General features: G+C 64.4%; 54 protein-coding genes, 1 tRNA gene and 1 riboswitch (1 of these 56 running past the window's edge). Of the genes, 17 read left to right on the top strand and 38 right to left on the bottom strand.

Annotation, left to right across the window (positions count from 1 at the left end; genetic code table 11):
- Positions 1 to 46 precede the first annotated feature (46 nt).
- From pgl to tkt, 4 genes are all read right to left on the bottom strand, one after another.
- Positions 47 to 790 (bottom strand): 6-phosphogluconolactonase, encoded by a 744-nt coding sequence (gene pgl, locus HMPREF1137_RS03975; RefSeq protein ID WP_007589198.1) that lies wholly within the window; start codon positions 788 to 790, stop codon positions 47 to 49.
- Positions 791 to 792: 2 nt separating this feature from the next.
- Positions 793 to 1734, bottom strand: coding sequence for a glucose-6-phosphate dehydrogenase assembly protein OpcA (locus HMPREF1137_RS03980; protein ID WP_003792444.1), 942 nt, complete (start codon positions 1732 to 1734; stop codon positions 793 to 795).
- Positions 1731 to 3257: a glucose-6-phosphate dehydrogenase gene (zwf, locus tag HMPREF1137_RS03985; protein WP_007589200.1), complete on the bottom strand. Its 1527-nt coding sequence runs from the start codon at positions 3255 to 3257 to the stop codon at positions 1731 to 1733. Before zwf ends, HMPREF1137_RS03980 begins: the two co-directional genes overlap by 4 nt.
- A 168-nt stretch (positions 3258 to 3425) precedes the next feature.
- On the bottom strand, positions 3426 to 5510 hold the full coding sequence (gene tkt / locus HMPREF1137_RS03990; RefSeq protein ID WP_007589228.1) for a transketolase: 2085 nt from the start codon (positions 5508 to 5510) through the stop codon (positions 3426 to 3428).
- 127 nt (positions 5511 to 5637) lie between these two features.
- Here tkt and HMPREF1137_RS03995 point away from each other — a divergent pair, with 127 nt between their 5' ends.
- The 7 genes from HMPREF1137_RS03995 to cmk are packed head-to-tail and all read left to right on the top strand — an operon-like array spanning position 5638 to position 11583.
- A complete protein-coding gene (locus tag HMPREF1137_RS03995) occupies positions 5638 to 6588 on the top strand; it encodes a site-specific tyrosine recombinase XerD (RefSeq protein ID WP_034496763.1) in 951 nt (316 codons plus the stop codon).
- 14 nt (positions 6589 to 6602) lie between these two features.
- On the top strand, positions 6603 to 7466 hold the full coding sequence (locus HMPREF1137_RS04000; RefSeq protein WP_003792440.1) for a ParA family protein: 864 nt from the start codon (positions 6603 to 6605) through the stop codon (positions 7464 to 7466).
- Positions 7450 to 8328: a segregation and condensation protein A gene (locus HMPREF1137_RS04005; RefSeq protein WP_007589275.1), complete on the top strand. Its 879-nt coding sequence runs from the start codon at positions 7450 to 7452 to the stop codon at positions 8326 to 8328. The genes HMPREF1137_RS04000 and HMPREF1137_RS04005 overlap by 17 nt, the downstream gene beginning before the upstream one ends.
- Entirely contained in the window at positions 8321 to 8881 is a 561-nt protein-coding gene (gene scpB, locus HMPREF1137_RS04010) for an SMC-Scp complex subunit ScpB (RefSeq protein WP_007589283.1), read from the top strand. Before HMPREF1137_RS04005 ends, scpB begins: the two co-directional genes overlap by 8 nt.
- On the top strand, positions 8878 to 9627 hold the full coding sequence (locus tag HMPREF1137_RS04015) for a pseudouridine synthase (RefSeq protein ID WP_007589263.1): 750 nt from the start codon (positions 8878 to 8880) through the stop codon (positions 9625 to 9627). Before scpB ends, HMPREF1137_RS04015 begins: the two co-directional genes overlap by 4 nt.
- Entirely contained in the window at positions 9624 to 10838 is a 1215-nt protein-coding gene (locus tag HMPREF1137_RS04020; RefSeq protein WP_007589221.1) for a prephenate dehydrogenase, read from the top strand. The genes HMPREF1137_RS04015 and HMPREF1137_RS04020 overlap by 4 nt, the downstream gene beginning before the upstream one ends.
- A 13-nt stretch (positions 10839 to 10851) precedes the next feature.
- Positions 10852 to 11583: a (d)CMP kinase gene (gene cmk, locus HMPREF1137_RS04025; protein ID WP_007589291.1), complete on the top strand. Its 732-nt coding sequence runs from the start codon at positions 10852 to 10854 to the stop codon at positions 11581 to 11583.
- A gap of 60 nt (positions 11584 to 11643) precedes the next feature.
- On the opposite strand, the gene HMPREF1137_RS09935 is transcribed toward cmk, so the two are convergent.
- The gene (locus tag HMPREF1137_RS09935) at positions 11644 to 11952 is read right to left on the bottom strand and encodes a hypothetical protein (RefSeq protein ID WP_007589295.1); all 309 of its coding nucleotides are present in this window, start codon (positions 11950 to 11952) and stop codon (positions 11644 to 11646) included.
- A 681-nt stretch (positions 11953 to 12633) separates the two neighbouring features.
- Complete coding sequence (locus tag HMPREF1137_RS04030; protein WP_007589197.1) at positions 12634 to 12954, bottom strand: hypothetical protein; 321 nt, start codon at positions 12952 to 12954, stop codon at positions 12634 to 12636.
- A gap of 463 nt (positions 12955 to 13417) precedes the next feature.
- On the opposite strand from HMPREF1137_RS04030, the gene HMPREF1137_RS04035 reads away from it, so the two are divergent.
- Positions 13418 to 13491: transfer RNA gene (locus tag HMPREF1137_RS04035), tRNA-Pro, on the top strand.
- 472 nt (positions 13492 to 13963) lie between these two features.
- On the opposite strand, the gene HMPREF1137_RS04040 is transcribed toward HMPREF1137_RS04035, so the two are convergent.
- The 5 genes from HMPREF1137_RS04040 to HMPREF1137_RS04060 form a co-directional block, all read right to left on the bottom strand.
- On the bottom strand, positions 13964 to 14758 hold the full coding sequence (locus tag HMPREF1137_RS04040) for a DUF421 domain-containing protein (protein WP_007589289.1): 795 nt from the start codon (positions 14756 to 14758) through the stop codon (positions 13964 to 13966).
- 46 nt (positions 14759 to 14804) lie between these two features.
- Entirely contained in the window at positions 14805 to 15317 is a 513-nt protein-coding gene (locus HMPREF1137_RS04045; protein ID WP_034496766.1) for a PH domain-containing protein, read from the bottom strand.
- 72 nt (positions 15318 to 15389) lie between these two features.
- Positions 15390 to 16025, bottom strand: a complete 636-nt coding sequence (locus HMPREF1137_RS04050) for a DNA-3-methyladenine glycosylase I (RefSeq protein ID WP_007589249.1) — start codon at positions 16023 to 16025, stop codon at positions 15390 to 15392.
- Between the two features lie 158 nt (positions 16026 to 16183).
- Positions 16184 to 17737, bottom strand: coding sequence for a ribosome biogenesis GTPase Der (gene der, locus HMPREF1137_RS04055; protein WP_007589262.1), 1554 nt, complete (start codon positions 17735 to 17737; stop codon positions 16184 to 16186).
- 79 nt (positions 17738 to 17816) lie between these two features.
- Complete coding sequence (locus HMPREF1137_RS04060) at positions 17817 to 19397, bottom strand: UDP-N-acetylmuramoyl-L-alanyl-D-glutamate--2,6-diaminopimelate ligase (protein ID WP_034496772.1); 1581 nt, start codon at positions 19395 to 19397, stop codon at positions 17817 to 17819.
- Between the two features lie 72 nt (positions 19398 to 19469).
- On the opposite strand from HMPREF1137_RS04060, the gene pepN reads away from it, so the two are divergent.
- The 7 genes from pepN (at position 19470) to HMPREF1137_RS04095 (ending at position 26000) form a co-directional block, all read left to right on the top strand.
- Positions 19470 to 22049, top strand: coding sequence for an aminopeptidase N (pepN, locus tag HMPREF1137_RS04065; RefSeq protein WP_007589267.1), 2580 nt, complete (start codon positions 19470 to 19472; stop codon positions 22047 to 22049).
- Positions 22046 to 22900, top strand: a complete 855-nt coding sequence (locus HMPREF1137_RS04070) for a DUF881 domain-containing protein (RefSeq protein ID WP_007589301.1) — start codon at positions 22046 to 22048, stop codon at positions 22898 to 22900. Before pepN ends, HMPREF1137_RS04070 begins: the two co-directional genes overlap by 4 nt.
- Positions 22897 to 23229, top strand: coding sequence for a small basic family protein (locus HMPREF1137_RS04075; RefSeq protein ID WP_007589292.1), 333 nt, complete (start codon positions 22897 to 22899; stop codon positions 23227 to 23229). Before HMPREF1137_RS04070 ends, HMPREF1137_RS04075 begins: the two co-directional genes overlap by 4 nt.
- Before the next feature lies 1 nt (position 23230).
- Entirely contained in the window at positions 23231 to 24031 is an 801-nt protein-coding gene (locus HMPREF1137_RS04080) for a DUF881 domain-containing protein (RefSeq protein WP_007589294.1), read from the top strand.
- A 101-nt stretch (positions 24032 to 24132) separates the two neighbouring features.
- Positions 24133 to 24567, top strand: a complete 435-nt coding sequence (locus HMPREF1137_RS04085) for an FHA domain-containing protein (protein WP_007589255.1) — start codon at positions 24133 to 24135, stop codon at positions 24565 to 24567.
- 1 nt (position 24568) lies between these two features.
- Positions 24569 to 25336, top strand: coding sequence for a transcriptional regulator FtsR (gene ftsR, locus HMPREF1137_RS04090; protein WP_007589216.1), 768 nt, complete (start codon positions 24569 to 24571; stop codon positions 25334 to 25336).
- Positions 25337 to 25448: 112 nt separating this feature from the next.
- Positions 25449 to 26000: a MerR family transcriptional regulator gene (locus tag HMPREF1137_RS04095; protein ID WP_007589288.1), complete on the top strand. Its 552-nt coding sequence runs from the start codon at positions 25449 to 25451 to the stop codon at positions 25998 to 26000.
- Positions 26001 to 26088: 88 nt separating this feature from the next.
- Here HMPREF1137_RS04095 and HMPREF1137_RS04100 read toward each other — a convergent pair whose 3' ends face one another.
- Both HMPREF1137_RS04100 and HMPREF1137_RS04105 read right to left on the bottom strand, forming a co-directional pair.
- Entirely contained in the window at positions 26089 to 27603 is a 1515-nt protein-coding gene (locus HMPREF1137_RS04100; RefSeq protein ID WP_034496776.1) for an Hsp70 family protein, read from the bottom strand.
- Positions 27604 to 27636: 33 nt separating this feature from the next.
- Complete coding sequence (locus tag HMPREF1137_RS04105; protein ID WP_007589311.1) at positions 27637 to 28380, bottom strand: phosphatase PAP2 family protein; 744 nt, start codon at positions 28378 to 28380, stop codon at positions 27637 to 27639.
- Between the two features lie 163 nt (positions 28381 to 28543).
- Here HMPREF1137_RS04105 and HMPREF1137_RS04110 point away from each other — a divergent pair, with 163 nt between their 5' ends.
- Positions 28544 to 28909 (top strand): RNA polymerase-binding protein RbpA, encoded by a 366-nt coding sequence (locus HMPREF1137_RS04110; protein WP_007589234.1) that lies wholly within the window; start codon positions 28544 to 28546, stop codon positions 28907 to 28909.
- Here the strand turns inward: HMPREF1137_RS04110 and HMPREF1137_RS04115 are convergent, their stop codons facing one another.
- From HMPREF1137_RS04115 to pyrR, 23 genes are all read right to left on the bottom strand, one after another.
- Entirely contained in the window at positions 28910 to 29692 is a 783-nt protein-coding gene (locus HMPREF1137_RS04115; RefSeq protein WP_007589260.1) for a polyprenol monophosphomannose synthase, read from the bottom strand.
- A 19-nt stretch (positions 29693 to 29711) separates the two neighbouring features.
- Positions 29712 to 31331, bottom strand: a complete 1620-nt coding sequence (gene lnt, locus HMPREF1137_RS04120; RefSeq protein ID WP_007589253.1) for an apolipoprotein N-acyltransferase — start codon at positions 31329 to 31331, stop codon at positions 29712 to 29714.
- A 15-nt stretch (positions 31332 to 31346) separates the two neighbouring features.
- Entirely contained in the window at positions 31347 to 34115 is a 2769-nt protein-coding gene (locus HMPREF1137_RS04125; protein ID WP_034496779.1) for a DEAD/DEAH box helicase, read from the bottom strand.
- Positions 34112 to 35050, bottom strand: a complete 939-nt coding sequence (locus HMPREF1137_RS04130) for a helix-turn-helix transcriptional regulator (protein ID WP_007589246.1) — start codon at positions 35048 to 35050, stop codon at positions 34112 to 34114. Before HMPREF1137_RS04130 ends, HMPREF1137_RS04125 begins: the two co-directional genes overlap by 4 nt.
- A complete protein-coding gene (locus HMPREF1137_RS04135; RefSeq protein ID WP_007589290.1) occupies positions 35043 to 35975 on the bottom strand; it encodes a helix-turn-helix transcriptional regulator in 933 nt (310 codons plus the stop codon). Before HMPREF1137_RS04135 ends, HMPREF1137_RS04130 begins: the two co-directional genes overlap by 8 nt.
- A gap of 49 nt (positions 35976 to 36024) precedes the next feature.
- Entirely contained in the window at positions 36025 to 37074 is a 1050-nt protein-coding gene (locus tag HMPREF1137_RS04140; protein ID WP_007589226.1) for an ABC transporter substrate-binding protein, read from the bottom strand.
- Positions 37075 to 37086: 12 nt separating this feature from the next.
- The gene (locus HMPREF1137_RS04145) at positions 37087 to 37860 is read right to left on the bottom strand and encodes an ABC transporter permease (RefSeq protein ID WP_007589247.1); all 774 of its coding nucleotides are present in this window, start codon (positions 37858 to 37860) and stop codon (positions 37087 to 37089) included.
- Between the two features lie 56 nt (positions 37861 to 37916).
- Positions 37917 to 38046, bottom strand: a riboswitch (FMN riboswitch).
- 111 nt (positions 38047 to 38157) lie between these two features.
- On the bottom strand, positions 38158 to 38820 hold the full coding sequence (gene rpe / locus HMPREF1137_RS04150) for a ribulose-phosphate 3-epimerase (RefSeq protein ID WP_007589304.1): 663 nt from the start codon (positions 38818 to 38820) through the stop codon (positions 38158 to 38160).
- Between the two features lie 10 nt (positions 38821 to 38830).
- Complete coding sequence (locus tag HMPREF1137_RS04155; protein ID WP_007589265.1) at positions 38831 to 40303, bottom strand: transcription antitermination factor NusB; 1473 nt, start codon at positions 40301 to 40303, stop codon at positions 38831 to 38833.
- A complete protein-coding gene (locus tag HMPREF1137_RS04160) occupies positions 40300 to 41244 on the bottom strand; it encodes a methionyl-tRNA formyltransferase (RefSeq protein ID WP_007589196.1) in 945 nt (314 codons plus the stop codon). The genes HMPREF1137_RS04155 and HMPREF1137_RS04160 overlap by 4 nt, the downstream gene beginning before the upstream one ends.
- 34 nt (positions 41245 to 41278) lie before the next feature.
- On the bottom strand, positions 41279 to 43261 hold the full coding sequence (locus tag HMPREF1137_RS04165) for a primosomal protein N' family DNA-binding protein (protein WP_034496783.1): 1983 nt from the start codon (positions 43259 to 43261) through the stop codon (positions 41279 to 41281).
- 42 nt (positions 43262 to 43303) lie between these two features.
- Positions 43304 to 43939: a vitamin K epoxide reductase family protein gene (locus HMPREF1137_RS04170; RefSeq protein ID WP_007589261.1), complete on the bottom strand. Its 636-nt coding sequence runs from the start codon at positions 43937 to 43939 to the stop codon at positions 43304 to 43306.
- Positions 43936 to 45123: a methionine adenosyltransferase gene (metK, locus tag HMPREF1137_RS04175; RefSeq protein WP_007589210.1), complete on the bottom strand. Its 1188-nt coding sequence runs from the start codon at positions 45121 to 45123 to the stop codon at positions 43936 to 43938. The genes HMPREF1137_RS04170 and metK overlap by 4 nt, the downstream gene beginning before the upstream one ends.
- Complete coding sequence (coaBC, locus tag HMPREF1137_RS04180) at positions 45120 to 46349, bottom strand: bifunctional phosphopantothenoylcysteine decarboxylase/phosphopantothenate--cysteine ligase CoaBC (protein ID WP_007589268.1); 1230 nt, start codon at positions 46347 to 46349, stop codon at positions 45120 to 45122. The genes metK and coaBC overlap by 4 nt, the downstream gene beginning before the upstream one ends.
- Before the next feature lies 1 nt (position 46350).
- Entirely contained in the window at positions 46351 to 46617 is a 267-nt protein-coding gene (gene rpoZ / locus HMPREF1137_RS04185) for a DNA-directed RNA polymerase subunit omega (RefSeq protein WP_003792400.1), read from the bottom strand.
- Positions 46618 to 46653: 36 nt separating this feature from the next.
- On the bottom strand, positions 46654 to 47211 hold the full coding sequence (gene gmk, locus HMPREF1137_RS04190; RefSeq protein WP_007589232.1) for a guanylate kinase: 558 nt from the start codon (positions 47209 to 47211) through the stop codon (positions 46654 to 46656).
- Positions 47212 to 47238: 27 nt separating this feature from the next.
- Complete coding sequence (gene mihF / locus HMPREF1137_RS04195; RefSeq protein ID WP_007589281.1) at positions 47239 to 47550, bottom strand: integration host factor, actinobacterial type; 312 nt, start codon at positions 47548 to 47550, stop codon at positions 47239 to 47241.
- A 101-nt stretch (positions 47551 to 47651) separates the two neighbouring features.
- Positions 47652 to 48518 carry an orotidine-5'-phosphate decarboxylase gene (gene pyrF, locus HMPREF1137_RS04200; protein ID WP_007589276.1) on the bottom strand — a complete coding sequence of 289 codons (867 nt, stop codon included), beginning with the start codon at positions 48516 to 48518 and terminating at the stop codon, positions 47652 to 47654.
- A complete protein-coding gene (carB, locus tag HMPREF1137_RS04205; protein WP_007589314.1) occupies positions 48515 to 51814 on the bottom strand; it encodes a carbamoyl-phosphate synthase large subunit in 3300 nt (1099 codons plus the stop codon). Before carB ends, pyrF begins: the two co-directional genes overlap by 4 nt.
- Positions 51814 to 53001, bottom strand: a complete 1188-nt coding sequence (gene carA / locus HMPREF1137_RS04210; RefSeq protein ID WP_007589201.1) for a glutamine-hydrolyzing carbamoyl-phosphate synthase small subunit — start codon at positions 52999 to 53001, stop codon at positions 51814 to 51816. The genes carB and carA overlap by 1 nt, the downstream gene beginning before the upstream one ends.
- Positions 52998 to 54317, bottom strand: a complete 1320-nt coding sequence (locus HMPREF1137_RS04215) for a dihydroorotase (protein WP_007589312.1) — start codon at positions 54315 to 54317, stop codon at positions 52998 to 53000. Before HMPREF1137_RS04215 ends, carA begins: the two co-directional genes overlap by 4 nt.
- The gene (locus HMPREF1137_RS04220) at positions 54310 to 55296 is read right to left on the bottom strand and encodes an aspartate carbamoyltransferase catalytic subunit (protein ID WP_007589266.1); all 987 of its coding nucleotides are present in this window, start codon (positions 55294 to 55296) and stop codon (positions 54310 to 54312) included. The genes HMPREF1137_RS04215 and HMPREF1137_RS04220 overlap by 8 nt, the downstream gene beginning before the upstream one ends.
- A gap of 3 nt (positions 55297 to 55299) precedes the next feature.
- Positions 55300 to 55863 (bottom strand): bifunctional pyr operon transcriptional regulator/uracil phosphoribosyltransferase PyrR, encoded by a 564-nt coding sequence (gene pyrR, locus HMPREF1137_RS04225; RefSeq protein WP_007589272.1) that lies wholly within the window; start codon positions 55861 to 55863, stop codon positions 55300 to 55302.
- A 355-nt stretch (positions 55864 to 56218) separates the two neighbouring features.
- Here pyrR and HMPREF1137_RS04230 point away from each other — a divergent pair, with 355 nt between their 5' ends.
- On the top strand, positions 56219 to 56515 hold the full coding sequence (locus HMPREF1137_RS04230) for a DUF2249 domain-containing protein (RefSeq protein WP_007589217.1): 297 nt from the start codon (positions 56219 to 56221) through the stop codon (positions 56513 to 56515).
- 73 nt (positions 56516 to 56588) lie between these two features.
- Here HMPREF1137_RS04230 and nusB read toward each other — a convergent pair whose 3' ends face one another.
- Together nusB and efp are read right to left on the bottom strand one after the other, a co-directional pair.
- Positions 56589 to 57209 carry a transcription antitermination factor NusB gene (gene nusB, locus HMPREF1137_RS04235; protein WP_007589299.1) on the bottom strand — a complete coding sequence of 207 codons (621 nt, stop codon included), beginning with the start codon at positions 57207 to 57209 and terminating at the stop codon, positions 56589 to 56591.
- Positions 57209 to 57671, bottom strand: the 3' portion of a protein-coding gene (gene efp / locus HMPREF1137_RS04240; RefSeq protein ID WP_007589238.1) for an elongation factor P. It continues 101 nt past the right edge of the window; 463 of the gene's 564 nt are visible here — the last part of the coding sequence; the start codon falls outside the window, past its right edge; it ends in the stop codon at positions 57209 to 57211. Before efp ends, nusB begins: the two co-directional genes overlap by 1 nt.

The following is a 57671-nucleotide window of genomic DNA, read 5'->3' on the forward strand; positions in this document are numbered from 1 at the left end:
CGTCCTCTTCATGAAGAGGACGGCCCCACACGGTGATGTTGTAGTATCACGCGAGCTTAATTCGCGCGGCAGCCGCCTCGTCGAGATAAACGCGCGTCGTGGGGGAGAGGACGCCCGCGACCGGGAGGTCAAGGGGTGAAGTGCCCGCGAAGGCGCGCCCGAGAGCATCCGCCTTCGCTGCACCCGCCGTCGTCAGCCACACCTCGCCGCACGCGCGCATGACGGGCATCGACACCGTGATGCGCTCGGGCGGCGGCTTGGGAGAATTGCGGATCGCCAGAATGGGGGAAGCCTCATCCACATCGACGCGGCCCGGGAAGAGCGAGCAGATGTGCCCGTCGGGACCCATGCCGATCAGTGCGATGTCAAAGGAACCCTCGCCCATGATCTCACGCCACGTGTCGGCGAACGCCACGGTCGCCTCGTCGAGGGAACCCGCGCCGGGAGCGGACGCATCCGAGGTTGGCATACGGACGAACTCGACGCCGGAGGCCGCATGGAGGAAGCCCTCCCATGCCTGATCGTCGTTGCGATCCTCGTTGCCGGCGGGCACATAACGCTCGTCGACCAACCACACGCGCACGCGGGACCAATCGACGTCGCCAACGAACGGAAGCAACGAGGGCAGCAGGCTCGTCGTGATCGCGCCCCCAGAGATGGCCAGGTTGACGCGAGAATCGGCCTCGGCCTCGTTGATGAGTGTGCTCAGACGAGCAAGGAACGCACGGCCCACGGCCTCGTTCAGTTCCTCGACGGTCGGGTAGACCTCAAGCGTGTGGACAGCCACCATCGTCACTCACCCTCAGAGCATGCAGCCAGCCGCGGAAGTTCCTTCGTGAGGAGCTCGCCGTAGTAGACGTCCGGATCCATGCGACGCAGATCCTCCATGAGGGAGTCCTGCACGGAGCGGCGCGCGAGGTTCACGGAGCGATCTTCGAGGCCCGGGCGCGACAGGCGCGCGACCGACGAGGAGGCGCTACGCGACAGCGACACGGTCGTGTCGTCGTCGAAGAAGAACGTGATGTCCGTGATCGTGAGGGCCTCGGGATCCACGACTCGCTCGACGGGCACGCCCAGCTGGTGATGCAGCCACGCGGCCACGAGGAAGGGCGAGGGGTGCGTCGCGTTACCCGCGACGCGGATCGATGTCGGCAGGCGGTCAAAGTCCTCTGCGACGGCCGCAAGCAGTGCCCGCCACAGAGTGACGCCGGCCCACGCGAGATCAGTGTCGCCGGGGGTGTAGACGGCCGAGAGGGCCGACAGGGTATCCATGGGACACTCTGTTGCGCGCGAGTCTGTAATGCGCTTGACCGCGAGGCGACCAAGCGGGTGCGCGCCCGGGTTCTGCGGGGGAACGACCGGCCAGTAGGTGACGACAGGCGTGTCAGACTGGAGAAGCGGCATGACGAGCGAGTCGATGTTCGACGCGGCCTCACCGCGAGGCTCAAGGATGATGATGTCGGACAGGCCCGCTGCGTCGCCGACGCGGATCTGGGCGTTCAGACGCGCCGTGCCCTCTGTGGACTCAGGCTCGACGATGACGATCACGCGGCAGGGATGCTCGCGCGAGACCGCGTCGGAAACCTCGATCGCGTTGTCGACATCGATGAGGTCGGGCACGCAGATGAGCAGTGTGAGGACACGGCTCAGAGCGGCGGAACCGCGCTCGTCGCGCAGCTCCACGATGCGGGAGGCGACCTCGGCCGACGTGGTGTTCTTCAGGGTGATGATCACGGGAGCCTCCAGAAACGGCCGTCGCGGGCCAGCATGTCGTGCGCGGATTGGGGACCCCACGTGCCGGGCGCGTAGGGCTCGGGCTGCCCCTCGGTCTCCCAGAAGGACAGGATCGGGTCGAGGATCTTCCACGAGGCCTCGACCTCGCGCTGGTGCGGGAACAGGGGAGCGGAGCCGACGAGCGCGTCCAGGATGAGGCGCTCGTATGCCTCAGGCGAGTCCTCGGTGAACGCGTGACCGTAGGCGAAGTCCATGGTCACGTCACGCACCTGCATGGAAGTGCCCGGAACCTTCGCGCCGAGCTTGAGGGTCAGGCCCTCGTCCGGCTGGACGCGGATAACGAGCGCGTTCTGGCCGGACTCGCTGAGCTCGGAGTTGCCGAAGGGCACGTGGGCCGAGCGCTTGAAAATGACAGCAATCTCGGTGACGCGCTTGCCGAGGCGCTTGCCGGCGCGCAGGTAGAAGGGCACGCCCGCCCAGCGACGCGTGTCCACGAAGAGTTTAATCGCGGCGAAGGTTTCGGTGGTCGAGTCGGCCGGAATGCCGTCCTCTTCGAGGTAGCCGCGCACCTGATCGCCGCCCTGCCAGCCGCCGGCGTACTGCCCGCGAGCCGTATCGATGGCCAGGTCCTCGGGCAGGCGCACTGCAGAGAGCACCTTCTCCTTCTCCGATCGGATTTCCTCGGGCGTGAAGTGGACGGGCTCCTCCATGGCGGTCAGCGCCATGAGCTGAAGCAGGTGGTTCTGGATGATGTCGCGGGCCGCGCCGATGCCGTCGTAGTAGCCCGCGCGCGTGCCGATGCCGATGTCCTCGGCCATCGTGATCTGCACGGAATCGACGTAGTTCGCCTTCCATAGCGGCTCGAACATCGCGTTCGCGAAGCGCATCGCCATGATGTTCTGGACGGTTTCCTTGCCCAGGTAGTGGTCAATGCGGAAGACGTCCTGCTCGTCGAAGATCTGCGAGATGACATCGGAGAGCTCTTGCGCGGACTTGAGGTCGTGTCCGAAAGGCTTCTCGATGATGACGCGACGCCATTCGCGACCCTGACGCTTGTTGAGGCCCGTGTCGGACAGGTGCTTGGCCACGACCGGGAAGTATGAGGGCGGAATCGACAGGTAGAACGCGTGGTTGCCGCCGGTGCCGCGCGAGTGGTCGAGCTCGGCGACGGTGTCGGCCAGCTGGCGGTAGGCATCGGGGTCGTCGAAGGTGCCCGAGACGAAGCGCAGGCCCGAGCGCAGCTGGTTCCAGGTCCCCTCGTTGAAGCCGGTGCGGGTGTGCGCCTCGATGGAGGCGCGCACGTATTCCTCGAAGTCCTGCGGGCTCCAGTCGCGGCGCGCAAAGCCGGTGAGGGAGAACGCCGGGTGGAGCAAACCACGGTTGGCGAGGTCGTAGATCGCGGGAAGGAGCTTCTTGCGCGCAAGGTCGCCCGTGATGCCGAAGATGACGAGGCCACACGGCGGGGAGATGCGCGGAAGCCTGCGATCCTGTGGATCGCGCAGGGTGGGGATCTCGTTGGTCACGAGTGGTCGCTCCGTTCGCTAGGGGGAAGGACGAGGCCGGGGCCCGAACGCTTCGCCCGCAGGGGGAAATGGAACGGGACCGAGGACCCACACATGTGTAAGAGAATAGGGCTGCTGGCACGCCCTCGCGCGCCAGCAGCCCTATGTTCAGTTCAGTTGACTATAAAGTCACGAACGAGCGGCCTCGATGGATTCCTTCGCGGCTGCGGTCACGTGCTCGGCATCGATGCCGTATTCCTTGAAGAGGAGTTCGCCCGGCGCGGAGGCGCCGAAGTGCTCGATGGAGACCGCGCGGCCGGCGTCGCCGATCCAGCGGTACCACGGCAGGGCGATGCCGGCCTCGACGGAGACGCGGGCGCGCACCGACGGGGGCAGGACGGAGTCGCGGTACTCGCGGTCCTGGGCTTCGAACCAGTCGAGGCAGGGCACGGACACGACGCGGGCGGCGATGCCGTCGGCGGCCAGGGCTTCGCGCGCCTCGAGGGCGACGGAGACCTCGGAGCCGGAGGCCAGCAGGATCACGTCGGGCGTTCCCTCGGTGTCGGCCAGGACGTAGGCACCGCGCGCCAGGTCCTCGGTGGTGGCCAGGCCGGTGCCTTCGCCACGTGCCGGGTTGGGCAGGTTCTGGCGCGACAGGATGATGGCGGCCGGGTGGGTCTGCTCGAGGATGGCCTTCCAGGATGCGGCCGTCTCGGCGGCGTCGGCGGGACGCACGACAGCGAAGTTCGGAATCGCGCGGTAGGAGGCCAGGTGCTCGATCGGCTGGTGGGTCGGGCCGTCCTCGCCCACGCCGATGGAGTCGTGGGTCCACACGTAGGTGACGGGCAGATCCATGAGGGCGGCGAGGCGCACGGCGCCGCGCATGAAGTCGGAGAACACGAAGAACGTGCCGCCGTACGCGCGGGTGAAGCCGTCAGCGGCGATGCCGTTGAGGGCAGCGCCCATCGCGAACTCGCGCACGCCGAAGTGCAGGTTGCGGCCGAACTCGTCGCCGCTGAAGGACGAGGAGGAACGGTGCGCGGGCAGGAACGAGGGCTCGCCCTTCAGGAAGGTGTTGTTCGAGCCGGCGAGGTCGGCGGAGCCGCCCCACAGCTCGGGCAGGACGGGGGCGATCGCGTTGAGGACCTGGCCGGAGGCGGCGCGGGTCGCGATGGCCTTGCCCTCTTCGAAGGTGGGCAGTGCGGCTTCCCAGCCCTCGGGGAGGCGGCCTTCGAGGAGACGCTCCAGCAGGGCGGCCTGCTCGGGGTGAGCGGCCTTCCACGCCTCGAAGCGGGCATCCCAGTCCTTGCGGTACTCGGCGGCGCGGGCGGCGGCGCGGGCGCGGACCTCGTCCACGATGGCGGCGTCAGCGTCGAACATCTTCTCGGGGTCGGCGCCCAGGGCTTCCTTCAGGCCCTTGAGGGCCTCGGAGCCGAGCTTGGAGCCGTGGATGCCACCGGTGTTCTGCTTGCCGGGGGTCGGCCAGCCGATGATGGTGCGCAGCGCGATGAGCGAGGGCTTCTTCGTCTCGGCCTTGGCGGCGTCGAGGGCATCGTTCAGGGCAGCGGTGTTCTCCTCGTAGGAGCCGTCCTCACCGAGCCAGTCGACGCGCTGGACGTGCCAGCCGTAGGCCTCGTAGCGGGCCAGGACGTCCTCGGTGAAGGCGATCGAGGTGTCGTCTTCGATGGAGATGTGGTTGTCGTCCCAGATGACGGTGATGTTGCCCAGCTCCTGGGTGCCCGCGAGCGACGAAGCCTCGGCGGAGACGCCTTCCTCGAAGCAGCCGTCGCCGGCGATGACGTAGACGTTGTGGTCGAAGACGGACTCGCCGAGGGGGGTCTCGGGATCGAGCAGGCCGTGGACGCGGCGGGCGTTCATGGCGAAGCCGACGGCGGAGGCGATGCCGGTGCCCAGCGGGCCGGTGGTGATCTCAACGCCCTTGGTGTGGCCGTACTCGGGGTGGCCGGGGGTCAGGGAGCCGGCGGTGCGCAGGGTCTTGATGTCGTCGAGCTCGAGACCGAAGCCGGACAGGTAGAGCTGGACGTACTGGGTCAGCGACGAGTGGCCGGCCGAGAGGATGAAGCGGTCGCGTCCGATCCAGCGGGGGTCGGCCGGGTCGACGTTCATGACCTTGTTGTAGAGGAGGTAGGCGGCGGGGGCGAGTGAGATGGCGGTACCGGGGTGGCCCGAACCGGCCTGCTCGACGGCGTCGGCGGCGAGGAGCTTAGCGGTCTTGACCGCTTCGTCATCGATGTGATCCCAGTGAAGTGACACGTTGGTCTCCAGTTGTTGGGCCCCTGCATTGGGGCGGAAATGGTTTACCGCGTCACAGTCTAGCGAATATGTGCGCATGCCGATAGCGCTCACGCACATATGTTGCACAGTCGCTTACCCTGTCACTATGACGTCTTTGGAAGCTGTCGTTGACGAGTGGGTGGATTATCTGCGCGTCGAGAAAGGGGCCTCTGCGCATACAGTTTCGAACTATCGCAGGGATGCAGCTCGCTACGCGTTTGACATGAAGGCCCGCGGAAAGGTCACTGTCGCGGACGTGAGTACGCGAGACATCGAGGATTACATGATGCGTCTGGCCTCCGGTGAGGTCACTGGCAAACCCGCTGCGGCCTCGTCCGTGGCGCGCGCGTCCGCCGCGATCCGCGGACTGCACAAGTACGCGCTCACCGAGGGTGCTGTTGGGACGGACGTGGCTGCGGCGCTGCATGCTCCTCGTCAAGGCCGTCACCTGCCCAAGGCTCTGTCGGTCGACGAGATTGGGCGCCTCCTCGACGCCGCTCATGCAGATGATTCCCCGATTGGCCTGCGCGACGCAGCTCTGCTCGAACTTCTTTACGCGACGGGCGCTCGCGTATCCGAGGCCGTCTCGCTCAGCGCCGACGACCTGGACCTCGACGGCGATGTTCCCGTCGTGCGCCTGTTTGGCAAAGGACGTAAAGAACGAATCGTTCCCGTGGGGTCCTTTGCGGTCGACGCTCTTCACGCGTATCGGGTGCGTGCTCGCCCGGTACTCGCCGCACGAGGCCGTGGATCCACCGTATTCTTCCTGAACTCTCGGGGTGGCGCGATGTCCCGGCAGAGCGCCTGGACGGCCATCCGGCGCGCGGCGGAGGCGGCGCAGCTGGGAGATCGCGTGTCCCCGCATACCTTGCGGCATTCTTTTGCAACACACCTGCTTGAAGGTGGAGCGAGTGTGCGTGAGGTGCAGGAACTCCTTGGACACGCATCGGTGTCGACGACGCAGATTTACACCCGGGTGACCGCCCAGGCGCTGCGTGAGGTATTTACGCTCTCGCACCCGCGGGCGCGTGGCACCGCCGCATCGGCGCGGTCATGAATTAGGATGGGGACGTGACCACGAACTCGCATCCTACGCTGACGCCCGACCTGCACGAAGAGCCGGTCGATTTTCCCGTGCCCGCGCCGCTGTCGGGGCATGGTCCCGCCCGCGTGATCGCGATGTGCAACCAGAAGGGCGGCGTCGGTAAGACGACGACCACCATTAACCTGGGCGCCGCGTTGGCCGAGTACGGCCGTCGTGTTTTGATCGTGGACTTCGATCCGCAGGGTGCCGCATCTGTGGGCCTGGGAATCAACGCCCTCGACATGGAGCAGACGATCTATACGCTGCTCATGAACCCGAAGGCGGACGTCAAGGCGACGATCTGTCACACGTCGACGGAGAACCTCGACATCATTCCGGCGAACATCGACCTGTCCGCTGCCGAAGTTCAGTTGGTGAACGAGGTCGCGCGCGAGAGCGCTCTCGCGCGCGTGCTGCGCCACGTCGAATCCGACTACGACGTGGTGCTCATCGACTGCCAGCCTTCCCTGGGCCTGCTTGCGGTCAATGCTCTGACGGCAGCTCACGGTGTCATCGTTCCGGTCGAGGCGGAGTTCTTCGCGCTGCGTGGCGTGGCGCTGCTGGTCGAGACGATCGAGACGGTGCGTGATCGCATCAACCCGCGCCTGAAGATCGACGGCATCGTCGCCACGATGGTCGACTCGCGCACGCTGCACTCCCGTGAGGTCCTCCAGCGCCTACAGGAGGCTTTCGGCGATCTCGTGTTCGATACCCGTATCGGCCGTACGATCAAGTTCCCGGACGCGTCGGTGGCCACCGAGCCGATCATCTCCTACGCTCCCAACCACGCGGGCGCTCACGCGTACCGTCGACTCGCGCGGGAAGTCATCGCCCGTGGCGACGCGGCCTGACACTCTCGAGGTTCAAGGGGAGTTTGACCTCTTTGCGGTCTCGCTCCCGGTTTTCGAAGGTCCATTCGACCTCCTCCTCTCGCTGATCGCGCGCAAGAAACTCGACATTACCGAGGTCGCGCTCGCGCAGGTGACCGACGAGTTCATCGCTTTCATGAAGGCGTCGCCGGACTTGTCTCGTACGACGGAGTTTCTGGTTGTCGCCGCCACGCTCCTGGATATGAAAGCGGCGCACCTGCTGCCTCGCATCGACGAGGAGGATAACGCGTCCGAGGCCGACTTGGAGGCCCGCGATCTTCTATTCTCACGGCTCCTGCAGTATCGGGCTTTCAAGGAAGCGGCGAAGAGCATTGATCAGCGGATGGGGGAGTATGGCTCGTATATCGCCAGGGATGTTCCCCTCGAACCTCATTTCGCAAGCCTGTTGCCCGAGCTTCGGTGGCTGACAACCCCTGAAGACCTTGCTCGTTTGGCGGCCGATGCCCTGTCATCGACGAGCCCGACGGTTCAGGTCGCCCACCTGCACGATCCCGTCGTACCCGTACGCGAGCAAGCCCTCGTCGTCTCGGCAATGCTGGCCGATGCGGGGCGCATGACCTTCCACGAGCTCGTGGTGGATGCACCGACACGTGCCGTCGTCGTCTCTCGCTTCCTCGCGCTCTTGGAACTCTACAGGCGTGGAGCCATTGAATTTGAGCAAGACGGGGCGCTCGGCACGCTGACGATTCAGTGGACCGGCAGCGAGGGCAGCGTTGACATCAACGTGGATGACTACACGGGTGCGGGCGACGCGGACTCAGCCACGGCCTCGTCCCCGAGCGGTGCAGCCATTGAGACAGAAGGAGGAGACGCGGATGAGTGAGAACACGCTGCGCGGTCCGATCGAGGCGATCCTGATGGTGGCGTCGGAGCCCGTTGCCGCGTCCGATCTCGCCGACGTCCTCGGGGTAAGAGTCGAGGAGATCGAGGCGCAGCTGCGCGGGCTCGCCGCCGAGTATTTAGGCGAAGAACAGGATCGCCCGCGCGGCTTCGAACTACGCGAAGTGGCGGGTGGCTGGCGTATCTATTCCGCACGGGCATACGCTGACGTGGTCGGGCGCTTCGTCGTTGGATCGTCGCACGCGCGCCTGTCTCAGGCGGCGCTCGAAACGTTGGCTGTCATTGCCTACCGTCAGCCCATTTCGAGGGCGCGAATCTGCCGTATTCGCGGGGTGAACGTGGATGGCGTCGTGCGCACGCTGCTCGCCCGAGGCCTCGTGGAAGAGACGGGACTGACACCATCCGGTGCGCGCCTGTACGGGACGACCGGGGAATTTCTTGAGAAAATGGGATTAACGAGCCTGTCGGAACTGGTACCGTTGGCACCCTACCTGCCGGACGCCGACGCGCTGGATGAATTGGAGGAAGAACTATGAGGGCTAACCCCTACACCGAGGGTGGAGTGCGCCTGCAGAAGGTGCTCGCCCAGGCTGGCGTCGCATCCAGGCGTGCGTCCGAACAGATGATCGCCGACGGGCGCGTGAGCGTCGACGGCACCGTGGTACGTAACCAGGGCGTGCGCGTGGACCCGGCGACGCAGGTCATTCATGTGGACGGAGAGCGCCTGATCCTCGATGAGACGAAGCACATCGTCCTGGCCGTCAACAAGCCGATCGGCACGGTTTCTACGATGAGCGACCCGGAGGGACGTCCTACGATCGCCGACCTGATCGCCGACTACCCGGAGCGTCTCTACCACGTGGGTCGTCTTGATATTGACACGTCCGGCCTGCTGCTGCTGACCAACGATGGTGAGCTGGCGAACCGTCTGACTCATCCGAAGTACGAGATCCGTAAGACCTACGTGGCGCGTCTGCACGGCGAGGTCAAGCCCGGCGTCAAGCGCACGCTCATGAACGGCATCGAGCTGGAGGACGGACCGATCAAGGTTGATTCCTTCCGTGTCGTCGACACCTACGGCGACATCACCACCGTTGAGATCGTTGTGCACGAGGGCCGCAACCGCCTCGTGCGGCGAATGATGGAGGCCGTCGGCTACCCGGTTCGTGAGCTGGTGCGCACCGGCTTCGGTCCGATCTCTCTCGATCACCTCAAGCAGGGTACGACGCGACGCGTCAAGGGCAACGCTCTGACTGCGCTCTACGACGCCGTCGGCCTGTGAGCGGCTCGGGTACGGCTGTGGGGGAACGCGCAGTTTCGACTGTTGGCCCCGTCCTCATCATCGGATCGGGCCTACTCGGCGCGTCGCTGGGGCTTGCCCTGCGTGCCGGGGGAGTGCGGGTTTATCTCGAGGACGCCTCGCCCACCTCGTTGCGCCTGGCCTCCGACGTCGGTGCGGGAGATGCTTTCGCTGACGTCCTCGCTGATTCCGGTGTGCGTCGCGCCGAGTGCGGGTCGGACCATCCCGGCTATGAGGCTCCACGGCTCGTCGTCGTCGCGACGCCACCGGATGTTGCGGACCGCGTGATCGTCGAGTCGCTGCTGCGTTTTCCCGATGCGATCGTCACCGACGTCGCGTCGGTCAAGGATGCCGTCGTCGCCGACGTCCTGTCCGGCCTTGAGGCCGAGGGTGCATCCGAGGCCTCGTCGCGCTATGTCGGTTCCCATCCGATGGCGGGACGCGAGCGCAGTGGCGCGGGTGCCGCGGATGCTGATCTGTTCTATGGGCGCCCGTGGGTCATCGTGGCGCATCAGAACACCTGGTCTCGCGCCGTGTTGGTTGCCCGCGCGCTTGCTACCGACGTGGGCGCAGTGCCGTTGGAGATGAACGCGGGGACGCATGATCATTCTGTCGCTCTCGTGTCTCATGTTCCGCAGCTCGTCTCATCGATGCTTGCCGCACGGCTCGTCGATGCCCCCGCTCAGGCGCTGGGCTTGGCGGGGCAAGGGTTGCGTGACACCGCTCGTATCGCTGGATCTGACCCGCGTTTGTGGACGGCGATTCTCGCGGGTAACGCGGGTCCTGTGGCGTCGATTCTGCGCGACCTGCGTGGCGATCTCGATGACCTGTTGACGCACCTCGACGCTGCGGCTGAGCTGGGTCCGCTGCGTGGCGGAAGCGTCGGAGCCATTAATCGAGTGATGACCGCCGGCAACCAGGGTGTGGCCCGCATTCCTGGCAAGCACGGTGGAGCGCCGTCACGATACGCGGAAATCGAGGTTCTGATTCCCGATGAGCCGGGCGCACTCGGGCGCTTGTTCAGCGAGCTGGGTGAATCAGGCATCAACATCGAAGACCTTGTGCTCGAGCACTCCGCGGGGGCACAGGCCGGCGTCGCTCGCGTCATGATTGACCCTTCCGTTTCGGACCGTTGTGTCGCTGACCTGCAGGAGCGGGGCTGGCGACTGATCACCCACTCAACACCTCGATGAGGAGAATGCTGCAATGAATGACTCGATGCGCAGGGATGCCATTTCACGTGTTGGCATCACGATTGCTATCGATGGCCCCGCGGGTTCTGGAAAGTCCACGGTCTCGAAGGCGTTGGCAACGAGGCTTGGTATCGGCTACCTCGACACGGGGGCGATGTACCGCGCGCTGACGTGGTACTGCTTGGATCGCGGTATTGATCTGGCGGACGGTGAAGCTGTTGCCGCAGCCGCCGACGAGATGCCCCTGCGGCTCGTGTCGGATCCCGCTGATCCTCACGTGTGGGTGGGTGATCGTGAGGTCACTCAGGAGATTCGTGATCCCCGTATCGCGTTGGAAATCAAGCACGTGTCGACGAACCTCGACGTGCGCGCGTGGATGGCGACCGAGCAGCGCCGTCGCATGATGGAGGCCCGCGAGGAGGGCTCGGGCATGATCGCCGAAGGCCGTGACATCACGACGGTGGTATGCCCCGATGCCGACGTGCGCATCCTGCTTCTGGCCGATCAGGAGGCGCGCCTGCGTCGCCGTACGCTCGAGCTGTACGGCGATGCGACCGACGAACACATGGAGATCGTGCGTGCGCAGGTCGAGGGCCGCGACAAAGCGGATTCTGCGGTGTCCGAGTTCATGGTGGCAGCGCCCGGCGTGGAAACGGTGGATTCGACCGGCTTGGATATCGACGGTGTGTGCGAGGCTATTCTCGCTTACGTGGACGCCGATCTCGCCCGGCGTGACGCGCAGTAGGAACCGAGCAGGTATGCGTGTGCCCCGCACCAACAGGTGCGGGGCACACGCATACGCTGGCTAGTAGTTGGGTGAACTGCCCGGTTGGCCGGGAGCCTGGCCGAACGGTGGTTGCTGGGCCTGCGTGGCGGGTGCGGTTCCATACCCCTGGTCACCGCCTTGCGTGCCATAGGTCGGCCCCTGGGTACCCTGAGCTCCGTATCCGTCGGCGGGCGGCTGGCCACCATACCCATACGTGGACGCCTGGCCGGGGTGGGTCCCGTAACTGTAGGTGGGTCCCTGAGCGGGCTGCGTGCCATAGACCGGTCCCTGGCCCGTCGGCGTGCCGTAGGTCGGTACCTGGGCAGGGGCGGTGCCGTAGCCGTTCACGCCAGGTGTCCCTGGCGGCACCGGGCCACCGCTGTAGGAGGTATTTCGCGACCAGAGAGGGTTGAAGCCGGTGTAGCGCGATCGGCTCGGGGGAACGGTGCCCTGAGGATAGCCTGTTACCCCGTACTGCGGTCCATTGGTCCCGGTGTAGTTAGGCATATCGTGGACGTCCTTGCGTGCCCGTCGATAAAAAATCATGTAGACGATGGACGCAGGCAAGAAAATGATCGTGATAATCACGATGAGAACGAGGGCCTCAAACGTCGTGAGTCTTGAATCTGAGGTGCTAGAAGTACTGCGACGTGTGTGCGCGAGAGACCTGTTTGCGAAGGCATCATGTCGTGCGAACGAGGCTGTCGACGCGCTCGGCTTGATCGTGACACTGGAGGCAGGTAACGCTGCAGAGTACGTGACGCTCGGGGTGGTCGGCTGTGCAGATGTGTGTGGAGCGGGACTGACGAGTGCGGTTACCGCGCAGGCAAGGGTGGCTCCGTAGGTAAGAAGCCGATGGGGAATCATGTGGTGTATCCTCCGTGCGCGGTAGGGGAACAGGGGTAACCGGTTCGATAAACAGCCGGTTGTGTGTACCGACGCGATACAGGGCCTTGATAATGACCAGAGCGGGCGGATCGAGCGCCAGCGGGAGCGCCTCGCGTCCGATCGCACGCAGGCGAGCTGGACTCAGTATCCGCCGCCGTAGGAGCCGTAGCTACCGTTCGTGCCTGACGATGGGTAACCGCCCTGCTGGCTGCCGTATGGGTTCCCGTAATCTCCCGAGCCGTAGCCGTTTGCCTGCTGGATCGGTGCGTTCATGGGCGCACCTGACTGGGGATACTGAGGCCCTCCGTAGACATCGCCCGTGACGCCGTACTGAGGCCCGCCGGGGCCGTTGTAGTTCACGGTCTGCATCTGGCGGCGCGACCCCTGGCTCGCCAGGTAACGGAAGAGGTAGTAGCCGCCTGCGATGAGAGCGAAAAGGACTAGGGAGATGACGACGGCCACAGGGTCGTGGGACGTGGTCCGAGAGCGGAAACGTCGACGGGTTGGCGCCGGTACCGCCGCGCTCGCTTGCACCGTGTCCATGGTGGTAACAGCACGTGCCGGAGAGCTTTCCACGCTCACAACGACCGCGCTCGCCCGGGCTGTCGGTGTATCCCACATGCCGACGGATGGGAGTGCGACTCCAGTGACTGCAAGGGCGAGGGTCGCAGTGGATGTCAGTAGTCGGCGCATGGTCATTTGGATTGCTCCCACGGTGTGTGATGATGACGGATAGACATCAGTCTAGCCGTGCGATTGGTTGATGACCCGCTGTTCCGTGAGGCGATATGGTGGAGGTAACGCGGTCGTCGGATAGGTCCTCCGGCGCGATGCGGGAATGTGTCATGGCGCACCCCTGTCGGGTTGCTTCCTACTCTCCGGGTGCGCTATAGTTCTACAGGTCGCTACGGCGACGAATTAAATACGGGCTGTGGCGCAGCTTGGTAGCGCACTTGACTGGGGGTCAAGGGGTCGTGGGTTCAAATCCCGCCAGCCCGACGAAAAACCGCAAGGATTTCTCCTTGCGGTTTTTGTTGTCCGCCTTCTGCTGCCGGGGGTCTTCGCTGCAAGGACCTCTGTCCCGGGGGATTGCCGCGTCCTCATTTGTAACCGAAATGTGATGCGGATTTCGCCGCTTTTATTTCTCCCGGTAAAACGTAGTTTTCTCGGAAATAACACCGCATTTGTGCAGGTGGTGCACGGTGGTTGCATAGTCTCAGGTGGTCACAACCGCTTCAATGACTGCAGTAAACTGTTTCACAGGTCGAAGTCGTCAACGGGGATGATTTCGACCTGCTTACTGTTGGCGTCTGGGCAGATGACACACCCTTTCCTCTGGCTACTAGCTTCTCGCGCACTCGGGCGGTTTTCTACAGTTTCAACTCACGCGGCTTCTGTGTCCCCACAACGACATCCCGGCCTCGTCCATGAAGAACGAGGCCGGGGAACGTGCGCACAGTCGGATAGTCTTTTACTGCGCGGGAGTCTCTTCGGTACTGTCCGGATCCACCGCGAAGTCCTCCAGTGTCGGATTCGCAGTTTCCGGGTTCTCGAACTCGGTCACCATCGTTACCTCGTTGATGGCCGGCTCAGACACTGTCATCGCAGTTGTGTTTCCCGTCTGAGAGACGATGTTCAGCCGGTTGTTGGCGTCAAGTTCGACAACGAAGAGATCCTCCAGGTCGCCGACGCCCGCCGACGAAAGCTCTCCGCGTAGCCACTCCTCGTCGCGATATACCAACTCGAGGTTGTCGGTCACGACCTGCCCATTGGACACCAGGACGTAGTTGATGCCGCCCTCGCCCTTGCGCCGTACCGTCAGGGAGCCGTTGGCTTCGCGTTGTACGAGGCTGATGTCGCTCAGTGAAAAGATGCCCATGCCGCGTAGCTCTGCGAGAAACTCGACTGGGTCGAGCTTGTGATCCGTGTTGTCGAGCGCGTCCTGAGTAAATCGCCCGCCCTCGATGATCGTGTACGCCTTTCCCATCACGAGAGAGCGGGTCGACATGAACTTCGACATCAGGTAGTTCAGGCCGGAGATGATTCCAAAGGTGACGAGCAGGAAGCTGATGTACTCCGCGAACGAGATTGCGTGGTTGTAGATGACGCCGCCGATAACGCCACCGAGGATAAAGTTCCCGATAAAGTCGATCGGTGTCAGCTGGACCGTCCGCTGCTTGCCCGTGAGGCGCAGGTGGAGGACGATCAGGGTGACACCGATCAGGAGCTTAAAGACCGTCATTTCGAAACCATGAATATCGAACATGAGAGCAGTCTATTCGCATGTGGGGACGCGGTTTGGCGTGGTGTGATTAACTCGTCGGATCCGCGTCGATAGCTCCCTGGATGTCATGGAAGATCAGATTGGAGATCTCGACCTGGACCGTCTCAACCTTCGGCACGTCGCGCAGCAGCAATGGATCGTCAGCGGAGGTCTGGAGGGCGAGCGTGCCGCAACCGAAGATCCGGTCGTCGAAGTCCTTTTCGATCTGGATGTCGGAGATGCGGGTGAGTGGCAGATCGTGACCGGTGCGCTTAATGATGCCCTTGCGGGTGATGACTCGCTTCGTCGTCACCGTGTAGGTCGTCGTTATCCACTTGATCCAGGGAACAAGGATGAGCGGAATCGACAGGAGGAGCACGGCGATCCAGATGGTCGGAAGCGCCCAGTAACGCGCGTTCTCCGGGACGTAGAACGAGCCGACCGCCGCTGCGATCACGAGGATCGACTCCACGATGATCGCGGGGAGCAGGGTCTTGATGTGCGTGTGCATGTGCCGGACGACGACCTCGTCCTGGCTGAGGAGCTTTTTCGACAGAGCCATGGCACCATCATGCCAGATCACCGCAACTCGTGAAAGCGTGCGGGTAACAGCTGTGCGCGACCTTACCTGAGGTTAAGCAGGCCTGCGGTGCGTGCCAACAATATCTGTATTCACGATGCCGATTGCCGCCATGAGCGCGAGCATTGTCGTCGGGCCGACAAAACGGAATCCTCTGTCTTTCAGGTCCTTGGCGAGCGCCACCGACTCTGGCAGCTGCGTCGGTACCTCGCCCTGCGAACGCGGATGCGGATCGCACGTCGGGCGATACGACCAGACGAGCTCGCCCAGGTGGGTGGGCCCGTGTGAGCTGTCGCCGGTGCTGCGCATCGCGACCGTTGCACGAGCGTTGCTGATCGCCGACTCGATCTTCCTGCGGTTACGAATGATCTCGGGGTTGGTGCTGAGACGCTCGATGTCGTCTCCCGTGAAAGCTGCGACCCGGTCGGGGCTGAAACCTGCAAAAGCAGCGCGGAATGCACCGCGTTTAGCGAGCACGGTTCGCCAGGAGAGACCAGCCTGGAATCCTTCAAGCACGAGACGCTCGAACACGCCGACTTCGTCGTGGACGGGCAGTCCCCATTCGGCGTCGTAGTAGCTGCGTAACAGCTCGTCATGGGAGGCCCACGTGGGCCGGACGAGTCCGTCATCGCACAGGGTGAGTCCGGAGGCTAGGGGGAGAACTGTAGATTGGGTGAGTGGAGTGTTCATACGTCGATCCTGCGTGCGTGGTGGTCACCGGTCAAGCGGCGCCGTGGCGCTTGTGGATAACGACGCCGGTTGAAACGAGCCTGTGGATACACGCCAGGGGAGTGCAGGTACGGGTGTGGCCCGCCTCCGGGGGAAGCGGGCCACATGTCGGAGCGTCTTTACCTGCGTCGCTTCTCGCGCACGCGCACCGAAATCTGAATCGGCGTGCCAGCGAAACCGAAGGTCTCACGCAAGCGGCGCTCGATAAAGCGGCGGTAGCCGGGGTCGAGGAAGCCAGTCGTGAAGAGCACAAAGCGCGGCGGCTTGCTCGACGCCTGCGTGCCGAAGAGGATGCGGGGCTGCTTGCCACCACGCAGCGGGTGCGGATGAGCAGCAACCAGCTGGCCGAGGAACGCGTTGAGCTGGCCAGTGGGGATGCGAGTCTCCCACCCCTCGAGCGCGGTGTCGAGCGCGCGCACGATGCGGTTCGTGTGCCAGCCCGTCTTGGCGGCCAGGTTAATGCGCGGTGCCCATTGGATCTGAACCAGCTCACGCTCGAGCTCGTTCTTGATCTCTTTCTGACGCTCCTCGTCAACGAGGTCCCACTTGTTGGTGACGACGACGAGTGCGCGTCCTGCATCGATGACCTGCTGGACGACGCGTACATCCTGCTCCGTCAGGGGAGTCGAGCCGTCGATGAGCACCAGTGCGACCTCGGCCTTCTCGATGGCGGCCTGGGTGCGGATTGATGCGTAGTAGTCCGCTCCGGTTGTGCGGTGCATCTTGCGGCGGATGCCCGCGGTGTCGACGAACCACCACGAGCGGCCATCGAGCTCAATGAGCTCATCGACGGGGTCACGAGTGGTGCCGGCGAGCTCGTTGACGACGACGCGCTCGCCGCCGGCCAGCGCGTTCAGCAGGGACGACTTGCCAACGTTGGGGCGACCGACGAGGGCGACGCGACGCGGACCGCCGGACGGCAGCGCCGAGGCAACGGCCGACTCGGTCGGGAGGACCTCCATGACGACGTCCAGGAGATCGCCGGTGCCACGTCCATGCAGGGCGGAAATGGGGTAGGGCTCGCCCAGGCCAAGGCTCCACAGGTAGGCAGCGTCGGCCTCCTGCAGGGGAGAGTCCACCTTGTTAGCGGCCAGGATGATCGGCTTCTTCTTGGCGCGCAGCATCTCCACGATGCGCTCGTCCGAGGCGGTGACGCCGACGGTCGCATCCAGGACGAGGACGACAGCGTCAGCCAGATCAACGGCGATCTCTGCCTGCTCGGCGACGGAACGATCCAGACCCTTGACGTCGATCTCCCAGCCGCCGGTGTCGACGAGCGTGAAGTCGCGTCCCGCCCATTCGGCGGGGTAGGAGACGCGATCGCGGGTCACGCCGGGCGTGTCCTGCACGACCGCCTCGCGCCGACCAAGGATGCGGTTGACCAGCGTGGACTTGCCGACGTTCGGCCGGCCGACGACTGCGAGCACGGGCAGACCCGCAGCCACGTCGTCAGATTCCGCGAGCGCAGACTCGCCGGCCAGGAGCGCCAGGTCCTCCTCGTCCAGATCGAACTGGTCGAGGTTGGCGCGCATGAGACGGGCACGCGCCTCGGTCTCCTCGTCGCTCAGTTCGATTGCGGCGGGCGCGCTCTCCACCGCATCAGCGATGTAGTTTTCGGCCGCGTCCGCGTCGAATGCGGCGGTCGCGTCGGGCTGGTTATCAAAGTCATTCACCCGCCCAGTCTACGGCGTGGCGCGCCGTGAAGGCCCGATGGGAGCCCCTGCGGCGCGCCAGTTCACAGATAACGCTGCGTCACTCGTGCGAGCGCACGTCGCCCGCGAGGACCTCGGCGGCGACGGGCACGTCGTTGTATCGGTGATGGATCCCCTGGATCTCCTGGTACCACTCGGCGCCCTTACCCGTAATGATGACGGTATCGCCCGGCTCGGCTGCCAAGATCGCACGTCGTACCGCGTCGCGGCGGCAGGTTGTTACCTCGGTGACGTCGTCCATGCCTGGGCGCACGGACGCGATGCCCCGTAGCAGGTAGTCGCGAATCGACTGCGGATCTTCGGTGCGCGGGTTCTCGTCCGTCACCCAGAGAATGTCGGCTTCGCGTGCAGCAATCTCGGCGAGGTGTTCACGCTTGGTTGCATCGCGGTCGCCGTCCGTTCCGAAGACGACGACGACACGGCCGGATGTGAGCTCACGGGTCGACCTCAGGGTCCACTCCAGCGCTTCGGGCGTGTGGGCGTAGTCGACGATGACGAGCGGCTGAGCGCCGGGATGGGGATTGACCTTCTCCATGCGTCCGGGGATCTGAGGAGCATCCTCGATGGCTGAGATGACGTCTGCCAGCTCGATACCGAGGCTCACCGCGCTGACGATTGCGACGGCGGTGTTCTGAATGTTCACTTCGCCCAGGATTGGCATCGCGACGCGGTGACCCGCGCCGGAGGGATCGACGAGCGTGAACACGGTGCGTCCGATCGTCTGATCCGGTGTCACCTCACGCACTTGCCAGTCGGCGGGTTCATCGGTCAATGCGGACACGGTGGTCACCGGCACCGTGGCCTGCTCGGCGAGGCGGCGCCCCCACTTATCGTCGACACACACGACGCCGCGGCGGGAATGCTCGGGGGTGAACAGGAGAGCCTTCGCCTGGAAGTAGTTCTCCATGTCGCCGTAATAGTCGAGGTGGTCGTGTTGCAGGTTCGTAAATGCTGCGACATCGAAGACAATTCCGTCGACCCGGTGCAGTGACAGGGCATGCGCGGACAGTTCGATGACGCCGGCGCCGCACCCGTATTGCTCGGTTGCTGCCAGGAAACGGGCGACGACGGGAGCCTCGGCGGTGGTTCGCACGGCCTCGAACGAAATGGGACCAACGTGGGTTTCCACGGTGCCGCACAGCGACGCGTTGGGGAATTGTGACGCGATGGCGGCGCGCATCAGGTAGGAGGTTGTCGTCTTTCCATTCGTGCCAGTCACTGCCATCGTTGTGAGGCGTGTGGCGGGGGAGGCGTAGACATTGGCACACAGCTGCGGAACGATCGCGCGTGGGTCTGCCACCTGAATGACGGGTACGCCCAGGCCGCGTTCATGCGCCTGCTTGCGGCCTTCCTCGTCAGTGAGGATGACACTCGCCCCTGCATCTATCGCGGCGTGCGCGAAACGAATGCCATGCTGTTTGAGACCAGGGATCGCGACGAACAACCAGTCCGACTCGCAGTCGTCGGATGAAACGGTCACGCCGCGAAGGGACAGAGCTGACTTGGCAAGAGACGCGGGAGAGCCGTCTGCACCAAAGAATCCCTGAGTGTCGAGGCCCGACAGAGCGGTCGTCAGGCCGACCGGAGCGATCGTGGGGCGAATATCAATCACTGAAGTCATACGCCTACTGTAGTTGGTCGTGACGGCGGCGCGCGCCACACGGACCGGCCGTGACACAGTAGGATACGTGTTATGCAGATTTTGACCCGCAACGAAGCTACACATCGCGCTGCCCATCTTCACGCCTCCGCTATCGACGTCGTGGTCGACATCAGAGACGCTAAGGACACCACGATCCCCACCTATCCCGTGACGTCGACCTTGACGATGATGTCTGAGGAGGAACGCACGTTTATCGACATCGCGGGCCAGGTGACCCAGGTGCTCCTCAACGGTGAACCTCATGCTTTCGATGACGACGAAGACCGCGTGTGGATCGGAGGCTTACCGGTGGGGGAGACGGTCACCCTTGAGGTCCGAGCTCTCGCACGCTACTCGCGCAGTGGCGAAGGCCTCCACCGCTATACGGATCCAGAGGATAGCGAGGTCTACCTCTACACCCAGTTCGAGCCCAACGATGCACATCGCGCCTGGCCGTGCATCGACCAGCCCGACGTCAAACCTGAGTGGACATTCCATGTCATTGCCCCGAGTGGCTGGGTCGTGTCCTCCAACGGCGTTGAAACGGCCGTCGAGGCCGTGGATGACTCGGGTGCGCTGCGCCATGACTTCACGGCGACCCGCCCGCTGTCGAGCTACATCACCGCGATCGTCGCGGGCCCGTGGGCCGTTATCGAGGGTGGCACCTGGAGCGGCGGGGCTTCCGATGGCGGCCACGCCGACCTTCCTCTGCGCCTGCTGTGCCGCCGCACCCTCGAGCGTTACCTCGATTCCGACGACGTGTTCGAGGTGACGCGCGCTGGCCTGGACTTCTTCCACGAGCGCTACGGCGTGACCTTCCCGTGGGGATCATACGACCAGGTATACGTGCCCGAATACAACCTGGGAGCCATGGAGAACCCGGGCTGCATTACCTTCAATGAAAACTACATTTCTCGCTCGACCCCCACGTTCTCCGAGCGCCAGCGCCGTGCGAACACGACGCTGCACGAAATGTGCCACATGTGGTTCGGCGACCTTGCCACGCCCTCGTGGTGGGACGACCTGTGGCTCAAGGAATCTTTTGCGGAGAACCAGGGAGCCAGCGCGATTGCCACCGCGACCCGCTACGTCGGTGAATGGGCGAACTTCGCGATGAACCGCAAGATCTGGGCCTACACGCAGGACCAGATGCCCACGACGCACCCGATTGCAGCCGATATTCCGGACGTTGCAGCCGCCAAGACAAACTTCGATGGCATCACCTACGCGAAGGGCGCGGCCGTGCTCAAGCAGCTGGTTGCCTGGGTGGGTGACGATGCCTTCTACGAGGGAGCGCGCCGCTACTTCGCTGAGCATCAGTTCGGCGCGACGAACCTGCAGGATCTGCTCGTTGCACTCGAGGGGGCCTCGCGCCAGGAGCTGTCCTCCTGGAAGAGCGCATGGCTGGAGACCTCCGGTCCGTCGACGCTGTCCGCTTCCTGGGTGACCGACGCTGTCGGTGCCATCACGGACTTCACCCTCCACCAGGGTGGCGAGGCCTGCAACGGTGTGCTGCGTCCCCACCGCGTGACCGTGTCGACGTGGCGCGTTGCGGCTGGCGCACTCGAGCGCACGCACGCTTTTGACGTTCGTATTGACGGTGAGAACGCTGGGATTGATCCTGAGGGTGTTCTTGCGGTTCCCGGCGGTGCTGCCTCGGCTGACCTCGTCGTTGTGAACGATGATGACCTCACCTACGCAATCTCCCGCCTCGATGAGCGTTCCACTGATGTGGCGCTCGCCTACGTGGGAACCATCGATGCGCCGATCACGCGCGCTGTGATCTGGGCGTCGCTGTGGAACGCGGTACGCGACGGCCTGCTCGACCCGCGCCGCTTTATCGTCGCCGTTCTCACGGCTGTTCCCGCAGAGACCGAGCCAGCTATCCGCGACCGTTTGCTCCTGTTCGTATCTGAAGCCCTCTCGTCTTTCCTGCCGGGTAGCCTGCGTGGCGACGTGCACGATCAGGTGCTGGCTACGACGATTCGGTTGTCGCGCGAGGCGGCTGACGCTGACGCTTGGCGTTCTTACACGCGGGCCTTCATCGCAGAGTTCGCGGCGCGTGGCGGCGATGAGTACGAGGCCACGGTGCGCACTCTCGCGGCCAGTGACAACCCGGACATTGCCTGGCGCGCCCGCCGCGCTTTGGCGGCTCGCGGCCTCGTTGACGCGGATGCGATTGAGGCGTGGCGCAGCGCGGACGGCTCCGGTGAAGCGGCGCGCATGAGTGTCGAAGCACTCGCCTCGCTGCCGTTCGAGGACGCGCGCTCACGCGCGTGGGAGTCGGTTTATTCGGAATCGCTGTCGAATGACTTCCTGACCGCGACGCTCGCCGGTCTGAACGCCTCGTCGTGGGAGGGTGACGCGGGCGTTGAGGGCGCTGTCGATCGCCTGCGGTCGTACTGGGAAGCCCACACGATCGGCATGGCGCTGCGCTATGCGAATGGCGTGCTCGCCTACGGCCTCGATATCGACCGTGAGGGCAGCGTCGAGCGCTCGGTGGGCCTGCTGCGTGGCTGGCTCGATGCTCACGGCGATGCTCCCGCCCAGCTGCGTCGCATCGTCCTCGAGCATCTGGATGCCTTCGAGCGTGACGAACGCGTGCAGCGCCGATGGAAGCAGGATCAGTGACGCAGGGAGCACACCGAGGTGATATGGCGGGGGAGCAGCTCGAGGCTACCCAGGCCTCGTCTGTCGACCCCGCCGCCTCGATGTCCCTACTGACAGCCCTCCTCGCTAATCCTCTCGACGCCGGGTACGAGCACTATCGTGCCGAACACGGGTCGAGGCCCGCGAGCGTTGGCGGTAAAATCGCAGTCTTCGCGGTCGCCGTCGCGCTCGGCTTCGGGTCGATCGTGGCGACCGCATCGCTGCGCGCGCCTGAGGGCGACGTGAAATCCGATCTGAAATCGCAGGCGTCGGAGCGCACGGCTGCGGTGGAAGCGCTGAACGACGACGTGCAGTCGCTGGGGCGGGCCATTGACCAGTATTCCCAAACCGGTTCGACTGCCCCGTCGAACCCGGCACAGGACCTGATGACAGCGACGACACCCGTCAGTGGGCCCGGTATCACCGTGACTCTGACCGATCGCAGCGGGCCCGGAAAGGGCAATGGCAACGTGCGTGACCAGGATCTTGCGATGGTTGTGAACGCCATGTGGGCTGCCGGTGCCGATGCTGTGTCCATCAACGGCCAACGGGTGGGGCCCGAGACGTTTGTGCGCACGGCTGGCTCGGTGATTCTTGTGAACGTCACCCCTGTGTCGTCGCCCTACGAGGTGGCGGCAATCGGCGATGCAAACGCCCTGTCTGTCGCTCTTGTCCGCGGCACCACTGGCGACTACCTGTCGGCCGCGCAGTCGGTCACCGGTATGACCGTGTCATCCAAAGTCAGCGATAACCTCCAAATGGAGGCACTCACGCTCACAGACTCCCACTATGCAACCCCAGTGGGAGGATCGAACGAAGGTGGTTCTTCATGATTGCCGTCATTGGCTTGATCATCGGCATTGTTCTTGGCGTGCTGCTGGATCCGACCGTGCCAGCGTGGCTTACCCCATTCTTGCCCGTGGCTGTCGTTGCGGGTCTGGACGCCCTCTTTGGCGCCGGACGCGCGTGGCTTGAGGGGCGCTTCGCGGACCGAGTTTTCGTCACGTCGTTCTTTTGGAACGTCGTCGTTGCGTGTCTCCTCGTCTTCCTCGGTACGCAGCTTGGCGTTGGCTCAGCGATGACGACAGCGGTTGTCGTCGTTCTGGGCATCCGTATCTTCTCCAACACGGCATCCATTCGCCGCCTCCTACTGAAGGCCTGAAATGAACGACGAACCCACCTCGACGGTCCCGCACGAAGACGGCGGCAAGGAACCGACGCGCACGCGGGCATCGCATCGCGTTGGACATACGCACCCGCGTCTGTGGGCGCGTGCTCGTCAAGCGTTTTTCGCTCTTCCCCGCGGGCTTCATGTTGTGATGCTCGTGATCTTTATGATTCTCGGATTCGCGTTGGTGACGCAGGTGCGCGCACAACGTTCCGACCCGCTTGAAGGGCTCTCCGAGCAAGATCTGGTGACCGTGCTCGATGAGCTGGGGACCCAGGAACAAAATCTGCGTACCCGCCGCGGCGAGCTTTCCGGTGAACTCGATGAGCTGCGTAGTGCAGCCGATGAAGCGCAAGCGCGCGAGCAGGCGACTCGCAAGGCCGAAACGCAGGCACAGATCGCCGCCGGAACGGTTGCCGTGCATGGTCCCGGAGTCACCGTTGCAGTTGCGGACCCAGGCGCTAACTTGACCCCGACACAATTCGTCATGACGCTGGGGGAGTTGCGCAATGCTGGAGCTGAGGCCATTGAACTGAATGGCGTGCGCCTGTCGACGCGAGCAGCTTTCACCGGTCAGGCGGGGGCAATCGTGGTTGACGGTACCCCGATCACGTCGCCGTACACATGGAAGGTGATTGGTGAAGCCCAGACGATCGCAACGGCCCTCGATATCCAGGCGGGATCGGCCGCTCAGATGCGCGCGAAGGGAGCGATCGTTCAGATCACGCCCAGTGATGATCTGTCGATCACCTCTCTCGCGACGCCCAAGCCGCCACAGTTTGCTACCTACGGGTGACATCGCGATAGACGCACCGCCCAGTGGTGCGTGCTCGCGCCTGATACAAGCCAAACGTTTACACTTATCTCAGTTCATCTTCTTATTTCTTGGAGCGCACAATGTCTGACAACCAGCCGTTCGATCCGACTGCAACCTCAGTTTTCGGCTTGGCGCCTGTGGTTGATGAGGTCGAAGAGGCGCCCGTTGCCCTGTCCGCTCGCGACCGCGAGGCCGTCGAGGCGCTGCCCGCCGGATCGGCTCTTCTCATCGTGCAGCGCGGTCCGAACACGGGTGCGCGATTCCTTCTGGACCCGGAGGTGACCAACGCCGGTCGCTCTCCTAAGGCCGATATCTTCCTCGATGACGTGACGGTGTCCCGTAAGCACTGCCAGTTCATCGCCTCTGAGGGCGGACACATCGTTCGCGATTCGGGTTCGCTCAACGGAACGTACGTGAACCGCGAACGCGTTGATTCCATCCAGCTGCGTGCCGGCGACGAAGTGCAGATCGGTAAGTATCGCCTGACGTATCAGCCCTCGACCAAGCAGGCCTGACGTGTCCGCAGCCGTTGCGCACGCGCGGGGGGCAGCTTCGTCTCACGAGGCGCGCTCGTGGCCGCAGGATGCTGATCACAGCCCTGAGCTGTCGATCGGTCGCGTTGTCGACGCTCTGAAAGAGGAATTCCCCGCCATCTCGCTGTCCAAGGTGCGTTACCTGGAGAGCGAGGGGCTCGTGGCTCCGGCGCGTACGGGTTCGGGTTACCGCAAGTACTCCGCTGCCGACGTCGAGCGGTTGCGTTACGTGCTCACGGAGCAGCGCGATTCATTCACACCGCTGAGTGTGATTCGCACGCAGCTCGATGCGCTCGATGCCGGGCACACACCGACGCGCCGCAGGGTTGCCCAGGTTGTTTCCTCCGAGGGGCAAACGGTGTCGTTGGGCGGACGCCGCGCGATTCCTGCGGCTGACCTGTGCGATCTGACGGGTGTCGATATGGAGACCCTTGAACGCTATACGCGCCTCGGGCTTATCACGCCGGACCTGGCGGGTTATTTTCCCTCGCGTTGCGTGCAGGCAGTGTCCGCTATTGCCCGTCTTGAGTGTGCTGGAGTCGACGTGCGCGTGTTGCGTGCGGTCCGGCAGGGTGCAGAGCGTAGCGCGGATATCATCGATCAAACGGTGTCCTCGCAGCGGGGACGAGGCCGTGGCGCGGATCGCGAACGTGCACGTGCCCGAGCGGTTGAGCTGGGGGAGTTGTTTGCCGAGCTGCACCGCGACATGTTGACGGTAGCCGTGTCCGCTCTCGCGGACGATGGAGACTAAGTCTCATGTTGAACATGAAGGTTAGACTCGCCGCTTCGGTCATTGACCACCGTTCGTCAGTGCTCTACCGTAGTGCTGTTCTCATCAAGTACCACCTGCAAGGAGCCCGACAGTGAGCGCACAAGCGAACGCCGCTAGCCGGCAAGGCATGCTTTTCGGTGACCCGCTCGAAGGCCTTGATACGGACGAGATGGGATACCGTGGCCCGGTCGCATGCAGCGCCGCTGGTATTACGTATCGCCAGCTCGACTACTGGGCTCGCACTGGTCTTCTTCAGCCGTCGATCCGCGCCGCGCGTGGTTCCGGTTCGCAGCGTCTGTACTCATTCCGCGACATCCTTGTCCTGAAGGTCGTCAAGAAGCTCCTCGACGCCGGCGTGTCTCTTCAGCAGGTACGTATCGCAGTGTCATCGCTCCAGAACAGGGGAGTGGACGACCTCGCCTCGATCACCCTGATGAGCGACGGCGCGTCCGTGTACGAATGCACGTCGACGGATGAAGTTATCGATCTGCTTCAGGGTGGCCAGGGCGTCTTTGGCATCGCGGTTGGCCGTGTATGGCGCGAGGTCGAAGGGTCGCTTGCAGAGCTTCCGCTCGAACGCTCCGAGCCCGCGTTCGTTGATGAGCTCGCCGAGCGTCGTCGTTCTAAGCTCTCCGCGTCCTGACACGTCATCTTTCACACTAGCTGTGGGGGCCAGGCTCAGCCTGGCCCCCACAGCTATTTCCGTGTATTGGAAACGCTCGTCGTCGCCGTTAGCGGCGCCCGAGGGGGCGCCTCACCGTGAAGGAGGATTCAACGTCGGTGATTTCGACAGTCACCATCCCGTTTTCGTCGACGATGTAGGATTCCTCAATCAGTGGTCCATCTTCGGTGCGGATGACTGGGACGGTGCTGAGGTCAATGTCATCGCGGCGCAAAGCGCGATCGAAGGGGACGATCACTTCGCCGTAGGGCTGAAGATCGCCGCGCGGCACCCCGGCCTCGTCGAACGACGAATACTCAACGAAGCGGAAGTAGCCGATGTTGTGCGCGGCGCGGTAGCGGCGCTTGATCGTCAGGGTCTCGCCGGGAGCAAGTTCAGTGTTCGGCTCCAGGAGGGTGTCGAACGAGATGAACGAGCCAGCCTCGCGCTCACGGAAGACGCCGACGCCGCGCGAGAGTTGTTCGCGTACCGTGTACGCGGCCTCGGGATCGGCGCCGATAGCGAGGCCGATCGCGGTCGACGCAGCGGTGTGAGGAGAGCGGTGCACGCGGCGGCCAAAGCGCGAACGGAGCACTCGGGCAACAAGCGGCAGCTGCGAACCGCCACCAACGACGTAGAGGCCGGCGATGTCGCCGCCGAGCTGGCCGACACCGGATGCATCAGGCACCAGAAGCGGCTCCATCGCAGCGATCGTCGCTTCAACGAGGGGAGTGGCGGCCTCGTAGAAATCGGCGACCGAAATCGTGACGGGCTTCCCTTCGACAGGTACGGTGATGAACTTCGTCGAAGGGGAGAGGGTCTCCTTGGCGTCGCGCGCGTCTTCGATCAGCTGTTCCCACGCAGCGTCGCCGAGTGTGCCTGAATCCGTACCTGCGGCTGCGGCCAGACGGGTAGCAAGCACCAAGTCGAAGTCGTCGCCGCCGACCATGTTGAGGCCACGCGATCCCATGACCTCGTGAAGCGTACCCGTGGCGGACACAATGGAGGCATCGAAGGTGCCGCCGCCCAGGTCGTAGACGAGGATCGCGGTGCGCTTGGAATTGAGGGTTCCCGCATGGCGGTGGGTGTACTCGAAGCCGGCAGCGGAGGGTTCGTTGACCATCGCGAGGACGTCCCAACCCGCGCGGCGGAAGGCCTCAAGAGTAAGGAAGCGCTGCGCCGACCACGCGTGCGCCGGAATGCCGACGAGGGCTTCGAGCGGCTCCGAATCAGGCAGCGACGCGATGGAGGAGTTGGTACGAAGCTGGCGCACGACGTAGCTGAGGAAACCTGTCAGTGCGTCGAGGATCGAGATGCTGTGATTGCCCAGGCGCAGCGTCGAGGTGTCAGTCACCGACGGGTCGGAGAGCAGGCGCTTGAAAGAGCGCAGGTGGGGAGCGCCCTCCCTGGCGGCGTCCTCGGCATCAAACCCATAGATCAGTCGGTCGCCGTCAAGAGCGATGATGGACGGAACGAAATCGACCGTATCGTCATTATTGTTGACGAAGGAAACGATCGGGTAGTTGCCCCGATCGACGATAGCGATCGCAGTGGTTGTGGTGCCAAAATCAACTCCGAGTCTCATGGCACCCACACTAGCGTTTAAATAGGGGAGGTCCTAGGACGTCTCGCCGGGCGTTCCTACATTCCCCAGTAAGGCCCTGTTTACAATGGTGACAAAGAGCCAGGCGAGCAGGAAGTATGCGCATCCAGCAATGGCATCAACCACATAATGGTTGGCTGTTGCGACGATTGTCACGATCGTTAAAGCGGGGTGGATGGCGAGGATGAGTCGCGCCCACCACGAGCGCCACACGTACGTTCCGAGCATGACTGCAACCCACACGGACCAACCCGTGTGCATCGATGGCATAGCGCCGTAGGGGTTCGCGAGCGTGCCAAACAGCTGAGAATATGCGGACGTGTGCTCGGCGACCGCATCGACGAAGCCGAGCTCAGGGACGAGGCGCGGGGGAGCCAGGGGATAGGTCCAGTAGGTGACGAGCGCTCCAATCGTCATGATGACGAGTGTCCATCGGGCGACCCGATAGTGAGCGGGGGCCTTCAGCCATAGGATGACCATGGCAAAACCAGTCATTGCGAAAAAAGAAACGGCGTACTGGGTCGAAGCGAGCGATGCGACGAATGGGTGGGCTGTCAGCCATGCGTTTGCACGGGCTTCGATGAACAGGCCGAAGCGGGACTCGAAGGCGGCAACATCGTGCGCATGTGCGACGGCGACGGATTCGGGTGCCTTCGCAAGGAACGACAGAATTGAATACGACAGGCATGCCAGCGCGAGCACGATGGTCTCTCGGATGGCATGGGGGCGCTGTGTGCGCGGGTCGCAGTCTGTCGTCATGGTTGTAACTGTACCGCGTGGTTGGAGAGAGGTAAGGAAAGAAAAACGGACATAATGTACATTATCGGATCGAAGGGGTGGGGCGTAGCCGAGCCTCAGTATCGTTCCGCTTGACGTGTCAGATAGAATGGTCCCGTTTCTTATCTACGTCCAGGAGGCTGTTATGGCTGACCGCGCACTGCGTGGCATGCAGATCGGTGCGAAGTCCCTCGAGTCCGAGGACGGCGTCGTTTTCGCCGACCGTTTCGTCGTTCGTTACGCCTGCCCGAACGGACATGAGTTCGAGGTGACGCTGTCCAGTGAGGCGACAGCTCCGGCGACCTGGGAATGCAAGTGCGGTCAGACCGCTGAGCTTATTGGCGAGACCGTTGAGGACGAGGAAAGCAAGCCCGTCAAGCCGCAGCGTACCCACTGGGACATGCTGCTCGAGCGTCGCTCGGTCGAAGAGCTTGAAGTTGTCCTTACTGAGCAGCTCACTGCATACCGCGAGGGTCGCTTGCGTCCCGAAGGCTCTTACCGCAAGGGCTGATCACTTCGAGAATGCTCGACGGGCGGCTTGGGTCAGGCGACCCAGGCCGCCTTTCGTTACCATGACGAGCTCCTCGACGAAGATCGACGAGTCGAGTTTCGACTCGCCGGCGATGCGCTCGTCGAAGGTGATCGGCACTTCGGTGATGACGGCTCCCAGGGAACGCTCCAGTTCGGTCATTTCAACCTGGAAGCCAAATCCGGTCGTCGCTACCCGACCGAGGACCTCGTGCTGGGCTAAAAAGGCGCTACGGTGCAGGCGTAGCCCTGCTGTTGCGTCTTTGACCGGAGTGCCCAGGCAAAATCGGACATAATAATTGCCTGCTTTTGACAGGGCGACGCGCTTGGACGACCACCCGTTGATGGCACCGCCGGGCACCCAACGTGAGCCGATGACGAGGTCGGGCTTATCGGGCCCAGCCATACGTGCCAGCAGCTTCGGCAGATCCACCGGGCGGTGAGATCCGTCCGCATCCATCTGGAGAATAAACGGATAGCCCTGCTCGATTCCCCAACCCATACCGTCGACGTAAGCGGTTGCAAGGCCGGACTTCGCGGGACGGTGCAGGACGTGAAGCCGTTCCTCCTCCTTGCAACGAGAATCGACCCACTCCCCCGTTCCATCCGGCGATGAGTCATCCACAATGAGGATATGGGCATGGGGCACGTGGGCCCATACGCGCGTGAGAATATCCGGGAGCGTCTCCATCTCGTTGTAGGTTGGAATAACGATCAGGGTATGGTCCCCCTGCGGAGACGGAACAAGGCGCTCAGAAACGGTCATGATTCACATTTTGCCGAATTTAGTGGCTCGACGCACGCCTGGCACGCGCTGAGGCCCTTATTCCTTGCCCGATAACTGTCACTAACGCCAGAGCGTTGATAACAAACGTGGCGGCCATGACGGCGCCTGGAACCCTCTCCCCCGCCCACGCTGTCACTGTCAGCGACGAACGCAGCGGAATATCGGCAGCGAGCGTCGCCGCCTCCTCGGTACCTGTGCTCGCGAGAATCGAGCCGTCGGGACGAATCACGTACGAGTGGCCGGTCGTGGAAGCCTGAACGGCACTGCGTGAATACTCCATCGCGCGCATTCGCAAGAGCTGGCCCTGCTGCGCGGACTCGCCCGAGGAACGGAAGTGATAGTTGTTCGACGGAACGATAATCGCCTGTCCGCCACGAGCGACGCCGTCGCCGATCACGAGGGGGTACGCAGCCTCGAAACAGATACCGACGGCCAGGGGAACACTGCGCCCGTCGCGTGCCTCAATCGTCATCAGGGGAGGCTCCTCCCCCGCTTCCATATCCTTGCTGGACTGAGCAACTTCGGTTGCGAACGAAGCAATGAAGTCCCGGAAAGGAATGAACTCGCCAAAGGGAACGGGAACGTGCTTGGAGTAACGTGCGGCCTCGTCCATTCCCGTGCCCGGGTCCCATACCGCCAGCCAGTTCTTCACGCGGTCGCGCTCGTTCAGGTTCGTGTAGCCGATCAGGATCGGCGCATCGAGCGCCGTGGCGGCTCGATCGACGGCCTGGCCAATCGCAGGGAATGCAAGCGGATCGCGGTCAACGGATCCTTCGCCCCAGATTGCAAGATCGATCGGGTCGTGCGCGAGCTCCGGCGAACTCGCGAGCTCCAGGGATGCCCGCACGTTGTTGTCGGTCACCTCGCCCTCACGACTGTAGGCCTGAGCGCCCGGCAACGCGATATCGCCCTGGACGACACCGATACGCAGCATTCCGTTCTCAGCCTGATTCGGTAGCGTCACCGCAAGCGGAGCGATAAACGCGCCTGCCACGATCAGGGCAAGGGCTGGACGCGAAAACCAATGCTCGCGCACGACGCTGGCATCGCGAGCGGCACAAGCACGCCGAACCAGAACCGCCAGGAAAACAACGACGACAGTGATCAGTGTGGTTCCCCCGTAGGGAGCCAGGCGGCCAAGGGATGAATCGACCTGCGGCAATGCCACCGACCCCCAGGGAAAGCCCGACCACGGCCAGCGCGAGCGCGCGGCGTCAACACCGGCCCACGTGAGTGCGTAGAACAGGGCCTGCATGATGGGTCCCCGTGCCCATGCCCACAGCTGTGTCCAACGCGCGAATAACGCCCATGCCATGAGGAAAAGAGTCTGGACGAACGCAAGGACGAACCAGGGAGGCCTCGTACCCACCGCCAAAGGAATCCAGTCGATGAGCGGAATCCAGAAGCTCATGCCGAACACGAAGGTAACCGTCAGCGCACGCGGTGCCCTGGCCTCGTCGATGCGTGAAATGTACAGTGCGAGAGCGGGCACCGAGAGCCACCACCAGCCCAGCGGCGGGAACGACGCATACAGCGCGAGTCCCGCAACAGCGGCGATGATCGAATCACCGCAGATGTGTGCGAACGAGACCCGTCGCAAGATCTCCTGATGCTCCACGAGCCCTCCGCTCTCTTAAATCGTCGACCACGCAACGATACCGCGACCGATGCGGTCCTTCGCGGCCTCGGCCTTCCGTGCAAGCTCGCCGCTAGACGACGCCGACGCAATCTGACCGAGGCAGTCCATGACCTGACGCATCCAGCGGACGAAATCTCCGGCCTGGATCGGCGTGGCATCAATAGCTGTGGCCAGCGTCGAGCCGTGCGCCCACGCAAGTGTGGCAGCCATCAGACCGGCGTCGAGGCTCGGGGTCAGGTCGCAGCCACAGGCCTTTTCGACGCGGTGCACGCGCTCCAGGGTCGCGAGGCTCTCGTGCCAGGCTTCCTGCAGCCGAATGCCTACGCCCGCAGGCGCCAGCTGCTGGGCATCGTCGTCGGAGCGAGAATCGTAGACGAGCGCAGACACCATCGACGCGAGCTCCGCCTCGTCGAGCTCATTCCACGTACCCTCATTCATCGACATGGCGACCACCAGGTCGCGCTCACCAAAGATTCGGCGCAAGCGCTGACCCGCGTCTGTGACCTCATCCCCGGCCAAAAATCCGAGACGTTCGAGGACCGCGCAGACACGATCGAACTGGGCAGCCACGGAACCTGTCTGGGAGTCGATGGACGAGCGGAGACGATCGATCTCGCGTGCCAGGCGTGCCCACTGGGCGCCGGCTCGAGCGTGCTCCTCGCGATGCGGGCAGCGGTGCACCGGATGCTGACGCATCGCGAGACGTAGTGCCGAGACCGGATCAGAGGCCTGCGTGGAATCTGCTGGGACCTCGTAGAGGCCCCTGGCTGCGCCGGAACGCAACTCCCCGGCGATGCGCGTGCGCTCCTTCGTGCGCCGTAGCGCAGACCCACCGGGAATGGACATATGGCCGACGACAGCAATTGCACCGCGCACGTCTTCGGGGGCCAGTGCCCTCCACGTGGCGTCCTCCCCGATCACCGAGACCTCAACTCTGCCCGAGGCGCTGGTCGCCTTTGCCCCAACGACACACAGCCGCGTCTTGCGGCCACGAGTCAGTGCGAGGACGTCACCCGGGCGCACGCCGGACAGAAGACGACGCGATTCATCACGTGCCTCGCGCTTGCGCGCTCGTGCGCCGGACTTCTCCGCCTGACCCAACTGGTCGCGCAGCGTCAGGTACTCGCGGACATCGCCGTGCGAACACGACAGGTCCTCGGCCGTCGCGTCGCGCTGAGCCTCCAACTCGGTTAGTCGCGACGCGAGCGCGACGACAGCGGAATCGGCCTGATACTGCGCGAAAGAGGACTCCAAGACCTTGCGAGTCTGGGCGCGCGTCGAGCGCGCGAGCAGGTTGACGACCATGTTGTACGTCGGAGTGAACGCGGAAATCAACGGGTACGTGCGCTTTGACGCGAGGGCTGCGACCTCTTCGGGTGCCACTCCCCCACGATGCGAGACGACAGCGTGCCCTTCGGTGTCAATACCGCGACGCCCCGCGCGTCCCGAGAGCTGCGTGTACTCGCCAGCAGACAGAGAGACATGCGCCGAGCCGTTCCACTTCGTGAGAGACTCGATGACGACCGTGCGAGCGGGCATATTGATGCCGAGTGCCAGCGTTTCCGTCGCGTACACCATCTTGACGAGGCCGCGCGAAAACAGGTGCTCGACGCTTTCCTTCATGAGGGGCAGCATGCCAGCGTGGTGGGCAGCGATGCCGCGCATGAGGCCGCGTTTCCACGCCTCGGTACCGAGAACAATGGCATCCTCGGGAGGAAGAAGCGCGATGACCTCATCCACGTAGCTCTCGATCTCGGCGGCCTCCGAGCGCGTCGTCAGCGTGATGCGCGTGGAGAGGATCTGACGCACCGCGTCCTCGCATCCTGCCCGCGAGAAGATAAAGGTGATGGCGGGCAGCAGCCGCGCACGGTCAAGAGAAATCAGCGTCGAGGGGCGCGACTCGCGACGTACCCGGACCTCGTGGTTCCACGAGCGCGAGCCGCGCCCGCCACGCATCCCTGAGTCGCGCGTCGCCGCCACGAGCTCGGGGTTCAGCTTCCCCTTACCGGTGGGCGCGTACAGGTCGAAGATGTCCTCGCCGACAATCATGTGCTGGTAGAGCGGGACGGGACGCTTCTCAGAGACGATAATCTCGCAGGTGGAGCGCACCTCACGGATCCACGCCCCGAACTCCTCGGCGTTGGACACCGTGGCAGACAGCGCGATGATCGCAACGTGTGTGGGCAGGTGAATGATCACTTCCTCCCACACCGGGCCGCGCATCTTATCCGCCAGGTAGTGGACCTCGTCGAGGATAACGACGCCCAGGTCATCGAGGGCTGCACCAGCGTAGATCATGTTGCGCAGGACCTCTGTCGTCATGACGACGACCGGGGCACCGGAGTTCACCGACGTGTCGCCGGTTGCCAGGCCGACGTTGTCCGCACCGTAGAGGTCGCACAGCTCCAGGTACTTCTGGTTGGACAAAGCCTTGATCGGCGTCGTGTAGAACGCGCGCATTCCCTGCTCGAGCGCGACGTATGCGCCGAACTGGCCCACGATGGTTTTACCCGCGCCCGTAGGAGCGGCCACGAGGACAGAGCTGCCGGCCTCGACGGCATCGAGTGCCTGGATCTGGAATGGGTCAGGGGTGAAACTTAGCGTGGACACCCAACGGGCGCGCAGCGACGAGGCAGCCTGCGCCTCGGCCTTGTACGCGGCGTAGCGCTGGGCTGCACTGCCCACGCCGAGGCCGACTTCCTCCTCGCGCTGGGTCATGTGGTCAGCATCCCGGGTGCGGTGGCGACGTCGTTTGGGGCTCACGATGCATCCTCTCGGTTCCAGGTCGACAAAACTGAGCGCGCACGGCGTGCGGCCTCCTCGCGCATATCCGGCGTTGCTGCGCGCAGGTGTGGGGCAATGTCGATGAGGAGGCTCAGGCCCCACTGTTCGTTCCAGACGGGCAGGGTGATGCGCGCTCCCCCGCCGTCCAGCTCGGCAATGATGTGACCGTCGTATTCGTCGGCGATCCACCGAGCATCGCGATCGACGTCGAGCGTCCAGGAGGGTGCGTCATGACGCACGCGGCGCGGCTCCTCGACGCGCGGGCCCTCGCCGCGCACATCGCTGATCGCCGCGACCGCGAAGCTGCGAGCCTCCCCCGCGCGAGTACACCATCCGCGCAGAAGCCAGCCGCTCGCGCTCGCCTCGAGCGACCACGGGTCGACGATGCGGCGCGTGCGAACGCCTGAAGCGGACACATAGGAGAAAGACACTCGTTCTTCGCGCAGGAGGGCGTCGCGCAGAGTCTCAAGGCTCGCGCTTGACGAGGCCAGAGACGGGATCGCTTCCACGTGCTGTTCCGCCTCAGCCTCTTTCAGACCCCCGAGCGCGCAGACAACGAGGGCTGCATGCGGAACATGCGTGGAGAGCTCCTTGCCAAGCAGCGGAGTCATCGCAGATAGGCCAATGAGAAGAGCCTGCGCCTCAAGCGTTGACAGCCGCAGCGGTGCCGAGGCGCCCAGCGTCGAGCGTAGTGAGACACGCTGTTCTTGCTCGTACAGCTCCCAATCGAGCTCAAAGGACGCGCCGGGCAGTGAATCTCCAACAGAGGCAAGGTATTCGACGTCGCGACGCACCTGCCGACGAGTGCGATGGAAATGCGCAGCGATCTCATCGACGCTCGCGCCCGGGTGCTCGCTCATCCACGCCACCATCGAGGCAAGCCGGACGACGGCCAGCTGAACGTTCTCAGGCATCGTGCTCACCCCACGTAGCAGCAATACGCAGACGCGTTACCATCGCGTCTCGCAGCGGCTCGGGTGCGACGACGATGACGTCGTCTGCCAATGGAAGAAGACGGCCTATCCACGTTCCCATCTCTGCGCCTTCAAGCGCGATACGTTCCCAGCCGTGCCGAGGCGAGCCGTGCTCCTCAGACGATGCCCCGGCCTCGTAACCGTGGAGAAGCGTGCGCGCAGTGGAGTCCGCGCGCACGTGGACAACGGGAGAGACAAACGATGACACGCGAGGAAACGCCGCTCCCTCGGGTGGAAGCGAAGCGTCGCCTGGCTCTCCGATGAAGGAAATCTGCGAGCGTATGCGCGACACACGGAAGGTGCGTTCGTCCCCTCGGTCGAGATCCCACCCCCACAAGTACAAGGCGCGACCCTGCACCGACAGAGCCCACGGCTCGACGGAGCGCTCAGTGAGCTCGCGCGAGCCAGGGTATTCGAAACACACCACGCGCCGCTCGCGAATGGCCTGCGACAAGACAGTGGCGGCCCCGATACCGGTGAGACCCAGACGAATAGCGGGAGCAGGAACGTCCTCGGAGGAAGCTGCAGCTGCCTTCGCATCGATCGCGTCGGCGAAAAATTCGCTGCTGTCCCACGCGCGTGCGGCCAGCGACATGAGCGCGCGGTCGGTACTCGTCACTTCGATGCCGGGCGCAAAAGAATCCCAGGCGATGCTGTAGCGCTCCCCCGACTGGATCGTCATGTGGGCACCAGCGTCGCGCAATGCATCTTTGTCACGCTGGAACTGCGTTTCGAAGGCATCGTCCGCGAGCCCCTGATATCCGGGAAGAGCACGCAATTGCGCCTTCGTGCGCCCGGGACGCGCGCCCAGGAGCTCGACAAAAAGCTCAAGGACGCGCACGTTAGCGTTGACAGCGGTACTCACCCGCCTACCCTACGCGAAACGCGCGCGTCCCGAGCATACGGCGCACCGTTTAGGACTGAGGCGACGCGGCATCAGCCGTGCTCGCGTACTCGTTGGTCACGATGACGGTCGGATCGACGTCTCCTTCGAGGACCCCAATCGACGTCAGGAACGACACCATGGAAGACCAGGTGGCGAGATCCTGCACGCCGTCAGCGTGGGCATCGTCTCCGAGCCACAGAGGAACGGTCGCAGCGAGTACGGCATTGGCTGCGGCCAGCGACGTCTCGTCGCTGAGCGTCGTATCCCACTTCACCGTCGCGTCAATCGCGACCTGAGGATCGGCTGCGATCGCGTTCATCGCCTCGGTGGTTGCGGACACGACCGCGCGTGCCGCATCAGGGTGGGCCTGCGCCCACTCGCGTGTCGTAATAATCGAGGCCGCCACCAGCGGAGTCGAGGCACCATCCAACGGGATCTCCCGGATGTCGATGCCCGCCAGTCTCATCTGCACCGCGTCATTGTTGGTAAAGCCAACGACTGCGTCCACCTGGCCAGCCGCGAGGGCCGCTTGCTGCGTGTAGCCAATCGACGAAATGGTCACGTCTGATGTCTGCAGGCCACCGGCCTTGATAGCGGCAAGGGTGGCATAGTAGCTCGAACCATACTCACCCGGAATACCGATGTTCTTTCCGGCGAGGTCAGCCAGGCTTGTAATCGATGACGAGGCAGGGACGATGACACTCCCCGGGTAGGTCGCGTAATACTGGCCAATCGACACGAGGTCCATGCCCTGCGAGGCGGCAACCGCAGCCTCGTCGCCGGAGGCAATGACCACGTCCTCCTGGCCGGCGAGAAGCGCCGTGAACAGACCCTCGTCCGAGCCGTGATGGCGAACTGTGGGCGTGATGCCGGCGTCGTTATACAGCCCCTGAGAATCAGCGACATAGACGGGAGCAAACTGTACGTTTGGAATGTAGGTCAGGCCGATCGTCACGTCCGAGGCGCCCTTCGAGGACGCGTCCGACTGCGTTGCGCCGGGACCGGCTGTGCAAGCGCCCAGTGTCAGCGAGACGCTGGCCCCAATAACGGTCGCGCGAACGAAAGTGGAAAGCTTCAAGGGATGTCTCCTTCACTGCGTGATGGCGTAACGCTTTGACCGCTCAATGCGATACACGATGACATACAAAATTGTTGCCATGATGCACAGGATCGTGATGACGACAAACATGCCGGCGGTGTCCACGTTGCTTCTCATTTGAGTGAGTACCTGCCCGAGCCCGGACCCTCCCATGACCATCTCCCCCACGACTGCGCCCGTGACAGACAGAGCAAACCCGTTACGCAGGCCGCCCAGAATGGCGGGCGCGGCAAGAGGTAGCTCCATGTGTGCGGCCATCGTCCAGCCCGTCGCGCCGTCAAGTGCAGCAGCTTCGAGCAACTCGCGATCGATATGACGCAAGCCGACGACGGTGGATACAAGGATCGGGAAAAACACCATGAGCGCGCACAGTACGATAACCGGCGTGATGCCATACCCGACCCACAGCACGAGAATGGGGGCGATTGCGATGGCGGGCAACGCTTGGGTTGCTCCAAGGAAGGGTTCCACCGCGGCGGCCAACAGCCGCCAGCGGTAGATCGCATACGCGAGTGGCAGCGCAACGACCGTTCCGAGCGCGCACCCCGCGATGGCCTCGCCTCCCGTCACCGCAATCTGGCGCCAGGTGGTAGGGCGCTGGAGCAGTGCCACGCCTTTTCGGGCAACAGCAAGCGGATCGGGCAGACGCCAGGCTTCGATGCCGGTCAATGTTGTCGTCAGCCACCATCCCGCCAGCACAAGGGCAAGGAAGATGATCGGTGCCGCGACGGTGAGCGCACCGCGGGGCTTGTTCCGAATTGCCACGACTTACTTTCCGACACCGGGGGTACGCGCAGCACAGCAGACGCACGGATGCGCCTCATGCACTCCTCCCATCCGGACTTTAACCGTCGGTGCCGGAATTTCACCGGCTCAACCGCCCTCGTTCTGTGAAGGCGGGTCGCGGACTATCACCGCCGGTTCGGACTTTCACCGACCCCGGAGTACTCGTGTGCCATTGTGCCACCGACCGGCGTGCTGCGCGAGGCGTATCCGCTATGAAAGAAAAAGGGCGGCCGGACGGGATCTCGTCCCGTTCCGGCCGCCGAAATACGTGTGCGATCAGTGTGAATGGGCGTTGGCGAGTTCGCGCAGCGCCTCGACCTCACGATGAGCGTCTTCCGCACGGAAGACTGCGGAACCCGCGACGAAGTTGTCGGCGCCGGCTTCGGCCGCACGCTCGATGGTCGCGCGGGAAATGCCGCCATCGACCTGGATCGACACCTGCAGCCCCGCGGCGTTGATGGCGGCGCGCGTGCGCTTGATCTTCGGGATCATCTGCTCGATGAAGGACTGGCCGCCGAAGCCGGGCTCAACCGTCATGATGAGGATCATGTCGAACTCGTTGAGGATGTCCACGAAGGGGGCGATGTCTGTCGCGGGCTTGAGAGCCAGGCCGGCGCGTGCACCGATGCGGTGCAGTTCGCGTGCCAGGCGCAGCGGTGCTGCTGCGGCCTCTGCGTGGAAGGTGACGGACTCGCAGCCGACCTCCGCATACTGCGGCGCCCAGCGATCCGGGTCCTCGATCATGAGGTGCGCGTCGACCGGGAGAATGCCGGACTTGACGACGGCCTCCGCGACGGGCAGACCCCACGAGAGGTTGGGGACGAAATGGTTGTCCATGACGTCGACATGAGCGATGTCCGCTCCTGCGATCTTGGTGAGCTCACCGCGCAGGTCAGCGATATCGCAGTTGAGAATCGACGGGCTAATTGTGGCGTTCATAACGCATATGCTAGCGCTTGCGCAGGCAGGCTACAAACATAAGATCCGTGCCGAAACGGTGGTCCCAGAGCTGGAGCGTCCGACCGCTAAAGCCCTTGATGACGCCCGCAGATGCCGGCACGTCCAGCGCCTCGGGTGCGCATTCGTTTGCGAGCGCCACGGTGTCAAGCAGTTCAACCTCGCCAGCCTTGAGCAGACGCTCGACCTGTTCACGCGTCTCGGCTGCGTGCGGCGAACACGTGATGTACGTGAGAACGCCTCCGGGGCGTGTCAGCGCAACTGCTCGATCGAGGAGTTCGCGCTGGAGGACCGTCAGTTCCTCCACGTCTGCGGGCGTGCGGTTCCAACGGGACTCGGGGCGTCGGCGCATCGACCCCATGCCCGTGCAGGGGGCATCGACGACGACACGGTCGAAAGAACCGAGCGGCCATGCACTCTGGCCCCCACCGAAGGTACGACCGTCGCCGCTCACGACCTCGATGGAGTCGAACTGCCGTGTCGTCCGCTCCACGAGGCGGGCGCGGTGCGGGTGCATCTCGTTGGCGGTCACGCGTGCTCCCACGCCTGCAGCGAGGCCGGCCAGAAGCGCGGCCTTGCCACCGGGACCCGCACACAGGTCGAGCCAGCGCTCGTCGGTGTCGCCCTCGAGCGGTGCGGACGCAGCGATAAGGGCAGCGAGCTGCGACCCCTCATCCTGTGCGCCGGCACGGCCGTCGCGAATCGAGGGCAGGCGCGCGGGATCGCCGGATTCAAGGAACACTGCATACGGGGAGACAGCACCCAGGGCGACGCGCGTGTCGAGAATATCCTCGGCCTCGTCGGCGAGTTCGTCGACGCTCATCAGCGACGGGCGCGCCACCAGAGTGACCGTGGGAACCTCGTTATCAGCCTCGAGAACGTCGAGAAGTTCTTCCTCGGGGTAGCCGTGGGCCTTCAGGGCGTCGCGGAACGCAGCAACCATCCACGCCGGGTGCGAGTAGCGTACGCCGAGGGCTTGATCCTCGTCGGCGATGGCATCCATAGCTGCCTCGCGCTCGGATGGATCCTCGCGAGTGATCGAGCGCAACACGGCATTAACGAAACGCACGGGGCCATCCGTCAGGTGCTCTCGTGCGACGTCCACAGTCGCCGACACAGCAGCATGATCAGGCACTCGCATGTCGAGGAGCTGGTGGGCGCCCATGCGCAGGATGACGAGCGCGCGTGGATCGAGATCAGCCAGTGGACGATCGATGTGACGGGAGATCACCCAGTCGAGTCGGCCGATCGCACGCAGCGTGCCGTGGACGAGCTCGGAGGTGAAGGCAGCGTCCCGATCGGAGAAGTGACCGTCGCGCCGGGCTTGGCGCAGAGCCTTCGGCAACACGATGTTCGCGAACGCGCCCTGGGTCTCGACCTCGTGAAGAACGTCGTAGGCGATACGACGAGGCTCATCGGCCTTGCGCAGCTTGCGGTAGCCGTCCGCGTAACGCTTCTCGCTCATCGCTCTCCCTCCAGCTCTCCGCCAAGGCGAAGGTCTTCGGAAGGCCGCGCTCCCCTCGCCCAGGCAGCAGCGTCCATCCAGGACTTACCGGCCGGCGCCACCTTTCCGAGCACGAGAGCACCGCTCGTACACCCGACGGTGACCTGCTTCTTCGTCACTTCGAGCTGCCCGGGTTCGAGATCGTCTCGCTCCACGGGCGTTGCCTTGTCGAGCTTCATGCGTGCCCCGCCCGGCAACACCGTGTAGGCGCCGGGATTGGGCGTCACAGAACGAATGATGCGATCCTCGTACCCGGCATCGTGCGTGAACGACACGTAGCCGTCGACGTGCTCGAGGCGGCGTGCATGCGTCACGCCGTCCGACGACTGCGGTGTCGCGGTTGCATGGCCAGCAGCGAGCGCATCGACGACGCCGAGCACCTGGTCCGCCCCGGCCTCGGCCATGGATGAGAGCAGCTCGCCCGCGCTCTCATGTCCGATCGGAACCTCGACGCGCGAATAGACGTCGCCCGTATCCAGGCCCTCCTCGAGGTTGAACACGCAGGACGCGGTCGTCGCGTCGCCTTCGCGAATCGCCCACTGGACAGGAGCAGCTCCACGCCACCTCGGTAGATCCGAGAAATGAAGGTTTGCCCACCCGTGTACGGGCATTGCCAGCACGTTCGGGGGAACGAGGCCGCCGTAAGCGACAACGACACCGAGGTCCGCCTGCACGTCCTCGATGCGCTGAGCAATGTCGGGGGTTTTCAGCGTCGTTGTCTCCAGCAGTTCGACACCCGATTCGGCGGCGACTTCCGCCACCGGTGACGGGTACATCGTCTTTCCGCGGCCGCGCCGAGCCGGTGGACGAGTGATGACGAGGGCGACCTCGTGGGACGACGACAGCAGGGCCCGCAGCGTGGGAACTGCGGCCTCGGGGGTACCAGCAAAAATAATGCGCACGGCCGCCAGTTTACGGCACTGCGCAGGCCATGACTCAGAAGAGCTCGGGTGGGTTCACGCTCATTTTGACGAGCGGAACCTTGCGGGCACTGCGCGAGCGTCGAATCTCGGTAAGAACGGCGAGCATCGACGTTGCCCCGGCCAACGGGCTTCGCACCAGCGTGCGCACTTCGTTTTCCTCGCCCTCGCGCGTCGCCGGGCGCACGACGGTGCCGACCAGCTCCGCTCCTCCATCGCGAATGACCTGTTCGGCAACTTGACGGACCTGAGCCGCTGGCCCATCGAGGGCGACCATCGTCGTAGCCGGGAAAAAGCCGAGAGCCTCACGCTCGTCGAGAAGCCGATCGGCGTAGTCGGTGGGAGCCCACCGCACGAGCGCCTGCGCTAAGGCATCGGGAATCGTTCCGACGACGAGGCCGGGGTGGCCTGGACGGACAAGAGACAGCACGTTGAGCCACCGCCGAGCAGCCTCCTCAGGGGCCCACAGTTCGGCTCGCCCAGCCAATGCGTGCGCGTCGAGGATGATGGCGGCGGCGTAGCCACCGTCCACGTCTGGCTCAGCGCCCGGCGTCGCAACAACGACCGTGGGGCGTGAGGGCAGCTGGCGGCTGATTCTGTGGGCAGCCGATGACTCGAGGACCGACGCGTCCGGGAGGTTGCGTGCAATCTCCTCGGCGGTACGTGTAGACCCCACGCGAGCTGCGCGTAGCTCAGTTCCCGAGCAGTGTGGGCACCGCCATGACTGCGAGGTGCGCGCACACCATGAGCAGGTCGCCTCTCCCCCGCTGCCCACAGCGAGGGGACCTGAGCAATGGCGGCAGCGCGCACGCTCGCCGCAACGGCGGCACACGACCGTGGGCCAATAGCCGGACGCAGCGACCTGGATGAGAACGGGGCCTTCGCGCAGGCCCTGGCGAATCATGCGCAACGCTGCCGGGGGGATGCGCATGTGACCGCTGGCGCCCTCACGTTCTGCTTCCGTCGCGCCGTGCAGATGCACGCGTGGAGTCGCGTCGCGCAGCGCGCCGGGCACCGGATCGAGACTGACCGCCCATCCAGAACGGATGAGAGCCTGTGCCTTCACCGAGCGTGCGAAGGAAGCAACAAGGAGTCCCGCGCCCTCCACCGCGCACCGTTGAACGGCAACGTCGAGAACGTCGCAGCGCGGGAACCGGCGCTCACGAAGGCGATCGTCGCCGTCGTCGCAGATGACGATGAGGCCCAGCTTCGCACAGGGAACCCACACTGCCGACCGTGTGCCAACAACAATCGGAAGACGCCCGAGTGTCGCGGCTGCGTGGATGCGGTAACGCTCCTCGGGCGACACCTCACCGCCTGTGACAGCGACGGGCACCCCGAGGTCCTCCTCGAGTGCACGTGCGTATCGTGCGGCGTCCTCTCCGGTGGCAGTCACGATGATGGCGCTGCGCCCCGACGAAACAGTGGCAGCGACGGCATCCGACAGGCACGCGCGCATCCGGGGACGCAGCGCGGTCACGACTGCACGCGGAGACTCTCCGGCTGCAAGGCGGTGAAGCAACGCGTCGCCAGCACGATACGATGCCCAGCCTTCGGAAACAGTCGGAGCTTGAACGGATGGCCACACCGACTCGTGTGCCTGTACGACGGTCTTTTCGCCGCGCGCATGTCGGGGTGGGATAGCGAGCGACAGGACCTGCGAGGTCGTTGCGAGAAACCGCGTCGCGATGCGACGTGCAACCTCGTACAGTGCGGGCGTCAGCACTGGGATTGCAGACGATACCGATTCGATCTGCGCGGTGTCGTCAAGCACATCGCGACGTGTACGCTCAACGATCCAGCCGTCGACGCGAGTCCCGGAAAACCGTACGCGAACTGCGCGGCCGACCTCGGCCTCGTCAATGAACTTGTCAGGAACGACGTAATCGAGCGGCCGATCCACGTGCGGCAGATCGACGTCAACGAGCACGCGAGCGATCTCCGCGGCCCGAGACCGCGGCGGATCAAAACCGTCAAGCATGCCCTGTTGGGAAGTCATGATCCTAGTGAATCACGGCCAGCACACATCTGCGTCCCGCTCTCAGCCGAGAAGCTTCAGCCCGTACTTCGCGACCACCATGGCGAGCACGCCAAAGACGATCAGACCCCACAGGGCCCAGTCGAGGCCCTGGGCGACGATACGCCGCAGTCCCTCGGGCGCCGGGATGACGCCATCGCGAATATTGATGCGAGTGATTCCTCCGAAGACGAGCGTTGTCGTCAGGGTGATCAGCAGGCACCACGGGCACAGCACCTGGATGATGAAATACGACTGTCCGAACAGCCAGAACGCAAAGAACAGCGCGATTGTGTACAGCAGGTTCGTGCCCAGCATGTACCAGCGCGGGAACTTCACGCCCGCGAAAATGGCGACGGAAATCGCGAGAACCACGGCCTCGAAAAAGATGCCGAGGAAAGCATTGGGAAAGCCGAGGATCCGTGCCTGCCACGTCTGCGCAACCGCCGAACACGACAAGACGGATGAAATATCGCAGCCGAAGCGCGCCGAAGAATCAGCGGCCAGCTGCCATGCCTCGATCGAGAGGACGAACGACGTGACGAGGCCGATGAAGCCGGAGATGATCATCTCCAGGCTCGTGCGCCGACGCCACGCGCGCCGAGCGTCCTCGGTCTCGTACGAAGGCAGGTAGTCCTCGGCTGCCAAGGCCTCGCTCATGCGAGCGCAGCCTTGAGCTGGTCGACGCGGTTGGTCGCCTCCCACGGGAACTGGTCGCGGCCGAAGTGGCCGTAGGCAGCGGTCTCGCGGTAGATCGGACGCAGCAGATCGAGGTCCTCGATCATGCCGAGGGGACGCAGGTCGAAGACCTCGCGGATGGCGTCCGCGATGCGCTCCTCGGGCACCGAAGCGGTCCCAAAGGTATCGACATATAGGCCGATCGGGCGAGCGCGTCCAATCGCGTAGGCAAGCTGAATTTCGCACCGCTGAGCGATGCCGGCGGCAACGACGTTCTTAGCCACCCAACGGGCGGCGTAGGTAGCGGAACGATCGACCTTCGACGGGTCCTTGCCGGAGAAGGCGCCGCCGCCGTGACGGGCCATGCCACCGTACGTGTCGACTATGATCTTGCGGCCGGTCAGGCCGGCGTCCGCGGCTGGACCACCCAGGACGAAACGACCTGAGGGGTTGATCAGGGTCTTCATGGAGTCGGTCGCCAACGCCAGGCCAGACTCTTCGATGACGGGGTGAATGACGTAGTCACGCACAGCGTCGGCGATCGCCGACTGCGACAGCGCCTCGTCGTGCTGGGTGGACACGACGACCGTGTCGATACCCACCGGGCGACCGTCCTCGTACGCGAGAGTCACCTGGGTCTTGCCGTCGGGACGCAGCCCTTCAACGATGCCCTGCTTGCGAACGTCAGTCAGGCGCTTCGCGAGGCGGTGTGCCAGCCAAATGGGGGCGGGCATGAGGTCCGGGGTGTCCGAAGAAGCGTAGCCGAACATGATGCCCTGGTCGCCCGCGCCGAGACGGTCGCGCGGGTCACCGCCCTGGGTGCCGCGCACCTCAAGAGCTTCATCAACGCCACCGGCAATGTCGGGGCTCTGGCCGTCGAGCGACACGGACACGCCGCAGGAGGCACCGTCGAAGCCAACGCGTGACGAGTCGTAGCCGATCGACAGGATCTCGCGACGAACGATCTCCGGGATCTCGACGTACGCCTCGGTCGTCACCTCACCGGCGATGTGGATGAGACCGGTGGCCGCCATCGTCTCGACGGCAACGCGCGAGCGGGGATCGGCGGCAAGCAGCGCGTCGAGGATCGCATCGGAAATACGGTCACAGACCTTGTCGGGGTGACCTTCGGTAACGGACTCAGAAGAAAAAAGCTGTTGACTCACCGCTTTAGATTATCAAGGAATGAAGCCATATGGCCGACAAGACCAGCAGCCACCTCATCCTTTGAGCCGACGTAACGGCCAGCGATGGCCCCGCGTGCATCAAGGAGGCGAATGTCGTTGGGGACGTCGCCGAATCCGACGCTCTCCCCCACCCGATTCAGGCAGATGAAATCAGCTCCCTTTCGTGCTGCCTTATCAGCGCCGTAGGCGAGAATCTCCTCCTCGGTGCCGGTCTCTGCAGCGAATCCGACGACGAGGGGCGGGCGCTGCTCGCTGTGCCCGATCTCGGCGAGGATATCGGGATTACGAACCAGGCGAATTGTCGGAGCTTCCTCGTTGGATGGGTCCTTCTTGATCTTCGACTCCGAGGCGGCTTCGGGCCGGAAGTCCGCGACGGCTGCCGTCATCACAAGAGCATCGGCATCGGCCACCTGAGCGATTGTTGCCTCACGCATCTGCAGGGCGCTCCCCACTCGGGTCACCTGCACGGCCGTTGGCAATGTTGCGAGCAAAGCCGACTCGACGTTTGCGGCGATCACGCGTACGGATGCGCCGGCTCGCGCCGCTGCCGACGCGAGCGCCAGTCCCTGACGGCCGGACGACTGATTGCCCAGAAAACGTACCGGATCGATGGGTTCACGCGTGCCGCCGGCGGTGATAACAACCGTGCGACCAGCAAGAGCGCTCGATGCCTGCTCGTGAGCATCGAGGACCTCGAGAGCCGCCTGCGCGATTTCCTCAGGTTCGGGAAGGCGGCCGACACCGCTGTCGCCGGAACCAAGCGCGCCAGAAGCAGGTTCGATGACGTGGAAGCCGCGCTCACGAAGCGTTTGAACGTTCGCCTGCGTAGCGGGCGCCAGCCACATGTTGGAATGCATCGCAGGGGCAACGACAACGGGAGCGTCCGATGCGAGAACCGTCAGCGACACCATGTCGTCGGCGAAGCCGCCAGCAAGGCGCGCCAAAGAATTCGCGGTCGCGGGCACGATGACGATGAGATCCGCGACGCGAGCAAGCTCCACGTGCTCGGCGCGCCCCTCCCCCGCAATATCCACGGCGACCGGGCGGGACGTGATGCCCTCCCAGGTGGAACGGCCAACGAAATCCAAAGACGCGCGCGTCGCAGCGACATACACGTCGTGGCCCGCGCGTTGACACTCGCGGACCACGATGGGTGCTTTAAAGGCTGCGACGCCGCCGGTGACTCCGACGACGATCGTTGCCATGTCAGGCCTCGGGGTTAGCTTCGAGAGACAGGAGGCCTTCGTTGATCTCACGCAGGGAAACCGCAAGCGGCTTCTCATCCGGCTGCACGTCGACGACCGGACCCACGAACTGGATCATGTTCTGCTGAAGCTGCAGATTGTACGAGTTAATCTGGCGCGCACGCTTCGCGGCGAAGATAACCAGCGCGTACTTGGAATCGACGTGCTCCAGCAGATCGTCAATGGGCGGGGACGTGATGCCCACGGGCTGGGCAACAATTCCGGACATGCGTGTATTCCTCTCAGTGGCGGATTCAGATAGATACTACTCCAGGCCAATGAGCCGAGCCAGCTCATCCACCGCGCGCTCCACGTCGTCGTTGATCACAACGTGGTCAAACTCCGAGGCAGCCTCGAGCTCAACCCGGGCAGTGGCCAGGCGGCGAGCCTGTTCCTCGGGGCCTTCCGTGCCGCGGCCGATCAGGCGACTTTCGAGCTCCTCCCACGAAGGCGGAGCGAGGAAAATGAACTGCGCGTCGGGCCTGTTGGTGCGGACCTGGCGCGCGCCGGCCAGGTCGATCTCAAGAAGCACGGGCTTGCCAGCAGCGAGGGCTTCATCGACGGGTCCGCGAGGCGTACCGTACTTGTTTTTTCCATGAACAAGCGCCCACTCCAACATGTCTCCGCGTTCGATCATTGCATCGAACTCTTGGGCGGAAACGAAGTAGTAGTGGACGCCGTTCAGTTCACCGGGCCGAGGATCGCGAGTTGTTGCCGAGACCGACACGTTGAGCGTCGGGTAGCGCTTTGTGAGCGCAGCGACAACAGTTCCCTTTCCAACGGCTGTAGGGCCAGCGAGGACAGTCAGTTGAGCCTTAGTCATGACTCAAGTGTGCCACGCTCGACCGCGTCAGCCGAAACGCTCGACGAGCGCCTTCCGCTGGACGGGGCCGAGGCCACGCACACGCCTGCTCTGGGCGATCTTGTACTCGTCCATCAGTACGGCAGCCGTGTTCGTGCCGACGCGCGGCAGCGACTCCAGTAGCGAAACGACCTTCATCTTCGCGACTGCTTCGTCTGAATCAGCGAGTTCCAAAACCTCCGACAGGTTCATCGAGCGCGCCTTGAGCGCGTTCTTCACTTCGGCGCGACGCCTCCGTGCCTGCGTTGCCTTCTCGAGAGCCTGCGCCCTCTGTTCTGGCGTGAGATCAGGTAGTGCCATTCTGATCATCTCCTCGGTTGGGATCTTCGGTAAATAAACTATGTCACCTTCCAGACCACTAGTGCCAGACCAAAACGCTGCTTCTTTAGTAACACAGCAGATTATTGCAGCGAATCGACCGTTGCACGGTAGGCGTCTCGAAGGCCGGCGATACTCGGGCCGGAGCGCAAGATTGCACGGGAAGACGAGGCAAGGACAGCATCTTCGGCTCCGGCGAAAACCTCCCTGACCTGCGCCGGGCCAGCGCCCTGTGCACCCACTCCTGGAGCCAAAAAAGCGCCATTCAGCGACGCGAGATCGATGCCCAAACGCTTCACCGCATCGCCGACCGTGGCCCCGACGACGATGCCCGCGGGGCCGAGATGGTGTTGGTCACAATGACTGTTAAAGTCCGCCAGTTGGGACACGACACGGCCTGCGACGCTGGTTCCATCTTCGCCGCGGGCGTGCTGCACGGAGGCTCCCTCGGGGTTGGACGTGAGCGCCAAGACGAACACTCCCCTGCCGGTCTGTCGCGCCAACTCAAGGGCGGGGGTCAGCGATCCGACGCCGAGGTAGGGCGAGAGCGTGACCGCATCGCCGGCGAGCGGAGAAGAATCCGACAGGAATGCCTGCGCATAGCCGTCCATCGTCGAGCCGATGTCACCGCGCTTCGCATCCACAATGCACAGCGTGCCGACCTCGCGGCAGGCGGCGATAACCTCTTCGAGGACCGCGACACCGCGAGATCCGTGCCGCTCGAAGAAGGCGGCTTGGGGCTTAAATGCGGCGACGCGACCGCCGAGCGCCTCGATGACGCGAAGAGAGAACTCTCGCACACCGTTCGCGTTGTCGTCAAGTCCCCATTCCTGCAGCAGGCCCGCGTGAGGATCGATGCCCACGCACACGGGTCCATACGCGCGCATGGCGGCGTAGAGACGGTCGCCGAAGCAGGCGGCGGCACCAGGTTTGATTGCGGCAGTAGTCATCGTGTCTCCTCCGATCGAATCGAATCCCATTCCTGCAGGGAGCGCACAGAGTAGGCTCCGCGCATACGCACTTCGATGGCCTGGACCATCGCGTTAAATGCCTGGAGCGTGGTCACGGCCGGTCGATCCTGCGAGGCTGCGGCCGCGCGGATCTGGTAGCCGTCATTACGCGGGGCGCTGCGCTGAGGCGTGTTAACAACCATGTCGATCGAGCCGTCGTTAATGAGGTCGACGACCGTGGGCTCGCCGCCGTCGCCACGGCCCTCGGAGGACTTACGAACAGCCTGAGCCTCGATGCCATTGCGGCGCAGAACCGATGCCGTTCCGGAGGTTGCGAGGATGTTAAAGCCCATCTCGTGCATGCGTGCTGCCGGCAGCACGATAGCGCGCTTGTCCGTGTCCGCAATCGAAATGAAGACGGTACCCGACGTCGGCATGTCGGTCGATGCGCCGAGCTGGGACTTGGCGAATGCCGTCGGGAAGTCACGGTCGATGCCCATGACCTCGCCGGTCGAGCGCATCTCGGGACCGAGGACGGTGTCAACGATCTCGCCCTTATCCGTTCGGAAGCGCTTGAAGGGCAGAACAGCGGCCTTGACGGCAATCGAGCCACCGTCGTGGATCTCGCGGGCATCGTGGGTGGGCAGCAGGCCCTCCTCGCGCAGCGAGGCGATTGTCGCACCCACCTGAATGAGAGCAGCGGCCTTTGCGAGCTGCACGCCTGTCGCCTTCGACGCGAAGGGAACAGTACGCGAGGCACGCGGGTTCGCCTCGATAACGTAGAGGGTGTCGGAGAGCAGGGCGAACTGAATGTTGATCAGGCCGCGCACGCCGACGCCGCGCGCGATCGCCTCTGTGGAGGCCGTGATGCGTTCGAGTTCGCGCGCGGACAGGGTCATGGGCGGCAGCACGCAGGAGGAGTCACCCGAGTGGATGCCAGCCTCCTCGATGTGCTCCATGATCGCGCCCATGAAGAGTTCCTCGCCGTCGTACAGGGCGTCGACATCGATCTCAATGGCCGCGTCCAGGAAGCGGTCGATGAGGAGCGGACCGCGCGAGAACAGCAGCTCGGAGTCGTGGCTTGCGAGGTATTCGCGGAGCGCCGGCTCGTCGTTGATGATCGCCATGCCGCGTCCACCCAGCACGAAGGAGGGGCGAACGAGAACCGGATAGCCGACCTGCTGAGCCACGGCGATGACCTGCTCGGGCGTGTTCGCAGTGTCGTGCGCGGGAGCCGGGCACTGCGCGGCCTCGAGAACCTTGCCGAACTCCTCGCGGTCCTCGGCCAGGTCGATGGCGCGCGGGCTGGTGCCCAGGATCGGAACGCCGGCGCGCTCGAGATCTGCGGCGAGCGACAGTGGGGTCTGGCCGCCGAGCTGGACGATCATGCCCTTGACGGGGCCGGCCGCGCACTCGGCGCGGTAGATCTCCAGGACGTCTTCGAGCGTGAGGGGCTCGAAGTAGAGGCGGTCCGAGATGTCGTAGTCGGTCGACACCGTTTCGGGGTTGCAGTTGACCATGATGGTCTCGTAGTGCTCGCGCAGCGACATGGCCGCGTGCACGCACGAGTAGTCGAACTCGATACCCTGACCGATGCGGTTGGGACCAGCGCCCAGGATGATGACGGCCTCGCGCTCGCGCGGACGGACCTCGTTCTCCTGGTCGTAGGTCGAGTAGTGGTAGGGCGTGCGGGCCGCGAACTCGGCGGCGCAGGTGTCGACCGTCTTGAAGACGGGGTGGATGCCAAACGCGCCGCGCACCTCGCGCACCGTGTCCTCGGACAGGCCGCGCATCGCTGCGATCTGACGGTCGGAGAAGCCGTGGCGCTTCGCCTCGGCGAGGACGTCGCCCGTGAGCGCCTCGGCCTCGCGAATGCGGGTCGCGACCTCGTCGAGGAGGAACATCTGGTCGAGGAACCACGGGTCGATCTTCGTCGACTCGAAGAGCTCCTCAAGCGTCGCGCCACCACGGATCGCCTGCTGGACCTGGACGAGACGTCCCTCGGTGCCGACTGCGGCGGTCTCAACCAGGGCGCGGGTTTCTTCGGGGGTGGGTGCCTCTCCGTCCCAGTGGAACTGCACACCGCCCTTATCGATCGAGCGCAGGGCCTTCTGCAGTGCCTCCGTGTAGGAGCGACCGATCGCCATGGCCTCGCCCACGGCCTTCATCGAGGTGGTGAGGGTCGGGTCGGCGGCCGGGAACTTCTCGAAGGTGAAGCGTGGGACCTTAACGACCACGTAGTCGAGCGTCGGTTCGAACGAGGCCGGGGTCGAGCCCGTGATGTCGTTCGGGATCTCGTCGAGCGTGTAGCCGGTGGCAAGGCGCGCGGCGATCTTCGCGATCGGGAAGCCCGTCGCCTTCGAGGCCAGCGCGGACGAACGCGACACGCGAGGGTTCATCTCGATGACGATAATGCGGCCCGTCTCGGGGTGGATCGCGAACTGAATGTTACAGCCGCCCGTGTCCACGCCCACGGCACGAATGACGGCGATGCCGATGTCGCGCAGACGCTGCATCTCGCGGTCGGTGAGGGTCAGCGCCGGAGCGACCGTGATGGAATCGCCCGTGTGCACGCCGACCGGGTCGACGTTCTCGATCGAACACACGACGACGACGTTGTCCGCCTTGTCCCGCATGAGCTCGAGCTCGTATTCCTTCCAGCCGAGGATCGACTCCTCGAGAAGGACCTCGGTCGTGATCGAGGCGGCCAGGCCCTGGCCGGCGATGCGCTCGAGGTCTTCGGGGGTGTAAGCAAAACCGGAGCCGAGGCCGCCCATCGTGAAGGAGGGACGAACGACGAGGGGGTAGCCAAGCTCGGCGGCGGCCGCGTGGCACTCCTCCATCGTGTGGGCGATGAACGAGCGGGCGACCTCGGCGCCGGAGCGCTCGACGATCTCCTTGAACTCCTCGCGGTCCTCGCCCGCGCGGATCGCGTCGATGGATGCGCCGATCAGCTCGACGTTGAAACGCTCAAGAACGCCCATTTCGGAGAGCGCGACGGCCGTGTTCAGTGCCGTCTGACCGCCCAGCGTGGGCAGCAGCGCGTCGGGGCGCTCCTTCTCGATGATTGAGGCCACGACCTCCGGGGTGATCGGCTCGACATAGGTGGCGTCGGCGATGCCGGGGTCGGTCATGATGGTGGCCGGGTTGGAGTTAACGAGGATGACGCGCAGGCCCTCCTCCTTCAGCACGCGGCATGCCTGTGTGCCCGAGTAGTCGAACTCGCACGCCTGGCCGATGACGATGGGGCCCGATCCGATGACGAGGACGGACGACAGATCGTTCCTGCGGGGCATCAGTGGGTCTCCTTAGCGGCAGTCATCAGGGAAATAAAGCGATCGAAGAGCAGCTCGCCGTCGTGCGGGCCCGCAGCTGCCTCGGGGTGGTACTGAACGGAGAAGGCAGGAATGTCCAGGGCGCGCAGGCCCTCGACGACGCCGTCATTGAGGCCGACGTGCGAGACTTCGACGCGCCCGTAGCGGCCCGACTCGAAGGGAGCGACCGAAGGCTCCCCCACCGGTGCGTCCACGGCGAAGCCGTGGTTGTGAGCGGTGATCTCCACGCGGCCCGTGGCCACGTCCTGCACCGGCTGGTTGATGCCGCGGTGACCATAGTCCAGCTTGTAGGTGCCGTAGCCAAGCGCACGACCGAAGAGCTGGTGACCGAAACAAATACCGAAGTACGGAATACCCGCGTCGAGGACCGCGCGCAGCACTCCGATCTCGCGGTCGGCCGTCGACGGATCACCGGGGCCGTTGGAGAAGAAGACGCCGTCCGGCTTGAGCGCCTCGATGTCGGCGAAGGACGCGGTGGAGGGCACCACGTAGACGCGCGCGCCACGCGCGGCCAGGTGGTACGGCGTGCGCGACTTGATACCCAGGTCGACAGCGACGACGCGCGCGATGGGTTCCTTGCCCTCGAAGTCGCCGAGGGGCTCTACCACGTAGGTCTCGTCCGTCGATACCTCGGCGGCCAGCGCCTGGCCGCTCATTGCCGGCGACTCGGCGACGATACGCACGAGGGAGGCCACGGCCTCGTCCCCCAGGTACTGCGCGCCCACGGGCAGCGCGTCACCCGAGAAAATGCCGGCGCGCATCGCTCCGCGCTCGCGGATGTGGCGGGTGATCGCACGGGTGTCGACGTCCGCGATGCCGACGATGCCCTGAGAGATCAGCTCGTCCTCGAGCTCGCGGCGCGAGCGCCAGTTGGAGGCGCGGCGGGCCGCGTCGCGCACGACGAAGCCCGCGACCCAGATGCGCGAGGATTCGGGATCCTCGTCGTTGACACCGGTGTTGCCGATGTGCGGGGCCGTCATCACGACGATCTGGCGGTGGTACGACGGGTCGGTGAGCGTCTCCTGGTAGCCCGTCATGCCGGTCGAGAACACGATCTCGCCGAGCGTGCGGCCCTGCGCACCCCATGCGCGGCCCTTGAAAACGGTGCCGTCCTCCAGGACGAGCAGAGCGATATCGGACGTGGTCATCGGTCCTCCTTGGCAATCGGGGTGGCGTCGACGACCGTCGGGACGCCGTTGTAGATCGTGTAGCGCACCTGTCCGGGCAGTTCCATGCCGCGGAAGGGGCAGTTCGTGGAGCGTGTCCACTGCTTGGCGGGGTCAACCGTCACGCGCACCGTTGCATCCACGAGGGTGACGTGTGCGGGGGCACCGACGACCAGGCCCTGGCCCTGCGATTCCACGCGGCCGATCTGGGCGGGAACCGTCGACATCACGCGAGCAACGTCCGCCCAGTCCATGCGGCCCGTGTTCACCATCGTCTCAATGATGATCGGCAGCGCAGTCTCCAAGCCGGTCATGCCGAACGCGCCGGCCTGCCACTCGCAGTCCTTCATCTCCAGCGGGTGGGGCGCGTGATCGGTGCCGATGCAGTCGATCGTGCCGTCGGCGAGGCCTTCGCGCACCGCCTCGACGTCCTCAGCCCGGCGCAGCGGCGGGTTCACCTTGTAGAGCGGGTCGTAGGTGGCGGCCAGCTGCTCGGTGAGGAGCAGGTGGTGAGGCGTGGCCTCGGCCGTGATATCCACGCCCTGTGCCTTACCCCAGCGCACGAGGTCAACCGAACCTGCGGTCGACAGGTGACACACGTGCAGGCGCGAGCCGACGTGCTTGGCGAGCAGGATGTCGCGGGCGATGATCGCCTCTTCGGCGACGGCCGGCCAACCGGCCAGACCGAGCTCGCCGGACAGCGTCGACTCGTTCATCTGAGCGCCCTCGGTAAGGGCCGGATCCTGGCTGTGCTGGGCGATCACGCCGCCGAAGCCCTTGACGTATTCGAGGGCGCGGCGCATGAGGACGGGATCGGACACGCACTTGCCGTCGTCGGAGAAGACGCGAACCTTCGAGCGTGAACGGGCCATCGAACCGAGGGAGGCGAGCTGCTTACCTTCAAGGCCCTTGGTAACGGCACCGACAGGACGCACCTCGACCCAGTCGGCCTCCACGCCCAGGCGCAGCACCTGGTCGACGATGGCTGCCGTGTCCTGCGTGGGCGTCGTGTTGGCCATTGCGTGGACAGCGGTGTAGCCGCCAACTGCAGCCGCACGGGTGCCGGTGAAGACGGTCTCGGCGTCCTCCCCGCCGGGCTGGCGCAGGTGGGTGTGGATGTCGACGAGGCCGGGCAGGGCGATGAGGCCCTCAGCGTCGATGATGCGCGGGTCACGCAGGGCGTTGCGGGCGTCGGCGCCGATCGCGACGATGGTGCCACCGGACAGCGCAATGTCGGTGGGCTCGCCGCCGAGCAGCGAGGCGCCGGTGATCAGGATGTCACGGGTCTGTTCAGTCATTGCTGTGTCCTTCCGATGCGAGAAGCAGGTAGAGGGCGGCCATGCGGATGCACACACCGTTCGACACCTGCTCGACGATGACAGATTGGTCTGAGTCGGCTGCCTCGGCGCAGATTTCGAGGCCTCGGTTCATCGGGCCGGGATGCATGACGACGGCGTTGGGCGCCAGTGTGGCGAAGCGTGCCGGGGTGAGGCCGTACTCCGCGTGGTAGGCGCCGGGCGACGGGAAGAAACCACCGCCCGCGCTCGACATGCGCTCGCGCTGCACGCGCAGCATCATGACCGCATCGGGCTTGGCCGCCAGGGCCTCGTCAAAGTTGTAGGAGGTGTCGCAGTTCCAGGTCTCCACCCCGATCGGCAGGAGCGTCGGGGGTGCCACGAGGGTGACGCGGGCGCCCAGGAGCGTCAGGAGATCGACGTTGGAGCGCGCCACGCGCGAGTGGAGAACATCCCCGACGATGACGACGTGTGCGCCGTCGAGGCCGGAGCCGGGGGCGGGCGTTCCATCCTCGCCGAGCGACGGAGCGTAGTGGCGGCGCAGGGTCATCGCGTCGAGGAGCGCCTGCGTCGGATGCTGGTGGGTGCCGTCACCCGCGTTGAGGACCGGCAGATTCATCCAGCCGGCGTGCGCGAGACGGTGTGCGGCGCCCGACGAGGAGTGGCGCACGATGACCGCGTCCGCACCCATGGCCTCCAGTGTGAGCGCGGTGTCCTTGAGGGACTCACCCTTGGAGACCGAGGAGCCGCGGGACTGGAAGTTGATGACGTCGGCGCTCAGGCGCTTGGCGGCGGTCTCAAAGGAGATGCGGGTGCGCGTCGAATCCTCGAAAAAGAGGTTGACGACGGTCTTGCCCTGAAGCGTCGGAAGCTTCTTCACGCCGTGGCGCTGAGTGGCGGCCATCTGCTCCGCCGTGTCGAGGATCAGAATCGCCTCCTCGCGCGTCAAGTCACGGATCGAAATGAGATGGCTCAGGCTCATCGTTTACAGGCCTTTCCCCAGAAGGACGCCATCGCGCCCGTCTGTTTCGTCGAGCAGAATGGTGACGATTTCGTCGCGGGAGGTCGGCAGGTTCTTGCCGACGTAGTCCGGGCGAATCGGAAGCTCGCGGTGGCCACGGTCGACGAGGACTGCGAGCTGAACGGCCGCAGGGCGACCGATACGAGTAAGAGCATCGAGCGCAGCTTTAATCGTGCGCCCCGTGTAGAGCACGTCGTCAACGAGGACGACGGTCTTGCCGTTGATGCCGGTGCGTGGAACCAGCGTCTCTTTCGGAGCCCTCAGGGGCTGAGAGGCCAGGTCGTCGCGATACATCGTGGTGTCGATAATTGCGAGTTCCGCGTAGGTGCCGGAGACTTCCCGAATCCGATTGACGAGGCGGCGTGCCAACGTTGCGCCACGAGTGGGGATACCAGCGATCACCAATTTATCGCTGCCGCCGTTTCGTTCGACGATCTCATAGGCGATGCGCGTCAGGGAGCGTGCGACGTCGCCAACTCCCAATACTTCTTTGCCGCGCGATGCGCGATCTGCGTGCACTTCGGCCACGCTTACTCCTTCCCCGCCTCACGGGACGGTCATTAAAGGATCTGTCGTGCATCCATCCTACGCCCCTCGGCAGGAGCCGGTGTGACGCCTCCACGTGTGAAACACCACGTGGTGTTGCCAGAAGGCGATCGTGGCAAAGTCGTCGTGCAACATTGCGCGCGCGAAGAAAACAACGCGGTACCCCGGGGTGTGCATTGTTCCATACCTGGTAGGGGTATAAGTAGTACCCCTACCGGGTATCTCGGCCTCGTTAGTGATACGTAGGCCTGTTGGCGCTGCAATGAAAGGGGCAAACCCGGTAAAATTCAATGAGCGCCGATGGCGCCTCAGATACTTCACTATAGAAAGGCCACACATGACGATCGAACAGCTTCCCCACCCCGAGGTCCACGGTGGCGGCTGTGGCTGCGGTGAACACGATGTTGCCGTGCCGACCATTGATGCGACCGCCATCCCCCACCGTCTGCGTCACGCGGCTGTGCTCGGCGCTGCCCAGTCGATGAACGCCGGTGAGTCCTTCATCATTCGCGCTCCGCACCTGCCTCGTCCGCTGCTTGCTCAGATCGCACAGCTGCCCGGCGAGTGGACTTTTGAGGTCATCGTCGACGGCCCCGAATTCTGGGACGTGCGAACGACTCGCCTGTCTCTGTGACAAAGCCTCATGACATGGTGAAGGCCGACTCTCGCATGAGAGTCGGCCTTCCCCATCAATATGGAGCGAGCGCTCAGTACTCCTCGAGGAGTTCGTCGAGCTCGTCTTCGACGCTGCCGCCATCCAGCGGCTTGGCGCCAGCAGGCAGAGCGCGCGCGGGCGCTTCCTGTGCGGGCAGCTCATCGTCAGACGACGACTCGGCCTCATCGGAAACGTGCGCTTCCTCTTCGTCGGAGCTGCGACGCGACCACGCGGGGGACGCAAGATCCTTGCGGATCGCGTCGAGAACCGCGTTCACGAACGACGGCGACGTGTCGGTCGAGATCGAGCGAACAATCGAAATTGCCTCGTCGATGACGATGATCGGCGAGACCTCGTCGTTCTCGAGCATCTCCCACACCGCCACGCGCATCACCGCGAGGTCGACGGCGGCGATGCGATCCAGGCCGGGCACGCGGGCATGCGCAGAGATGAAGGAGTCGATGCGACGCAGGTTATCCGCCACTCCCCCGATGATCTGGATCGAGAACTCCGGGAGCGGAGTCTGCGCCGCGGTGATGACGCGGCGCTCGCGCAGGAGGTCGCGCAGAACGTCGGGATTGGATCCCATGCCGCGCTGGTCGGCCTCGTAAACGACGTCGGCCGCGCGCTTGCGGGCCTTGGTGCGCGAGGTGAAGCGGTGCTGCTTCGACATTACTCGGTCACGCGACCCGAGTACGAGCCGTCGCGGGTGTCAACCTTGACGCGGGTGCCTTCCTCCATGAAGAGGGGAACCTGGATCTCGTAGCCGGTCTCGAGCGTCGCGGGCTTGGTGCCGGCGGAAGAACGGTCGCCCTGCAGGCCGGGCTCCGTGTGCGTGATCGTCAGAACGACGGTGGCGGGCAGCTCGACGAACAGGACGGTGCCGTCGTGCTGGGAGACGATAACATTCTGGTTCTCGACCATGAAGTTGCGGGCGTCGCCCACGGTCTCGGCGGGAACATTGATCTGCTCGTAGGTGGACTGATCCATGAAGACGTAGTCGGTGCCGTCCTGGTACAGGTACGTCATGTCACGACGGTCGACGGTCGCGGTCTCGATCTTCAGGCCCGCGTTGAAGGTCTTGTCGACGGTCTTGCCGGACAGGACGTTCTTGATCTTGGTGCGCACGAAGGCC

Source organism: Actinomyces sp. ICM39 (genome assembly GCF_000282935.1).
GTDB classification, from domain to species: Bacteria; Actinomycetota; Actinomycetes; order Actinomycetales; family Actinomycetaceae; genus Pauljensenia; species Pauljensenia odontolytica_B.

Excerpts from the sequence above, each read along its gene's own strand:
- pgl (WP_007589198.1), bottom strand. The coding sequence starts at position 790 with ATGGTGGCTGTCCACACGCTTGAGGTCTACCCGACCGTCGAGGAACTG.
- HMPREF1137_RS03995 (WP_034496763.1), top strand. The coding sequence starts at position 5,638 with ATGACGTCTTTGGAAGCTGTCGTTGACGAGTGGGTGGATTATCTGCGC.
- scpB (WP_007589283.1), top strand. The coding sequence starts at position 8,321 with ATGAGTGAGAACACGCTGCGCGGTCCGATCGAGGCGATCCTGATGGTG.
- HMPREF1137_RS04015 (WP_007589263.1), top strand. The coding sequence starts at position 8,878 with ATGAGGGCTAACCCCTACACCGAGGGTGGAGTGCGCCTGCAGAAGGTG.
- cmk (WP_007589291.1), top strand. The coding sequence starts at position 10,852 with ATGAATGACTCGATGCGCAGGGATGCCATTTCACGTGTTGGCATCACG.
- HMPREF1137_RS04040 (WP_007589289.1), bottom strand. The coding sequence starts at position 14,758 with ATGTTCGATATTCATGGTTTCGAAATGACGGTCTTTAAGCTCCTGATC.
- HMPREF1137_RS04045 (WP_034496766.1), bottom strand. The coding sequence starts at position 15,317 with ATGGCTCTGTCGAAAAAGCTCCTCAGCCAGGACGAGGTCGTCGTCCGG.
- HMPREF1137_RS04050 (WP_007589249.1), bottom strand. The coding sequence starts at position 16,025 with ATGAACACTCCACTCACCCAATCTACAGTTCTCCCCCTAGCCTCCGGA.
- HMPREF1137_RS04060 (WP_034496772.1), bottom strand. The coding sequence starts at position 19,397 with ATGACTTCAGTGATTGATATTCGCCCCACGATCGCTCCGGTCGGCCTG.
- pepN (WP_007589267.1), top strand. The coding sequence starts at position 19,470 with ATGCAGATTTTGACCCGCAACGAAGCTACACATCGCGCTGCCCATCTT.
- HMPREF1137_RS04075 (WP_007589292.1), top strand. The coding sequence starts at position 22,897 with ATGATTGCCGTCATTGGCTTGATCATCGGCATTGTTCTTGGCGTGCTG.
- HMPREF1137_RS04080 (WP_007589294.1), top strand. The coding sequence starts at position 23,231 with ATGAACGACGAACCCACCTCGACGGTCCCGCACGAAGACGGCGGCAAG.
- HMPREF1137_RS04085 (WP_007589255.1), top strand. The coding sequence starts at position 24,133 with ATGTCTGACAACCAGCCGTTCGATCCGACTGCAACCTCAGTTTTCGGC.
- HMPREF1137_RS04100 (WP_034496776.1), bottom strand. The coding sequence starts at position 27,603 with ATGAGACTCGGAGTTGATTTTGGCACCACAACCACTGCGATCGCTATC.
- HMPREF1137_RS04105 (WP_007589311.1), bottom strand. The coding sequence starts at position 28,380 with ATGACGACAGACTGCGACCCGCGCACACAGCGCCCCCATGCCATCCGA.
- HMPREF1137_RS04110 (WP_007589234.1), top strand. The coding sequence starts at position 28,544 with ATGGCTGACCGCGCACTGCGTGGCATGCAGATCGGTGCGAAGTCCCTC.
- HMPREF1137_RS04115 (WP_007589260.1), bottom strand. The coding sequence starts at position 29,692 with ATGACCGTTTCTGAGCGCCTTGTTCCGTCTCCGCAGGGGGACCATACC.
- HMPREF1137_RS04130 (WP_007589246.1), bottom strand. The coding sequence starts at position 35,050 with ATGCCTGAGAACGTTCAGCTGGCCGTCGTCCGGCTTGCCTCGATGGTG.
- rpe (WP_007589304.1), bottom strand. The coding sequence starts at position 38,820 with ATGAACGCCACAATTAGCCCGTCGATTCTCAACTGCGATATCGCTGAC.
- HMPREF1137_RS04155 (WP_007589265.1), bottom strand. The coding sequence starts at position 40,303 with ATGAGCGAGAAGCGTTACGCGGACGGCTACCGCAAGCTGCGCAAGGCC.
- HMPREF1137_RS04165 (WP_034496783.1), bottom strand. The coding sequence starts at position 43,261 with ATGACTTCCCAACAGGGCATGCTTGACGGTTTTGATCCGCCGCGGTCT.
- HMPREF1137_RS04170 (WP_007589261.1), bottom strand. The coding sequence starts at position 43,939 with ATGAGCGAGGCCTTGGCAGCCGAGGACTACCTGCCTTCGTACGAGACC.
- coaBC (WP_007589268.1), bottom strand. The coding sequence starts at position 46,349 with ATGGCAACGATCGTCGTCGGAGTCACCGGCGGCGTCGCAGCCTTTAAA.
- rpoZ (WP_003792400.1), bottom strand. The coding sequence starts at position 46,617 with ATGTCCGGAATTGTTGCCCAGCCCGTGGGCATCACGTCCCCGCCCATT.
- gmk (WP_007589232.1), bottom strand. The coding sequence starts at position 47,211 with ATGACTAAGGCTCAACTGACTGTCCTCGCTGGCCCTACAGCCGTTGGA.
- mihF (WP_007589281.1), bottom strand. The coding sequence starts at position 47,550 with ATGGCACTACCTGATCTCACGCCAGAACAGAGGGCGCAGGCTCTCGAG.
- pyrF (WP_007589276.1), bottom strand. The coding sequence starts at position 48,518 with ATGACTACTGCCGCAATCAAACCTGGTGCCGCCGCCTGCTTCGGCGAC.
- carB (WP_007589314.1), bottom strand. The coding sequence starts at position 51,814 with ATGCCCCGCAGGAACGATCTGTCGTCCGTCCTCGTCATCGGATCGGGC.
- carA (WP_007589201.1), bottom strand. The coding sequence starts at position 53,001 with ATGACCACGTCCGATATCGCTCTGCTCGTCCTGGAGGACGGCACCGTT.
- HMPREF1137_RS04215 (WP_007589312.1), bottom strand. The coding sequence starts at position 54,317 with ATGACTGAACAGACCCGTGACATCCTGATCACCGGCGCCTCGCTGCTC.
- HMPREF1137_RS04220 (WP_007589266.1), bottom strand. The coding sequence starts at position 55,296 with ATGAGCCTGAGCCATCTCATTTCGATCCGTGACTTGACGCGCGAGGAG.
- HMPREF1137_RS04230 (WP_007589217.1), top strand. The coding sequence starts at position 56,219 with ATGACGATCGAACAGCTTCCCCACCCCGAGGTCCACGGTGGCGGCTGT.
- nusB (WP_007589299.1), bottom strand. The coding sequence starts at position 57,209 with ATGTCGAAGCAGCACCGCTTCACCTCGCGCACCAAGGCCCGCAAGCGC.